Origin of the sequence: Nostoc flagelliforme FACHB-838 (assembly GCF_014698065.1) — a bacterium.
In the GTDB taxonomy this organism is placed as follows: Bacteria; Cyanobacteriota; Cyanobacteriia; order Cyanobacteriales; family Nostocaceae; genus Nostoc; species Nostoc flagelliforme_B.
Genome location: NZ_JACJSI010000034.1, coordinates 1 through 57,671, shown reverse-complemented (window position 1 = coordinate 57,671; position 57,671 = coordinate 1). Strand labels below are relative to the sequence as shown.

The 57,671-nt window shown below is 42.2% G+C and carries 50 protein-coding genes and 3 pseudogenes (1 of these 53 running past the window's edge); 32 read left to right on the top strand and 21 right to left on the bottom strand.

What is annotated here, in order from left to right; genetic code table 11:
- Positions 1-970: the 5' portion of a Gfo/Idh/MocA family protein gene (locus H6G97_RS18060; protein WP_190942117.1), read on the bottom strand. Its footprint begins 128 nt before the window's first position; the window shows 970 of its 1,098 coding nt (coding positions 1-970); the start codon lies at positions 968-970; the stop codon falls past the left edge of the window.
- A 241-nt stretch (positions 971-1,211) separates the two neighbouring features.
- On the bottom strand, positions 1,212-1,349 hold the full coding sequence (locus H6G97_RS18055; protein ID WP_190942100.1) for a hypothetical protein: 138 nt from the start codon (positions 1,347-1,349) through the stop codon (positions 1,212-1,214).
- 423 nt (positions 1,350-1,772) lie between these two features.
- Here H6G97_RS18055 and H6G97_RS18050 point away from each other — a divergent pair, with 423 nt between their 5' ends.
- A complete protein-coding gene (locus H6G97_RS18050) occupies positions 1,773-2,168 on the top strand; it encodes a hypothetical protein (RefSeq protein ID WP_190942099.1) in 396 nt (131 codons plus the stop codon).
- Positions 2,169-2,530: 362 nt separating this feature from the next.
- The gene (locus H6G97_RS18045; protein ID WP_190942098.1) at positions 2,531-3,286 is read left to right on the top strand and encodes a hypothetical protein; all 756 of its coding nucleotides are present in this window, start codon (positions 2,531-2,533) and stop codon (positions 3,284-3,286) included.
- Positions 3,287-3,505: 219 nt separating this feature from the next.
- On the opposite strand, the gene H6G97_RS18040 is transcribed toward H6G97_RS18045, so the two are convergent.
- Positions 3,506-4,777, bottom strand: a complete 1,272-nt coding sequence (locus H6G97_RS18040; protein WP_190942097.1) for a RuBisCO small subunit-like domain-containing protein — start codon at positions 4,775-4,777, stop codon at positions 3,506-3,508.
- Between the two features lie 465 nt (positions 4,778-5,242).
- Here H6G97_RS18040 and trmFO point away from each other — a divergent pair, with 465 nt between their 5' ends.
- The 5 genes from trmFO to H6G97_RS18015 all read left to right on the top strand — a co-directional run bounded on the left by trmFO (position 5,243) and on the right by H6G97_RS18015 (position 9,215).
- On the top strand, positions 5,243-6,559 hold the full coding sequence (gene trmFO / locus H6G97_RS18035; RefSeq protein ID WP_190942116.1) for an FADH(2)-oxidizing methylenetetrahydrofolate--tRNA-(uracil(54)-C(5))-methyltransferase TrmFO: 1,317 nt from the start codon (positions 5,243-5,245) through the stop codon (positions 6,557-6,559).
- 328 nt (positions 6,560-6,887) lie between these two features.
- The gene (locus H6G97_RS18030) at positions 6,888-7,325 is read left to right on the top strand and encodes an Rrf2 family transcriptional regulator (protein ID WP_190942096.1); all 438 of its coding nucleotides are present in this window, start codon (positions 6,888-6,890) and stop codon (positions 7,323-7,325) included.
- A 138-nt stretch (positions 7,326-7,463) separates the two neighbouring features.
- A complete protein-coding gene (locus H6G97_RS18025) occupies positions 7,464-7,853 on the top strand; it encodes an Alr5209 family pentapeptide repeat protein (RefSeq protein ID WP_190942095.1) in 390 nt (129 codons plus the stop codon).
- A gap of 160 nt (positions 7,854-8,013) precedes the next feature.
- Positions 8,014-8,499 (top strand): DUF2243 domain-containing protein, encoded by a 486-nt coding sequence (locus H6G97_RS18020; protein WP_190942115.1) that lies wholly within the window; start codon positions 8,014-8,016, stop codon positions 8,497-8,499.
- Between the two features lie 110 nt (positions 8,500-8,609).
- Entirely contained in the window at positions 8,610-9,215 is a 606-nt protein-coding gene (locus H6G97_RS18015) for a DUF4129 domain-containing protein (protein WP_190942094.1), read from the top strand.
- A gap of 198 nt (positions 9,216-9,413) precedes the next feature.
- Here H6G97_RS18015 and H6G97_RS18010 read toward each other — a convergent pair whose 3' ends face one another.
- The 3 genes from H6G97_RS18010 to H6G97_RS52570 form a co-directional block, all read right to left on the bottom strand.
- Positions 9,414-10,697, bottom strand: coding sequence for an acetylornithine/succinylornithine family transaminase (locus tag H6G97_RS18010; protein WP_190942093.1), 1,284 nt, complete (start codon positions 10,695-10,697; stop codon positions 9,414-9,416).
- Positions 10,698-11,147: 450 nt separating this feature from the next.
- Positions 11,148-11,588 (bottom strand): periplasmic substrate-binding domain-containing protein, encoded by a 441-nt coding sequence (locus tag H6G97_RS52575; RefSeq protein WP_242054978.1) that lies wholly within the window; start codon positions 11,586-11,588, stop codon positions 11,148-11,150.
- A gap of 67 nt (positions 11,589-11,655) precedes the next feature.
- Positions 11,656-11,889 (bottom strand): hypothetical protein, encoded by a 234-nt coding sequence (locus H6G97_RS52570; protein ID WP_242054977.1) that lies wholly within the window; start codon positions 11,887-11,889, stop codon positions 11,656-11,658.
- Positions 11,890-12,242: 353 nt separating this feature from the next.
- Between H6G97_RS52570 and H6G97_RS18000 the strand changes: the two genes are divergently transcribed.
- Positions 12,243-13,259 (top strand): potassium channel family protein, encoded by a 1,017-nt coding sequence (locus tag H6G97_RS18000; protein ID WP_190942092.1) that lies wholly within the window; start codon positions 12,243-12,245, stop codon positions 13,257-13,259.
- 9 nt (positions 13,260-13,268) lie between these two features.
- Here H6G97_RS18000 and H6G97_RS17995 read toward each other — a convergent pair whose 3' ends face one another.
- From H6G97_RS17995 to rsmH, 6 genes are all read right to left on the bottom strand, one after another.
- Positions 13,269-14,225 carry a heme-dependent oxidative N-demethylase family protein gene (locus H6G97_RS17995; protein ID WP_190942114.1) on the bottom strand — a complete coding sequence of 319 codons (957 nt, stop codon included), beginning with the start codon at positions 14,223-14,225 and terminating at the stop codon, positions 13,269-13,271.
- Between the two features lie 167 nt (positions 14,226-14,392).
- Positions 14,393-14,950 carry a methylmalonic aciduria and homocystinuria type D protein gene (locus tag H6G97_RS17990; RefSeq protein WP_190942091.1) on the bottom strand — a complete coding sequence of 186 codons (558 nt, stop codon included), beginning with the start codon at positions 14,948-14,950 and terminating at the stop codon, positions 14,393-14,395.
- A 32-nt stretch (positions 14,951-14,982) separates the two neighbouring features.
- The gene (locus tag H6G97_RS17985; RefSeq protein WP_190942090.1) at positions 14,983-15,249 is read right to left on the bottom strand and encodes a hypothetical protein; all 267 of its coding nucleotides are present in this window, start codon (positions 15,247-15,249) and stop codon (positions 14,983-14,985) included.
- Between the two features lie 144 nt (positions 15,250-15,393).
- Entirely contained in the window at positions 15,394-15,600 is a 207-nt protein-coding gene (locus tag H6G97_RS17980; RefSeq protein ID WP_190913342.1) for a glycogen debranching protein, read from the bottom strand.
- Positions 15,601-15,745: 145 nt separating this feature from the next.
- Positions 15,746-16,399 (bottom strand): MotA/TolQ/ExbB proton channel family protein, encoded by a 654-nt coding sequence (locus H6G97_RS17975; RefSeq protein WP_190942089.1) that lies wholly within the window; start codon positions 16,397-16,399, stop codon positions 15,746-15,748.
- A gap of 75 nt (positions 16,400-16,474) precedes the next feature.
- On the bottom strand, positions 16,475-17,371 hold the full coding sequence (gene rsmH / locus H6G97_RS17970; protein WP_190942088.1) for a 16S rRNA (cytosine(1402)-N(4))-methyltransferase RsmH: 897 nt from the start codon (positions 17,369-17,371) through the stop codon (positions 16,475-16,477).
- Positions 17,372-17,799: 428 nt separating this feature from the next.
- Here rsmH and H6G97_RS17965 point away from each other — a divergent pair, with 428 nt between their 5' ends.
- The 4 genes and pseudogenes from H6G97_RS17965 to H6G97_RS17950 form a co-directional block, all read left to right on the top strand.
- Positions 17,800-18,984, top strand: coding sequence for an NAD(P)H-quinone oxidoreductase subunit H (locus H6G97_RS17965; RefSeq protein WP_190942087.1), 1,185 nt, complete (start codon positions 17,800-17,802; stop codon positions 18,982-18,984).
- Between the two features lie 265 nt (positions 18,985-19,249).
- Positions 19,250-19,477, top strand: coding sequence for a phospholipase D-like domain-containing protein (locus H6G97_RS17960; protein ID WP_190942086.1), 228 nt, complete (start codon positions 19,250-19,252; stop codon positions 19,475-19,477).
- Positions 19,461-20,858: pseudogene (locus H6G97_RS17955) on the top strand (C-terminal helicase domain-containing protein); the annotation flags it as partial. The gene H6G97_RS17960 and the pseudogene H6G97_RS17955, both read left to right, overlap by 17 nt.
- A gap of 3 nt (positions 20,859-20,861) precedes the next feature.
- Positions 20,862-21,242 (top strand): annotated as a pseudogene (locus H6G97_RS17950) (Uma2 family endonuclease); the annotation flags it as partial.
- Positions 21,243-21,309: 67 nt separating this feature from the next.
- Here H6G97_RS17950 and H6G97_RS17945 read toward each other — a convergent pair.
- Complete coding sequence (locus H6G97_RS17945) at positions 21,310-22,263, bottom strand: DUF4351 domain-containing protein (protein ID WP_190942085.1); 954 nt, start codon at positions 22,261-22,263, stop codon at positions 21,310-21,312.
- Between the two features lie 732 nt (positions 22,264-22,995).
- Between H6G97_RS17945 and H6G97_RS52565 the strand changes: the two genes are divergently transcribed.
- From H6G97_RS52565 to H6G97_RS17910, 8 genes are all read left to right on the top strand, one after another.
- Positions 22,996-23,523: a hypothetical protein gene (locus H6G97_RS52565; RefSeq protein WP_242054976.1), complete on the top strand. Its 528-nt coding sequence runs from the start codon at positions 22,996-22,998 to the stop codon at positions 23,521-23,523.
- Positions 23,524-23,544: 21 nt separating this feature from the next.
- On the top strand, positions 23,545-26,460 hold the full coding sequence (locus tag H6G97_RS17940) for an Eco57I restriction-modification methylase domain-containing protein (protein ID WP_338421753.1): 2,916 nt from the start codon (positions 23,545-23,547) through the stop codon (positions 26,458-26,460).
- Positions 26,461-26,834: 374 nt separating this feature from the next.
- Entirely contained in the window at positions 26,835-27,371 is a 537-nt protein-coding gene (locus H6G97_RS17935) for a GAF domain-containing protein (protein ID WP_190942084.1), read from the top strand.
- A gap of 82 nt (positions 27,372-27,453) precedes the next feature.
- The gene (locus H6G97_RS17930; RefSeq protein WP_190942083.1) at positions 27,454-27,843 is read left to right on the top strand and encodes a VOC family protein; all 390 of its coding nucleotides are present in this window, start codon (positions 27,454-27,456) and stop codon (positions 27,841-27,843) included.
- Positions 27,844-27,941: 98 nt separating this feature from the next.
- A complete protein-coding gene (locus H6G97_RS17925) occupies positions 27,942-28,274 on the top strand; it encodes a DUF433 domain-containing protein (RefSeq protein ID WP_190942082.1) in 333 nt (110 codons plus the stop codon).
- A 6-nt stretch (positions 28,275-28,280) separates the two neighbouring features.
- The gene (locus H6G97_RS17920) at positions 28,281-28,634 is read left to right on the top strand and encodes a DUF5615 family PIN-like protein (RefSeq protein ID WP_190942081.1); all 354 of its coding nucleotides are present in this window, start codon (positions 28,281-28,283) and stop codon (positions 28,632-28,634) included.
- A 69-nt stretch (positions 28,635-28,703) separates the two neighbouring features.
- On the top strand, positions 28,704-29,891 hold the full coding sequence (locus tag H6G97_RS17915; RefSeq protein ID WP_190942080.1) for a class I SAM-dependent methyltransferase: 1,188 nt from the start codon (positions 28,704-28,706) through the stop codon (positions 29,889-29,891).
- Positions 29,892-30,336: 445 nt separating this feature from the next.
- Entirely contained in the window at positions 30,337-31,215 is an 879-nt protein-coding gene (locus H6G97_RS17910; RefSeq protein ID WP_190942079.1) for an NAD(P)-dependent oxidoreductase, read from the top strand.
- A 129-nt stretch (positions 31,216-31,344) separates the two neighbouring features.
- Here H6G97_RS17910 and H6G97_RS17905 read toward each other — a convergent pair whose 3' ends face one another.
- Both H6G97_RS17905 and hslO read right to left on the bottom strand, forming a co-directional pair.
- Positions 31,345-33,420 carry a type 2 periplasmic-binding domain-containing protein gene (locus H6G97_RS17905; protein WP_190942078.1) on the bottom strand — a complete coding sequence of 692 codons (2,076 nt, stop codon included), beginning with the start codon at positions 33,418-33,420 and terminating at the stop codon, positions 31,345-31,347.
- Positions 33,421-33,573: 153 nt separating this feature from the next.
- A complete protein-coding gene (gene hslO / locus H6G97_RS17900) occupies positions 33,574-34,479 on the bottom strand; it encodes an Hsp33 family molecular chaperone HslO (protein WP_190942077.1) in 906 nt (301 codons plus the stop codon).
- 241 nt (positions 34,480-34,720) lie between these two features.
- Between hslO and H6G97_RS17895 the strand changes: the two genes are divergently transcribed.
- Positions 34,721-35,107, top strand: a complete 387-nt coding sequence (locus H6G97_RS17895; protein ID WP_190942113.1) for a hypothetical protein — start codon at positions 34,721-34,723, stop codon at positions 35,105-35,107.
- A gap of 246 nt (positions 35,108-35,353) precedes the next feature.
- Here H6G97_RS17895 and H6G97_RS17890 read toward each other — a convergent pair whose 3' ends face one another.
- Together H6G97_RS17890 and hisD are read right to left on the bottom strand one after the other, a co-directional pair.
- Entirely contained in the window at positions 35,354-35,779 is a 426-nt protein-coding gene (locus H6G97_RS17890; RefSeq protein WP_190942076.1) for a universal stress protein, read from the bottom strand.
- 350 nt (positions 35,780-36,129) lie between these two features.
- On the bottom strand, positions 36,130-37,431 hold the full coding sequence (gene hisD / locus H6G97_RS17885; protein WP_190942075.1) for a histidinol dehydrogenase: 1,302 nt from the start codon (positions 37,429-37,431) through the stop codon (positions 36,130-36,132).
- A gap of 658 nt (positions 37,432-38,089) precedes the next feature.
- Between hisD and rpsT the strand changes: the two genes are divergently transcribed.
- The 7 genes from rpsT to H6G97_RS17850 all read left to right on the top strand — a co-directional run bounded on the left by rpsT (position 38,090) and on the right by H6G97_RS17850 (position 52,027).
- Positions 38,090-38,389 (top strand): 30S ribosomal protein S20, encoded by a 300-nt coding sequence (gene rpsT / locus H6G97_RS17880; protein WP_190942074.1) that lies wholly within the window; start codon positions 38,090-38,092, stop codon positions 38,387-38,389.
- A gap of 162 nt (positions 38,390-38,551) precedes the next feature.
- Entirely contained in the window at positions 38,552-39,349 is a 798-nt protein-coding gene (locus tag H6G97_RS17875; RefSeq protein WP_190942073.1) for a TatD family hydrolase, read from the top strand.
- Positions 39,350-40,097: 748 nt separating this feature from the next.
- On the top strand, positions 40,098-43,397 hold the full coding sequence (rpoB, locus tag H6G97_RS17870; RefSeq protein WP_190942112.1) for a DNA-directed RNA polymerase subunit beta: 3,300 nt from the start codon (positions 40,098-40,100) through the stop codon (positions 43,395-43,397).
- 109 nt (positions 43,398-43,506) lie between these two features.
- Entirely contained in the window at positions 43,507-45,384 is a 1,878-nt protein-coding gene (locus tag H6G97_RS17865; protein ID WP_190942072.1) for a DNA-directed RNA polymerase subunit gamma, read from the top strand.
- A 120-nt stretch (positions 45,385-45,504) separates the two neighbouring features.
- Positions 45,505-49,554, top strand: coding sequence for a DNA-directed RNA polymerase subunit beta'' (locus H6G97_RS17860; RefSeq protein ID WP_190942071.1), 4,050 nt, complete (start codon positions 45,505-45,507; stop codon positions 49,552-49,554).
- A gap of 464 nt (positions 49,555-50,018) precedes the next feature.
- Entirely contained in the window at positions 50,019-50,603 is a 585-nt protein-coding gene (locus H6G97_RS17855; protein ID WP_338421752.1) for a class I SAM-dependent methyltransferase, read from the top strand.
- Between the two features lie 95 nt (positions 50,604-50,698).
- Positions 50,699-52,027: a hypothetical protein gene (locus H6G97_RS17850; RefSeq protein WP_190942070.1), complete on the top strand. Its 1,329-nt coding sequence runs from the start codon at positions 50,699-50,701 to the stop codon at positions 52,025-52,027.
- Positions 52,028-52,178: 151 nt separating this feature from the next.
- Here H6G97_RS17850 and H6G97_RS17845 read toward each other — a convergent pair whose 3' ends face one another.
- From H6G97_RS17845 to H6G97_RS17835, 3 genes are all read right to left on the bottom strand, one after another.
- Positions 52,179-52,616: a response regulator gene (locus tag H6G97_RS17845; RefSeq protein ID WP_190942069.1), complete on the bottom strand. Its 438-nt coding sequence runs from the start codon at positions 52,614-52,616 to the stop codon at positions 52,179-52,181.
- Positions 52,617-52,797: 181 nt separating this feature from the next.
- The gene (locus H6G97_RS17840; protein ID WP_190942111.1) at positions 52,798-54,165 is read right to left on the bottom strand and encodes a DUF3370 domain-containing protein; all 1,368 of its coding nucleotides are present in this window, start codon (positions 54,163-54,165) and stop codon (positions 52,798-52,800) included.
- Positions 54,166-54,196: 31 nt separating this feature from the next.
- On the bottom strand, positions 54,197-54,718 hold the full coding sequence (locus H6G97_RS17835; protein WP_190942068.1) for a pyroglutamyl-peptidase I family protein: 522 nt from the start codon (positions 54,716-54,718) through the stop codon (positions 54,197-54,199).
- Positions 54,719-54,776: 58 nt separating this feature from the next.
- Between H6G97_RS17835 and hisH the strand changes: the two genes are divergently transcribed.
- Together hisH and rsmD are read left to right on the top strand one after the other, a co-directional pair.
- Entirely contained in the window at positions 54,777-55,412 is a 636-nt protein-coding gene (gene hisH, locus H6G97_RS17830) for an imidazole glycerol phosphate synthase subunit HisH (RefSeq protein ID WP_190942067.1), read from the top strand.
- Between the two features lie 73 nt (positions 55,413-55,485).
- Entirely contained in the window at positions 55,486-56,082 is a 597-nt protein-coding gene (gene rsmD, locus H6G97_RS17825; RefSeq protein WP_190942066.1) for a 16S rRNA (guanine(966)-N(2))-methyltransferase RsmD, read from the top strand.
- Positions 56,083-56,127: 45 nt separating this feature from the next.
- Here rsmD and petG read toward each other — a convergent pair whose 3' ends face one another.
- Positions 56,128-56,241: a cytochrome b6-f complex subunit V gene (gene petG / locus H6G97_RS52560; RefSeq protein WP_063721252.1), complete on the bottom strand. Its 114-nt coding sequence runs from the start codon at positions 56,239-56,241 to the stop codon at positions 56,128-56,130.
- 209 nt (positions 56,242-56,450) lie between these two features.
- Here petG and H6G97_RS17815 point away from each other — a divergent pair, with 209 nt between their 5' ends.
- Together H6G97_RS17815 and H6G97_RS17810 are read left to right on the top strand one after the other, a co-directional pair.
- On the top strand, positions 56,451-56,825 hold the full coding sequence (locus H6G97_RS17815; RefSeq protein WP_190942065.1) for a c-type cytochrome: 375 nt from the start codon (positions 56,451-56,453) through the stop codon (positions 56,823-56,825).
- 378 nt (positions 56,826-57,203) lie between these two features.
- Positions 57,204-57,575, top strand: a pseudogene (locus H6G97_RS17810) (peptidylprolyl isomerase); the annotation flags it as partial.
- Between the last annotated feature and the right edge of the window lie 96 nt (positions 57,576-57,671).

Genomic DNA, 57,671 nt, shown 5'->3' with positions numbered 1-57,671 from the left:
TGTGGTCAATTCCTTGTACCCATTGGTCTACTACGCGGATAAATGCTGAAATGCGACCATCAGTATAATTTTTGGGAAAAATTAACCGATTCGGTATTTCTATTTCCGTCAAAGCCTTACCTGCCTGGGAACCCCAAACACGAAAACCATGTATATAATCTTTTTGATTTTCACTACCCACAATTAATGTACCGCGATCGCCATATACTTCTACCCAATGGGTTCTTGATGCATGAACCACTGCACTGATAGAAAGTTGGCAAGGTGTACCGTTTGCTAATTCCAGGGTTAATATACAGTTGTCATCCGTATTTACTGGCTTAGATTCTCCGCTAACAGGGTCAACTCGTGTAGCAATAGCAGTAGTTAAATGGGCGTTTAATCTACGGATTGGCCCGAATAACCAGTGAATATAATCGAAGGCGTGAGAACCTAAAGATCCCAATGCACCGCCTCCTTTCTCCTTATCAGAATACCAATTCCAAGGGCGTGAAGTATCAGCACGAGAAGAACCCAACCAATCAATTTTAATTAGGCGCAACTTACCCACATAGTCTTCTGACAATAATTCGGCAAACAATTGCCATCCAGGTACAAAGCGAAATTCAAAATCTACAGTTGCAATAACACCTTTTGCTTTAGCTAACCTATAAAGTTCTTTAGCCTCAACTGCGTTTAAAGTTGTCGGTTTTTCTAATAATAAATGTTTCCCAGCTTGCAATACAGTTTTTGCCATTTCATAGTGCAAAAAAGGCGGTGTAGAGATGCTAACTGCTTGCACTTCTGGTAATGCCACAATATCTGCCAGTGAGTCGGAGGCGTGGGGGATATTATGGGATTCTGCTATGGCTTGAGCTTTATTTATATCTCGGTGATAAACAGCAACTACCTCAGTTTGAGGATGTGCTTGGAATCCAGGGATGTGGACTTTTTGACCGAATCCAGTGCCTGCGATCGCAATCCCAATCATATCATTATTTACTCCCATCCTTATACAATTTACTTACATAATATCATTTCATCTATTATCATGGTTTTTTATGTGTAAGTGGATTTACTAAATAATTACCCACTGTAATTATCTACAAAAAAGCCAAACAAGAACTTAAAATCTGAGTATTTGTTGATCATAATTTTTGGGAATAGGTTCTATTTACCAAACTATACCTTTTTATGGCAGCAGTACAACTTTTTAATCTTTAAGGACTTTATCAATTTGAGCGATAGCGTAATCGCTCGCCGGAGGCGATCGCAATCTGAAAATACTCTGATAGTTTATACTGAGTACTGGCGACACAAGCAATCGGATTTTGGAATACCCAATAGCAAAGTTCTTGCAAATAAGCCATAAGATGTTTTGCTTCGCTTCTCTGCAAGACGCTCCGCGAACATTTGCAATGACATCTTATACTTAATCATCCATACCTACTTATAAACATTGCAATCTTCCTCATCAACATTGCAATATTTCTCATCAACATTGCAATATTCTTTATAAATGTTGCGATCTTCCTTATCGACATTGCAATATTCCTCATCAACATTGCAATGTTTCTCATCAACATTGCAATCTTCCTCATTAACATTGCAATATTTCTCATCAACATTAAAGCGATTGTGAAGAAAATCAGGTACAAGCGAGAAATTAAGAGAAATTACTCAGATATGCTTGTATTTTTTCAATAAATACAATTATTCACTAAATTTACTGAACCAAAAAACAGCTTGCTTAAGGCAAACTAGCTCTAGCAGACTCTCAAAGGAATATGTTTATGTCCCGTAAAAAACGTACATCCCGTGTTCTAGAAAAAGCTGAATTGAGATCCTCTGGGCTAAAAGCAATTGATTCCAATATGGATTTTGGTAATAATTGTGATTTGCAAAGCTTGACTCAAGCAATTGAGCAGTTACGAACTATGCTTGATGCTTATAACACCGCTTTAACTGTAATTGATTCTTCCAAAACTAAAATTGATGCGATGGAAAAAACCTTAAGTAATCTTACAGATAAGATGGTCAGAGGGGTTGGTTTTAAATATGGCAAAGATAGCAGCGAGTATGAGATGGCGGGTGGAGTTCGTGATAGTGAACGGGTTCGCAAAAGCAGATTGACCCGCTTGAAAGCTGTTGCAGGAGAAGTGTCAAATGAAAATTCTCAAATTGCCTAATACAGCACGATACTAATCCAAAAGCAGAGCGCAACAAGGCTTATAGCAAGGGTTTGAGAGAATGAACGTTTGTTTATTCTTGATTAAAATTATTTTTTTAAGCTTGCGATCGCCCATGCTGAAGTATAACCTATCAGAACTTATTTTATTCGCTGATACTCTTTGATAAAGAAAAAGTATATGCAGCTAATATCATGCCTTGTCATGCATATAACTTTATGTATTGTGTCGTCCAGTTTAAATTTTCGTAATCTTAAAAACACTATAAAATGGGGATTTAAAAAATTTTACTTGTCTAAATACTGATTAGAGATTATAGTGGTACGGTGTTTCTCGTTCAATGTTCTCGGCAGGGTTATACCATGATTTATTCGCGCAAATTACAGACGTTTTTTGCTGGTTTTTCTTTGTCTGCTGTATTAATAGCTGATTTACTACTTATACAAAAAACTCCTCAAGCTTTAGCCCAAACTACAAATCCAGCTGTCGGTAATGCTGTAACATTCAGTTGCAATGATAGTGAAGCGACAATCAAATCTAAAAAAGCGTCAAGAGTAGGTTCTGGAACAACAAGTTTTTACATTGGTTATCAGCAAGTCTCATCTAATAACAAAAATCCGATAACTATCCGCTTTAATAATGGGGTAAAAGCATGGTGTCGTACTGATTACGAAACAACCGGCGACGATGGTACTGGTTATGGATTGTATTGGAATGGAAGCGATGTTTTATATGGCGTTTACTCTTCCACTGGTAGCCAGTCAGGTAATGATTTTCGCCGCTTTGCTATTGGGCGTTGGTTAACCAGCTATGGTTTTGGAGGTGGGCCAAAAGTTGCAGTTATAGCCCGGATTAATCCAGCTAATGGCAATGTTAATTATGCCACATTTTTATCTTCTAAAAAACCGACTGATGGAAAAACTAACTCTTTACTTGTCAACAACTTATCATGGAATGGCACAAGTTTGACTGTGCTTGCACAGTCATGGTGGACTCCCCGTCGTGCTAATACAAATTCCATGAATTGCACTGGCCCATCACCTTATTCATCATACAGAGTTGTATTTACCGGGGATTTAAGAACCGTGACCTCGGCTTCAGCAAATACTTGTAATTAAAAGGTTAGGATTCAGCTATCAAATTGAATAGTATATTTTTCTCTCGTTCCTATGCAGAGCATGATGAACAACTAATTAGATGCTCTATTTTTAGTCAGATATTGAGTCAGAGACTCAATCAATGCATTCCCATGCAGAGCATTATGAACGAGGAAAAATTCCAAGTCTCTCTCCTTTTAGGAGAGAGACTTTCTAGAAAAGTCAGAACTTAATTGACTACTAATTTTTGCCATTCGGACGCTGAATAATCGTCTCCACTACGCGCCGCTTGGCCTTTGGATCGATACCTACTAAACGTACATACTCACCGCTATATTTTGTCAAAGTTGATTCCAAATTAGAAATTGCATCAGACTCGGCATCAATGTGGCTATTAACACAACTTTGCCAAGAACCTGTGCGAAAACGGCGCTCATCTACGTGTTCAATACTAATTTTGTAGCCTTGAGATAATAATTGCCGAATCTGTTCTTGTGTCTCTAGAGTCAAATGTGGACTCGATACATGGTGTGTCTGGAATCCATTCGTTTTTGCTTCTTGAGTTGCGCCATTTGATGGCTGACTAATTGGTGTTACAGCAGGTGGTGCAGATTGATGAGAATTTCTACCTCGATTCAGTCGGTTGTACTCATCAACCAATTGGGAATTTTCCACCCGGCTTTGTTCACCAACCATCAACTTACCAGACTCAATGAGATGAGACAGGTTGAAATTTGGCTTTTGAAATTCTGGTGGCCCTTGAGTGCTGTTAACCACACTCAAGGATACCTGCTCAAAACCTACTTTATAAATATAGTTGCGGATTTGCTCGTCATAAATGCGCGATCGCAAAGCGCTAAAAAAGTCAATGGACTGATTGACAAAAGTATCAACTAGCTGTTCAATTTCCCGTTGTGACAATCCATCCGGTTCAAAAATCCCCTTGACAATTCCCACCTTGTCTTCTCTATCTGGTTCCCAGTAAAATTTATCCATCCGTCCATCCCGAATTAACGGTGCATAGAGGGTAGAAAAATCATTACCTGTGACAATAATCGGCACACGATTTAAAGGCGTGGAATCATAGCTACCCGGCAACTGCACATCTGTGGGATTATCTGCAATATTCATCAGTGTGGCATTCACCAACTGCGTATTTACAGTATATTGAGTGCCCTCATCAAAGCGTCCAGCACCAGCATCTAAATCGTTAATCATCAGTACACACATTTTGCCGCGTACTTTGATCAGTTCTGCTGTTTCCCGATAGCGCAGCCGAATCAACCGCGCTGGATCTCCTGCATCTGGACTTTCCAATTCGCCACCAGATACGTGAGTTACTTCGATACCCATTTTCTCGAAGACTAACTCACATTGAAAAGTTTTGCCCTCACCTTTACGTCCATGAATCCCCAAAATCAAGGGTACTCGCACCCCAGGAAGCTTCAAAAAGTTTTTAGTGATGTGGACAGCAAGTTTATCCAAAAAACGGGGAGCAATGTAATAACCCATGAGTTTGTCTTATGAAAAATTAATTCTTCTAAGGTTAATGTTAAGTTTTTTTGGGGATAGCGATCGCTTTTCTTTCACACAGGACACAGTTTAGTTGCGCAATGCCTTGTATAGATGTCTTGTAAAAAAGAATGTAGAGACGTAACAGTGCTACGTCTCTACAAAGGTTATGAGTAATGCATATTTAATTTATGAATGCTATAGCTAAAATCAATATTAGCGCGATCGCTATCAAGAATTGTTAGCTAAACTCAAAGAAAAGGGAATTGATACAGATAATTTATAATTGTTAACTTCCAATCAGTTCTTTTTGCAGGTTATAGAAGATATATGCATAGTAGAGGTTATCTGGTGTTGTTGCTCCACCATGTTTTACGCTGATTATCTGGTCAACACGACTTTTTATTTAATTTTACTTCTGTAATGCTGATAGATACTTAAGAAATGGAAATTAAAAATTTAATTATGGAAAAACAACCGATACAAGTAATTGGAGGTGGACTAGCTGGAACAGAAGCAGCTTGGCAAATAGCCCAAGCTGGAGTGCCAGTGATTCTCCATGAAATGCGTCCAAAGCGATTTAGTCCTGCTCATCATACAGAACATTTAGCAGAATTAGTGTGTAGTAATTCCTTTGGGGCAATGGCAAGCGATCGCGCGGCTGGATTATTGCACGAAGAATTACGCCAACTGGGTTCTATAGTTATTTCCAAAGCTGATGAACATGCCGTTCCTGCTGGTGGAGCCTTAGCTGTAGACAGAGGACAATTTGGCCAAGACTTAACTGAAACTTTAGCGAGTCATCCTTTAATTGAATTCCGTCGGGGTGAAGTGTCTGCGATTCCTGAAGGTATTGTAGTTTTAGCAACCGGGCCTTTAACTAGTCCCGACTTAGCCCAAGATTTGCAACGCTTTACGGGGATGGAATACCTCAGCTTTTTCGATGCGGCTAGTCCGATTATTGTGGGAGAATCGATTAACCGTGACATTGCTTTTATGGCATCACGCTATGACAAAGGCGAAGCCGCTTATCTCAACTGCCCAATGAATAAAGAGCAGTACTTAGTGTTTCGGGAAGAACTTTGTAAAGCTGAACAAACAGAACTTAAAGGTTTTGAACGAGAAACGGCAAAATTTTTTGAAGCCTGTTTACCCATAGAAGAACTAGCACAGCGAGGGGAAGATACCATGCGTTATGGCCCCTTAAAGCCAGTGGGATTGTCAGATACTCGCACGGGGGAACGTCCTTATGCTGTGGTGCAGTTGCGACAAGAAGATAAAGCTGGTCAACTATGGAATATGGTAGGATTTCAAACTAACCTGCGTTGGGGTGAGCAAAAGCGAATATTTCAGTTAATTCCAAGTTTAGAAAAAGCGGAGTTTGTACGTTTAGGAGTAATGCACCGCAACACTTTTCTCAATGCTCCCCAGCTAATGCATCCTACCCTGCAATTTAAAGAACGTCCCACATTGCTAGCCGCTGGACAATTGATTGGGACTGAAGGCTACACAGCTGCGGCTGCGGGTGGCTGCTTGGCGGGAATTAATGCCGCAAGATTAGCTTTGGGTAAAGAACCTTTGGTTTTACCACCAACAACAATGATGGGCGCGTTATTGGAATTTATTAGTTCCGCTTCGCCCAAGCATTTCCAACCAATGCCACCTAACTTTGGTATTTTTCCGGAACTGGGTGCAAAAATCAAAAGTAAGCAGGAGCGTTATGGACGTTACCGCGATCGCTCGTTAACTGATTTGGCAAACTGGAAAGCTAATTATAATTAAAAGGCATGGGGCATGGGGCATTGAGACTTCCCCATTCCCTATCTATAATTACTTCACGCTAAGAAATTATAATAATCATTGACAAAATTGGCTTGAAGTAAGACAAACTTAAATTTTAAATCAATTTTTAACTGAGAGTACTGTACGATAATCAATCACTTTTATTTATCGAATCAAGAAATAAAAGTAATTGCTGCTATGCTAAAAGGTCTTTAAAGTAGAGTTAGCCGGTCAATGATAAGTTGATTGTAAAGTTTTCTTAGCAATAGCTTAGGGAAACAGGCTGAAAATTTTGTATCTTTAGGTGTGAGTTAAAAATATTACGCCTGTGGTAATTTCTAATAAATCAGAATACGCGCTTTTAGCCTTGTTAGAGTTGGCGACCTGCTACCCTAAGGGTGAAGCCCTGCAAATTCGAGAGATAGCGGCATTGCAAGACATACCGAACCGCTATTTGGAACAACTTTTAGCAACATTAAGACGCGGAGGTTTAATTAAAAGTATACGCGGAGCCAAAGGTGGCTATGTTCTGGCGCGAGATCCTCAGAAAATTACAGTGTTCGATGCTTTTAGCTGCATGGAAGGGTCAGATATTACTGTCTCTAGTAATGAGCCGACTCCCAACACGGTAGAAGGTGAGCTAATTCAAGAAGTTTGGCAGGAAGCACGCCAGGCTGCTAACTCTGTTTTAGAAAAATATACACTCCAAGACCTTTGCGATCGCAGAGCAATCCGAGAACAGAAAGAACTAATGTATTACATTTAGGTAATTCGTCATCACGCTTTCTAAAAGATGCTGAGTGTAGCTTTCTTGTACCTAGGGTACGCAAATTTGCTACCGCTACGCTAATGTAATTAAAAGGGTACATGAAAGTAATAACGAGATAAGGTGTGAGGCTGTTATATGCCTGAAGTCAATTCTCAAGAGATCATAAATAGTGCCGCCACTCTGGTAGAGAGTTATGCAGCAGGAAAACGAGACTTTAGTAAAGCAGAACTGGGTAATGCTGATTTGCAAGGCATTAACTTGAAAGGATCTGACCTCAGTTATGCTGACTTGAGTGAAGCTAACCTGATTGGCGCTAATCTTAGGGGAACTGACTTGAGCTTTGCCGATCTCAGTCAAGCTAATCTAAAGGATGCCGATCTTAGGGGAGCATTGTTAATGTCAGCAAATTTCCGCCAAGCCGATCTACAAAGAGCGAAGTTGGAAAAAGCAGATTACGATCGCAGTACCCATTTTCCTCAAGATTTCGACCCAGTGAAAGCGGGTATGCAGATTAAAACTGAATGATTACACATAGAACCCTTATAGAGACGTAGCTGTGTTAAATCTCTACAAGGGTTCTGGATTATGCATATTTAATTTCAATGATCCTACTTGCCTGTAGATAGAAGATATTTCCCCCAAAAGAGTTGTATTTTGGTGAGAAAGCCTATCTATGAGGTTGACAATGGAGGCAAATAGTGAATCTCTCAACCGACGCGCACCGCTAATTACGGCTGGAATTTTTCTTGGTGTGGGTCTTGGAGGCTTTATTGATGGAATTTTACTGCATCAGATTCTCCAGTGGCATCACATGCTTAGTAACATTCGACCTTTGACCAACACGGCAAATATAGATTTGAACATGGTATGGGATGGCTTATTTCATACCTTGGATTGGGTATTTACTGTGATAGGGCTTATGTTGCTATGGCGTGCTGGAGGACGTGATGATGTTCCTTGGTCATCGCAGACTTTTATTGGGTCAATACTGATTGGAACTGGGTTATTCGACTTTGTTGAAGGTTTAATTGACCACCAAATTCTCGGTGTCCATCATGTGAAACCAGGCCCAAATGAGTTAGCCTGGGATTTAGGATTTCTGGCACTCGGTGCGCTACTTGTTGTTATCGGCTGGATAATGATAAAAAAGACAAGAGTAATTAGTCATTAGTAATTGGGCATGGAGCATTGGGTATTGGGCATTAGATGAATTAATCATACTAGTTCTTCTCCCCCTGCTCCCCCTGCCTCCCCTGCTCCCCCTGCTCCCCCTCCCCCTCTATGACAGATACTTTTGAAAAAACTAGCTGGAGTTGGCAGCTTTCTCAATTTCAACAGCAAGTGGGAGAATGGTGGGAATACCAGTTTTACCGCTTTGAACAAGCTCTACCAAAATTACCTACTGGATGGTCAATTAGCCCTTGGCTAGTTGAATTGCTGAAATTCTTATTTTGGTTAGTACTAGCCTTATTTATAGCTTGGGTGGGTTGGCGATTATGGCGAGAATTTAGTCCTTATGTATATTCTTGGCTAAATAGAACTGGCAATCTCAATGATTTTCGCGTAAAAACTCGCTCTAATGAGTCATCCATAGCCCTTTTGTTGGAGCGATCGCAACAATTTTATCGTCAGGGAAACTACCGCGAAGCTTGCCGTTGTCTTTATTTAGCGATGTTGCAGCAGTTGGATAAAAATGCGGTCGCACCCCATAAACTCAGCCGCACAGATGGCGAATATCTGCAATTGCTGCGATCTTCTGTGACTCCTATACAGCCTTATGAAACTTTAATTACCACTCACGAGCAATTATGTTTTGGTAATGCCGAAATTTTGCCAGACAATTATGAGCAGTGTCGCCAAGCTTATCGGGAAATTTCCCCAGAATGAAGAGAACGCGGGGATAGCAATACAACATACATAGCTCAAAAAATCAATTGTTTTAGTAAAAATTAAAATAAAAGTCAGAAAAAGCGAGGGATAAGCACAAAGACTTATAGCGGTTCCCATTAAGATGCAGTACAAAACTATATCGCAATGTGTAGGGGCATGGCATACCGTGCCCCTACGGATGTACTTTTTGATTATTTAAGCTGTGAGAGTTGCGATCGCTCGATCCACAGCTTCTAAGGCAGTGTTTACTTCTGCCTCTGGGACAATTAGCGGTGGCACAAACCGGACTACTTTTGGCCCCGCTGGTACAAGCAATACACCCTCCTTGATGGCAGCATTGACAACATCGGCTGCCGTTAGCTCAATGTTGGCTCGCAAGTCCAAACCGTTGATTAAACCCCAGCCACGAACTTCGCCAATGTGCTGAGGATATTTAGCTGCGATCGCCTGCAATCCAGATCGCAATTGTTCACCCCTATCTTGCACATTCTGTAAAATATTTTCCCGTTCCAATGTCTGGCAAACACTGAGTGCTACACCACATACAAAAGGATTTCCGCCAAAGGTGCTGGCATGTTCCCCTGGTTGAAAAACATCACAGAATTTTTTGCTCATCATTGCGCCGATGGGGATACCGCCACCTAAGCCTTTAGCACTGGTGAAAATATCCGGTTCAACACCAAGATGTTCGTAAGCCCATAATTTGCCACTGCGTCCCATACCAACTTGCACTTCATCGAAAATCAATAAAATGCCAGTTTCATCGCAAATTTGCCGGAGCTTTTGGAAATAGGCAACATCTCCTGGACGCACACCGCCTTCTCCCTGCAATGGCTCAATCAGAATCGCCGCTACCCGATAATCGCCTTCATCCAACTCACTAATCGCCACTTCCACAGCGTTAATATCGTTGTAATTTACGTAGTGGAAACCAGGAACCAAGGGATCAAAATATTTTTGATACTTCGGTTGTGCAGTTGCGGTAATCGTTGCCAAAGTCCGTCCGTGGAAACTGGCATTGGCGGTTAAAATAATCGGTTTTTCAATTTCTAATACTGTGTGGGCATATTTCCGCGCCAGTTTAATTGCAGCTTCATTAGCTTCTGCTCCAGAGTTGCAGAAAAATACGCGATCGGCACAGGAATGATCAACAAGCCATTTTGCCAATTCACCTTGTTCAGGGATGTAGTACAAATTAGAAACGTGATGCAGCTTCTGAATTTGGCGTGTTACCGCTTCTACCATCACTGGGTGGGCATGTCCTAAAGTACAAGTGGCAATTCCCGCTACAAAGTCCAGATATTCTTGTCCCTGTGTATCCCAAACCCGGCATCCAGCGCCCCGTTCTAAGGCTAAGGGAAACCGGCCGTAGGTAGACATGACAGCTTCATTAAAGCTATCTGTATCAAAGGGACTAGATGCTACAGACCCTGAATCTGGGGGGATGGTGGCTTGGTCAACGAGAGTTTGTAGGCTCACTACCGCTCCTCCTGAAAGTTTTTCATTATATAGTTATTTACTAGTTTCCTAGAAATCCCTAAAAAATACTTTTTATTTAGCACAACTCGTACTTCTTCTTAAACTAACGCTTATGTGACCTCAAAAACATGGCGGTGATGAAAAAATTTTGTACTCAACGCTTGAGCAACAGGCAATTTGCGTAGGCGCAGCCCGTCTGGGTAGATTTCTCACTAATGTCCAAGCCTGACTCGTTAAATACTAACCTACGCTTTTGACGCGCTAGGACACATGGCGAAATTCGCCTTGCTGTGTGCGGGAAAACTGCCAAAAAGTTAAGAGAGTTATGAATTATAGCAATCTTAAATGAGTCGTGAAAAATATAGATGAGGAAACGAACCACCAAGGACACAAAGATAAGAAAGAAAAAAGATATATATAATTTTCACAAATGATTTAGGACTGCTATAGTTATTTTTCTGTTATTTTCAGTTCATCAATATTCCAAAAAGTTGGCCCCAAGGCAGAAAAATTGATGGGATTGACGCGTTCACGCACTGCCTGAAACGAGATTGGATTTACAAGGCAGAATATTGGCAACTGTTCAGCAACTATTTGTTGAAATCTGCCATAAATCGCCTTGCGCTTGGTTTCATCTAGTTCTTTAAATCCTGCACGGAAAAGACTGTCAATTTCTCTTTTCCAATCAGAAACTACCCATCCTTTAAGTGGGGATTTTGCTGGTAGCGCACCTTGGTTGAATTGATGAAATGAGCCTTGACTAGTCCAAAATAAAGATAGAAGATTAGGTTCAACATCTGCACCGGGAACACCAAACGCACCGACATAACAATCCCAATCTCGACGAGAGAGCAGCTTTTGCAATACTACGTTAAAGCTGACTACCTGCATATCTGCTTTGATACCAATTTCACTGAAGTCTTGTTGAATTTGAACTGCGGCATCAATTCTTGATTGATCATTTCAATCCTGTTTTTAAAGTAAAAATAATTTGCTTTTTATCAGCAGAGATTGGCCAAGATTCTGCCAGTCCTGGCTCTAACTTACTAGTCATAACATTCTCATCGATCAATCCCTTGTAAATCAGAGAAAAAACACTGTATGGAGAGTCATTAATGGCATAGTTAAAAGTAGTCGGATCACTTAACGAAACTAGAACTAATTGAGCTACCTGAGATGCTTTGCTTTTCATCTGTGTCGGGTGACAGCTTGTCAGCAATAAACAACAAGATAGCAGCAAACTAACTACCAAATTTAGAGGTCGAACAACAGCAGAAATCATCTCTAGTTATCTATTTTGCAGCTAATATCTACACAGTACAATATGGTGATTTACTACTAGACTTTAGGCTAAAGAAGAGCGATCGCCTACGGTGGCGGCTTCCAAGAGTGACCTTTCATCGCTGGATAATTTATAGTTTAAATGTACTAAAAACCACAAATGCGATAAAGTTAGTACAAAACTAGAAAAAGTAGGCTAAAAGTACTATTTTTACGTCATTCTCAACACTTGAGCAAAAATATCAACGTATCCAAAAGGAGTTAATGGCTGGGGCGATCGCTCTTGGTGGTGTTTTCCTAATTGGCACTTTGTGGTATTCACTAGTGGAGGGCTGGGCATGGGAAGATGCAGCTTACATGACAGTGATCACTCTCGCAACTGTGGGATATAGTGAGACGCACCCACTGGGTAGCAGAGGACGATTGTTTACCATTGCCCTGATTTTGTTGGGTGTAATGAATATCGGTTACATTGTCAACAGATTTACAGAAGCGATCATTCAAGGCTACTTTCAACAAGGAATTCGGCTACAGCAACAGAGGCGGTTAATGGAATCCCTAACAGAACATTACATCATTTGTGGATTTAGCCGGACTGGTCGTCAAATTGCCAAGGAATTTCGGGCAGAAGATGTACCTTTTGTAGTGATTGATTCGGAGATGGAATCTGTACAAAGGGCACAGGCAGAAGGTTACACGGCATATCAAGGTGATGCTACCCTAGATGATACACTTCTGAAAGTCGGCATTGAACGGGCGATGTGTATCGTTGCCGCACTCCCTTCAGATGCCGAAAATTTATATATTGTTTTATCAGCCAAAACACTGAATACAGGAATTCGGGTGATCGCCCGGGCAAGTACAGAAGAAGCTTTGCAGAAGTTACGACGCGGTGGTGCAGATGAAGTCATATCTCCCTATATTACTGGTGGCAAGCGCATGGCTGCTGCGGCTCTTAGACCTCAAGTATTGGACTTTGTAGACGGGATTTTGACAGGTGCAGACCGCCAATTGTATATGGAAGAATTTTTACTCGACCCGGCTTTCTGTCCCTTTGTCGGTCAAAGTTTGCAAAAAGCGAGATTGCGATCGCAGTCTGGGGCATTAGTTCTGGCAATTCGCCGCCTTGATGGGACTTTAATTGGTGGCCCCACTGGCGATACGGTTTTAATGCCAGGCGATCGGTTAATTGGTATGGGTACAGCAGAGCAATTGCGTAGCCTTAACCAAATTCTCGGCCCAATTGGTTCGCAGCAATTGCGACGACCGAAAAATAGTTGAGGGCAGATATCAGATAATTTCTGTAGACATCAGCCACTGCAAAATATTGGCTTTGCTCTCTGCCAAGCCTTTATAAACTAGAGATTCCGGTGTCATAGATTCGATTGCCTCACGCAATTTAGACCGTAACACCGGGTTTTTTCTCACTAAAGCACAATCTCTAAAGTAAGTACGAATAGTAAACAGCGCTGCTTCATACTCTGGTAGCCCCCAAATTACTTGGCGCTCAATTCGCAGATAAAGTCTGGGATGCTGCGGATCAAAGTTTCTACCTTGCCATTGTTCAACTGACACACCAGACGGTGATTTGGGATGGTGGTTAAGGCGGGTATCGGTACTCAAACCCCAAGCAAAGCGCACCATCGGTTTGTGGGTAATCATTGTATGAGCGATCGCACCTGCACGCCGATTAATTTTTTCCATCCCAGCCACAGGTGCATGAATTGTGGCGAAATCCTTACCAATTTTCTCTTCAGCTGACCAGTGGTTGGGATAGCAGAGATGAACTGCACCCAGCCAGTTGCTACCATCATCAGAACGACAGATAATTGTCAAGTCTTCTTGTACCTGTGCTGCAAGTGCATCAAGGGTAGAGGCGTAAGCTGGAACAACAGAACTACCCTCAACTTGCTGTAACTGCAACTCTGCATCTAAATAGAGAGTTTCTTTGGTAAGTTGGCTGTGGAATTTCAGAGTGTTATCTATTGACTTTTGGTAGTGAAAATGCTGTGGGTGTTCTTGGATGAGGCGATTAATTATTAAACGAGCGATCGCACCTGCCACAGTTTTAGAATAATTACAGGTTTGGTAGTATTTGCTCAACCGTTCGCCACGAGCTAAAAGTTTAGCCTGACGGTAGTGGGCAAAATTATCATCAATTTGAAATACCTGCTGATCAGCCTGAATGTTACCAAAACAGGAACCAAAAGCCATCATCCCCGGCTTGACTTCGTAGCGTCCACTCATCAGAGGAAAGTAGTAAGCCGCACTATTAGAGGCTTCGACTGTCTTAGCTTCCTGGAAAAAGTTGTTGTCTAAAGACACAAATTCTATGATGCTTGTTTTTTATTCTCCTCATTTCCAATATATATGAAGGGATAAGGAAGAAATAACCAATGACAAATGACCAATGACTAATAATCAATTTCTTTCCATCCATGCATGGATGCTATGCCTTTTGTAACCCATTCGATCACAATTGGCGGAGCTTCTGATATCAAGATACTAGGATAAACTGCTGCACCCCAATCGGGATGAATTAATACACGGCATTGATTTTTAATCACTGGATAGTTGAGCAAAGCTTTGACAACTGCTGTGTCATCGTGAGGGATTGCTCCAGGATGAGACAGCAAAGGATAGCCTGTACGAGGGTCGATTAAGTCTGTTAAATAGCCGCGATCGCGCAGATTAAATGCTAAATCACAGCCAAATCTCATAAACTTTTCTCGCAGGCGTTCTTTCTCTGATTCTACTTCTGCTGTCTTTTCGACTAGTTGATAACGCGATTGTTGTAACACAATCACTACTCGTAAAAATGGCTGCCGTTTCCAATCTGGTAATATCCGTTCGCAGTTGGCACAGATATATTGACTGGGAGGATGAATTGAAATTTGAACCGCTTGTCCCGTTTCACCAACTAAATTAATGGGACAGGCTTGCTCCGAAATGTAAACCTTGGGATAGTTCACTAAATTGATTCGGTTTATGCAAGTTTTCTAATTTAATCTCCGGTATAGATAATAGCTCTTAAAAGTTCCAAAAAATCATCAATTTTCTCTAATATATTGCTTTTTTTGTCAGCAGTTGCTAATAACTTGAGAATTTTAATCCGAATTTTATCCTTTATTAACCTGTTGTAACATGATTTGCTGCGATCGCTATCAGCATTGGCATAAGTGCAGCTTGTGGTAGACAAGCGATGCATATAACGGGCTACGCCTACGCTCTTAATATCTCTTCGATCAAAATCCCAAAAAATAACTTCCATCTAAGAGAATTTGCAGTAGGGTTACACAGTTAGCTATGCAACCCTACGAGGATTCATATTCATCTATGGTTGGTTGTTTTTTTCTGTACCTTACCTTTGCTGGAATCGTTATAAGCTATGCAGTCTACTTTCGATAGCACTCAATTAATTGAGTTTTAAAGAATTCACCGGCACTTCATCCCAAGAATTAACTGTCCGCAATTGCGCTACCCAACCTGCTGCCTTTTGCGTCTCGGTCAAATTATTCTGAAATGAATCATGGCAATCTTTGGCTTGAGATTCATTACAAGTCGCAATACAGGCATGAATCATCCCAGACGGATCAATTTGCTCGTTTACCCAAATAGTCATGGAATATTTCCTCAAAAACTGTAGCGAAAAAACCTATTCGTCATTTTAGAATATTATTAGAGCCAAAAAATGTAGAGAAAAATCGGTAACAATTAGTGAACTAATCCCAATTACCGATTACTAATTTACATTATCCAGTTCTGCTTCATCTGCTAGGCACATAAGATTTATCTCCTCTTTCGTAGCGACGGCGGTAGAGTAATTCTAACTGTCCACCATATTCTTGAATCCAGGCAATTTGGCGCTGGTAGAGTCCTCGGAAGGTATTAGCAAATAATAGTGTAAAAATTGCCACTACCAACCCTGATGCTGTGGATACTAAAGCTTCACTAATTCCAGATGTTACACCTGTTGTTTTAGTACCTCCCACATCTCCGATATTTAGAGAGGCAAAAGAGTTAATTAATCCCAAAACAGTTCCTAGAAGTCCCAACAGGGGCGCAAGACCAATAATTGTCTCAAAAATATTTTGCGAACGCTTGAGTAAGGGGAGTTCGCCTTGGGCTTCACTTTCTAATGCCAAACGAAATTCCTCTGGTGTCGGCTCTTCTAATTCTAAAGCTGCTAAAAAAATTCGAGCAATCGGTAAATCAGCATTTTTCTGCAACTTATCTAAAGCACCAACTACATTATCAAGGCGATAAAGCTGTAGTACCTCTCGCACTACTTTATTTTGGTGATTATTTATCCTTACCCAAAAGATGATACGTTCAATAATCAGCGCCACACCTAACAAAGAAAACCCCAGCAGAGGCCACATTACTATGCCACCTGCTGTAAACAGATTACTAATTTCCATCTACTATTTTTTAACTCCTCAACAACGCTAGATTAACAGATCGTTGAGATGGAGCAGTTTAAGGCTGCATTGTAGTTACAGTGCCTTTTGGGCTATTCTCAGTTTGGCCGATCGCGATCGCGGATTCTGACTAATTTCTTCTTCTTGAGCAATAATTGGTTTTTTTGTCAATACCCTTAATAAAGGTGAATTTCTTAAACCATGTTTCACCGGGCGGTCTTCCAGACTGTGAAAACTGATAATTGCAATTCTGCCACCAGGGACAAGGGCATTGGGTGCTTTATCCAAAAAGGTTTCTAGAGATTTTAACTCATCGTTGACGACAATTCGCAGAGCTTGAAAAACACGGGTAGCGGGGTGAATTCTGCCATAACGGTATTTGGGGGGAACTGAAGAAGCGATCGCATCAGCCAATTCTGTAGTCGTGTGTAACGGTCGCCGTTCGACAATCCGACGAGCAATGCGCCGCGATAATCTCTCTTCACCGTATTTAAAGAAAATATCTGCTAATTCTGCTTCATCCCAATTATTAATCACATCAGCAGCAGTTAGCGATCGCCCTCGATCCATTCGCATATCCAAATTTGCAGCTTGGCGAAAGCTGAAACCTCGTTCTGCTTGATCTAAATGGTAAGAACTCACCCCCAAATCGGCTAAAATACCATCGAAAGTGTTAGGGGGAAACTCGTAGTCAGCAAAATTGCTATAAATAAATTGTATGCGATCGCCAAACTCTGCTAATTCTTTCCTCGCTGCTGCTAAAGCATCCTCATCTTGGTCAATTGCCGTTACCCGTACATCGGCAGCAGCTTCTAAAATCAAGCGACTGTGACCACCACCACCTAACGTTACATCTAAATAATGTCCACCTGGACGCACCGCCAAACCCTCAATTACTTCCCGTCCCAAAACGGAAATATGAGAAAAAGCCAGTTCTTCTAAATCTAGCGGTGTTTGTAAATCTGATTTCATCTTTAATTTTATTTTTGTTTATATTTGGTAAGACTTACACCAAAAACCTCTTAAACTCTTATTCCTCTGTGTCCTCTGCGTCCTCTGTGGTTCAATTTTCCTACTTATACATAAGTCTTATTTAACACCCATTCCCAATTCCCAATCCGTAACATCAGGATTTTCAATGCAAAAAGAGATTAGATGAAAAAAACCTGTGCCTCAATCCCTTGCATATCAAGCTTCCCTATAATAATTGAAGAGGTGCAACGAAATGAAACATCAATTACAACTCCTCGGCTGCTATCCTCTCTCCAACATAACCCTGTAGAGTCAAATTTATATAGATTGCCCCTACAAACCTCATTTTGGCAGACTAGATAAATCGGCTGTGGTTGGCATCTGGGCGATTCAATTCAAAATTTTCACGAACGGAGAACACGAAATCTATGACCAGACTAGAAACCCGCACTGAACCAATGGTGCTAAACATGGGGCCACACCACCCCTCAATGCACGGGGTTCTGCGGCTAATCATGACTCTGGATGGCGAGGATGTTGTTGACTGTGAACCAGTTATCGGCTATTTGCACCGGGGAATGGAAAAAATCGCCGAGAACCGCACTAATGTAATGTACGTTCCCTACGTTAGTCGCTGGGACTACGCGGCGGGAATGTTCAACGAAGCCGTCACTGTTAACGCCCCAGAGATGCTTGCAGGTGTTGCTGTCCCCAAACGCGCTAGCTACATCCGCGTCATCATGCTGGAGTTGAACCGTATCGCTAACCACTTGCTATGGTTTGGCCCCTTCCTTGCTGACGTAGGCGCACAAACTCCCTTCTTCTACCAGTTTCGGGAACGGGAGATGATTTATGATTTGTGGGAAGCGGCTACAGGTTATCGGATGGTAAATAACAACTACTTCCGCGTTGGTGGGGTAGCAGCCGATTTACCTTATGGTTGGGTAGATAAGTGTCTGGAATTTTGCGAGTACTTATTACCCAAAATTGATGAGTATGAACGCTTAGTAACCGATAACCCCATCTTCCGGCGACGCGTTGAGGGACTTGGTACTATCACCCGTGAAGAAGCAATTAACTGGGGACTTTCTGGCCCCATGTTACGCGCATCTGGCGTGCAATGGGATTTGCGGAAAGTTGACCATTACGAATGTTACGACGATTTCGACTGGGATGTGCAGTGGGAAACCGCCGGTGATTGCTTTGCCCGTTACGTAGTGCGGATGCGGGAAATGCGCGAATCTGTGAAGATTATTCGCCAAGCAATTAAAGGACTTCCTGGCGGCCCTTACGAAAATCTGGAAGCCAAGCGTTTAGCGGCAGGTAAAAAATCAGAGTGGGACGCATTTGATTATCAATTCATCGGCAAAAAAGTTTCCCCAACTTTCAAGATGCCCAAGGGTGAAATCTACGCCCGTGTAGAAAGTGGCAAAGGTGAATTGGGAATTTATTTAGTTGGCGATGATAATGTCTTTCCTGCACGTTGGAAGATTCGCGCAGCAGATTTCAACAACCTCCAGATTGTCCCACATTTACTGCGCGGAATGAAAGTTGCAGATATTGTGGTGATTCTCGGTAGTGTTGACGTAATTATGGGGTCTGTGGATAGGTAGAAAATATCTATTTAAGTAGTTAGTTTTTAGAGCAGTTGCATTACAGTGCAACTGCTCTTTTTTTATAGCATTAGGTAAAACTAGTTCAGTTAAAAATTTCTTCCTTCTCTTCCTTGGCGTTCTTGGCGGCTTGGCGGTTCGTTCAAAAATTTATCGAACCGCCAAGTCGCCAAGAACGCCAAGAAGAATGCACTCTTCACTAATCTGGCTAGAAAAATTTTTTACTTATATAACAGATGTACAAAATATTTATGAGTTTTAAATAATGCCCCGCATTTTTGACAACATAGATTTACAACTGCTACCGATTTTACGAGAAACCCTCAAAATCTCTTATCGGGCAGATTTTTGTGTTGGCTACTTCAACCTGAGAGGTTGGCGAAGAATTGATGATTTAATCGAACAGTATGTTGGTAGTGAAAATGCTTGTTGTCGTTTGCTAATTGGGATGCAAAGCTTACCCAGTGATGAAGTTTTTAGAGCAAGGGCTTGATATTCCGATTGGAACTCAGGAAGCAGAGTTATTAGATACAACTAATAATGATGAAGATGCTGATTCTGTGGCAGCAGCTTTGTTTGATACAGAAACGGAAGAAGATGATTTTGACCTAACCCCTCAACCCCATTCCCTACTAGGGAATGGGGAGAATTCAAAGCCTCTCTCCTTGCAAGAGAGAGGTTTTCCAGATTATGTGAAAAGTCAAGAAAAGCTTTTTCGTCAAAGAGCAGAATCGATTTACCAAGAATATACAACTCGATATCAACGGCGATTTAAGTGGTTGCGGTCTACACTTTTTGATATTAAAAAGCTGAAACGGGATTTGCTAGAGGATGCCAAAGCACTTATTAATGTCCTGCAACAGTGTGGTGAGTGGAATCCTCAAAAAGATGAAAAACTTGCTGCTTTAATCAAACTATTAACAGAAACTCACCCCAAAGATAAAGTACTAATTTTCACCCAGTTTGCTGATACAGTCCGCTACCTTGCAGACAATTTGCAGTCGAGTCAAATTACTCATGTAGCAGGGGTGACAGGTCAATCTAAAGACCCGACAGTAATGACGGGAAGATTTAGCCCTGTGAGTAATGGAAAACGTGAGCAAATTTCATCATCAGATGAGTTGCGTATTTTAATCGCTACCGATGTTTTGAGTGAAGGTCATAATTTGCAAGATTGTGCAATTATCGTCAATTGGGATTTACCTTGGGCGATTATTCGCTTAATTCAACGCGCCGGAAGAGTAGACCGCATTGGACAAAATGCTGATAAAATTCTCTGTTATTCTTTTTTACCAGCCGAGGGAGTAGAACGCATTATTAATTTGCGGGGGCGACTCCGCAAACGACTGCAAGAAAATGCTGAAGTGGTGGGAACTGATGAAGCATTTTTTGAAGATGATGATGCACGGATAATTCTCGACCTCTACAACGAGAAATCTGGAGTTTTAGATGGCGAGGAAGATACAGAAGTTGATTTAACATCAGAAGCATTTCAAATTTGGAAAAAAGCCACCGATGGTAATCCGGGCTTGAAAAAGACGATTGAAGAAATGGAAAATGTGGTTTATTCTACCCGCGCCCATACTCCGCAACCTGTGCAACCAGAGGGAGTATTGCTTTATATGAAAACCACCGAGGGAAATGATTCTTTGATTTATGTTGACTGCAATGGAAATAGCGTTACTCAATCACAATTAGCAGTGCTTCGGGTGGCGGCGTGTGAAGAATCTACCCCAGCTATACCCAGAGACAAACAGCATCACGAGTTAGTCAAAAAGGGTGCTGAATTGATTGCTGAAGAAGAAAAAAATGCAGGTGGTCAATTAGGACGACCATCAGGTGCAAGGTTCCGCAGTTATGAACGACTGAAAAGTTAAGCTTTAGCGTTAACTGAATTACGCTGCACATTTGGAGGACGTTCTTTAGTTCCAGATATTGCTGTATTTGAGTGGTCACGACTTATTGTTGATGAAGATGGAGAAATTGCCAATAAGTTTGAAACTTATCCAGATTGGATAATTGAAATTTTATCACCTGATCAATTTCCTAACCGGGTGATTGATAAAATTATTTTCTGTATTAATCATGGTACCAAATTAGGCTGGTTTATTGATTCTAACGATAAATCGGTAATGGTATTTCAACCTAATAAATTGCCAGAAGTAAAATATAATAATGATAAATTGGCTGTTCTTGATGTATTGACAGATTGGCAAATTACGCCAGCAGATATATTTAGTTGGTTAAAGGTTAAATAGTAAATCAATATATAAATGCTAGGGTACGTTAGCCTTTGGCGTAACGCACCCTACTGGATTTTAAAAATTAAACTGTTTGATTTGCTTCCAACCAGTTAAGTAAATCCTGAATGGCTGTAAAATCCAATAAAGCCTCGCCAAGTGCTTCTAATTGCTCTAGAGAAAGAGTTTGAATGCGCCCCCGAACCTCTTGTGGTAACTCTCCTACCCGTTTTTGTAGCAGTCGTAATACGAGTGTTTGTCCTTGTTCTTGTTTTCCCCGTTCGTAACCAATGCGCTCGCCTGTGGTAATGTAGCTCATAGTCCGCTCCTGCTCAAATTGCTTAAACTCTTGCCAAAATTCTGCTTCCAAGGCTTTTGGTAAAATCATAACCCAATCAATAAACCGATAAAGGTTACGAATATCTTTTTCTTGCAATCCTAATTCATACAATCGGCGAATCAAGCTAAATTTCCAAGCTTTGCGTTCTCCTAGCTTTTTACTTGTTTGCTGCGTCTTCAAATGCGCCATTACTACAGTTGCAAATGGATTGTCGCTGGCTTCTAATTCTGCCCAACGATTTTGATAATCCAGCAGCTTGACAGTTCCAAATTCAAAGTTAAGTCTGGTATTGGGATAATTATAACTATATTGATTGGGTCGCCATTTCGGGTCTGTATCGCACAAAATCGCCAAACTTATGGCAGGTTTCCCAAATCTGTCAAAAATTCGCAGGTTGTAGGAAAACATTCTTTCTGCAAAGGTGTCTTCTGATTTTGCCTGGATTTCTATATGGATTAATAGCCAAATTTCTTGTCCTTGAATTTGCCAGACTTTAACTAATTTATCTGCATATCTCCTACCAAGTTCTGCTTCGCGGGCTATTTGTTGAAATTCCTTATCGAGAAATTCGTGGGGACGTTCCCAATTAATTATTTTTGCTGTTTGGGGAAAGAAAAATTGCATTGCTTGGGGAAAGTAAGCTTCTAAAATTTCTTTCCACGGGCTATCATTATCTGCTCTTTCCAGTTCCTCAGTCATCAGTTTGTTGCTATACCATTTAAAAATTCTATAGCGGTTCCCATTCAGATGCGGTACAATATTATATCACGAGGTGTAGGGTGTGCTTGTGGAAAACACTTAAATGAGAAAGCAAACTGGGGTTTGAGTAAGCCAAAGCTTCTTTTACTTACGGAAAACACCAAAATTAGAAAGCAAACTGGGATTTGAGTAAGTCAAAGCTTCTTTTACTTACGGAAAACACCAAAATTAGAAAGCAAACTGGGGTTTGAGTAAGTCAAAGCTTCTTTTGCTTACGGAAAACACCAAAATTAGAAAGCAAACTGGAGTTTGAGTAAGTCAAAGCTTCTTTTGCTTGCGGAAAACACCAAAATTAGAAAGCAAAAGCTTCTTTTGAGTAAGTCAAAGCTTCTTTTGAGAAAGCATTTCAGTATTTTGAGAAAGTAAACAGGCATTTTTATAAAGCAATTCGGCGTTTTGATAAAGTAATCAGCAAATATACTTAACAATTAAAAATCATGGCTGCACAAATACAGGCGACGTTCAGATAAATTGATAATTTTTCCGTATAATTTCTCAGCCTAATTAAATATAAAGGATTTATAAAGTATAAAAAGCATGGTAAAAATTTAACTCCTATAAACAGGGTTTATTCAAGTCCGCCAGCGCAGACTTAATTTTTAAAGCCACAGATTTATTTTCTGAATGGCAAATTTACCATGCTTGCTTTTTATTTTTCAAGCATGGTAAATTATGTCGCTTAATTTTCAACGAACACGCGATTTACTTTCTAACTTCCAATTTAGTAATTTATTTATAGAAGAATTAGGTTGGTCTAAACCTTCCAGACAAAAAGCTGTTACTTTAAAATTTGATAACAAAACCTATCAATACCAAAAAATTGCTGAACTTTCAGGTGTTGCAATCTTTGAAGTCACCGCAGCAGATGGGAACATACCAGAAGCTAAAGTTAGAGTTACTGTTCATCAAGAAATTACTAAACTAATAGCTCAAAATCTACTCATCTTTGTTACGGAAGAACGCACACGTAGTCTTTGGTATTGGGTAAAAAGAGAAGGAAGTAAAACTTTCGTTCGTGACCATTTATATGTAAAAGGTCAACCCGGAGACTTATTTTTAAGTAAACTTGGTTCTTTAGTCATTGATATTACTGAATTAGAACATGGAGAACCAACTGTTGTAGAAATTGCTTATAAACTACAACGCAGTTTCGATGTTGAGCCAGTAACTAAGAAGTTTTACAAGGAATTTCAAGAGTAACACCAGAAGTTTTTGCTGTTTGTGAAAGGGATTGATAACGAAATAGATAGGCGTTGGTATACGTCGGTAATTCTGAATCGCCTGATGTTTGTTTATTTTCTCCAGCGTAAGGGTTTTATTGATAACGAGGATTTAAATTATCTGCAAAATAAGCTTGAGCAAAGCAAACAGAAAAGTGAAAATCATTTTTATGATGAATTTCTCAAGGCTTTGTTTTTTGAAAGCTTTGCTAAACCTGAAATTGAACGCGATTTATCTGTACAAGAATTGGTAGGAAAGGTTAAATACCTAAATGGTGGACTATTTCTCAAGCATCATATTGAAGATAAGTATGATATTTCTATAGTTGATGAGGCGTTTGAGCAAGTTCTAGATTTATTTGGGCGTTATTCTTGGAATCTAGATGATACACCAGAAGGAAAAGACGATGAGATCAATCCCGATGTCTTAGGATATATTTTTGAGAAATATATTAACCAAAAAGCTTTTGGAGCCTATTATACTAGACCACAAATTACAGAATATCTCTGTGATAGAACTATCCACAAGTTAATTGTAGACCGCGTGAATGATGCGCTGTCTGATCAGTATAAGCCATTTGAGGATATCAACGAACTTCTCATTAAGCTGGATACAAATGTTTGTCGTCTACTAATGGATGATATTCTTCCTAATTTATCAATTCTTGACCCAGCTTGCGGTTCTGGTGCTTTTCTTGTGGCGGCGATGAAGACGCTAATTCAAGTTTACAGCGCGGTGTTCGGAACAATTAAATTGATGGGTGATGACACTCTCAAAAATAAGCTTGAAGATATAGAAAATTTACATCCGTCACTACCTTATTTTATCAAAAAACGGATTGTTTCTGATAACCTCTATGGTATAGACATCATGGAGGAAGCAACGGAAATTGCGAAACTGCGTCTTTTCTTAGCGTTAGTTTCTTCTGCTAACGATGTAGAAGAGTTAGAACCATTGCCTAATATTGATTTTAATATTATGGCGGGTAATTCGCTGATTGGTTTAATTAAAGTAGATGATACTGCTTTTGATGCGGTGGGAAATTCACTACAAGGAAATCTATTACAGTCTTTAGCCGCAGATAATTATAAGCAAATTTTAGAAGAAAAGAATAAATCTGTTGAGTTGTACAAAAAACACGCTTTTTTACCGAAAGCTTTACCAGATACAGATACACCTCAAGATACTCGATTGAAACACCTCCGCAAAAATATTGAACAACTCAACAAAAAATCGCAAGAAAAGTTAAATCTTTTGCTGTTGGATGAGTTTAGTAAGCGTTTGGGTATCAAGTATGAAGAGGTTCAGTTAACTGGAAAATCACAGAAGCGGGTTTTGAAGGTTGAGGATATTGCAGCTTTGAAGCCGTTTCACTGGGGTTATCATTTTAACGAGGTTTTAAAACGTGGCGGTTTTGATGCAATTATCACTAATCCGCCGTGGGAGATATTTAAGCCACAGGCGAAAGAGTTCTTTGCACAGCATAATGAACTGGTGACGAAGAACAAGATGGATATTAAGGATTTTGAGAAAGAGCAGAATAAACTATTACAAAATCCAATAATTGCCAGTGCTTGGTTAGAATATCAAAGTCAATATCCTTATGTCAGCGCTTATTATCGTTCATCTGAACAGTATAAAAATCAGATTTCTATTGTGAATGGTAAAAAAGCAGGTACGGATATTAATCTCTATAAGCTGTTTACAGAACAGTGTTTTAATCTTTTGCGTTCAGGCTGTGAGTGCGGAATTGTAATTCCTAGTGGGATTTACACTGATTTGGGGACTAAGCAATTGCGGGAGATGTTGTTTAGTCAAACTAAAGTTACTGGTTTATTCTGTCTTGAAAACCGTAAGGAAATCTTTGAAGGGGTTCATCGCAGTTTTAAAATAGTTGTTCTTACTTTTCTTAAAGATAGTACAACAACTGATTTTCCATCTGCGTTTATGCGTCATGATGTGCAAGAACTTCAAATGTTTCCTAGTCAAGATAGCTTGCAGATTAACGTAGATATGATACGTAAACTTTCACCTGATTCGCTTTCTGTAATGGAGTTTAAGAATGAGGTTGATATCCGCATAGCTGACAAAATGCTTAAGTTCCCCTTACTGGGTGAAAAAATTGAAGGGAAGTGGAATTTGCGCTTAACCCGTGAATTTGACATGACGAATGATAGTCATTTATTCAAACAACAGCCTTTTAAAGGAAGATTGCCATTATATGAAGGCAAGATGATTCATCAGTTCACTCATCTATATGCGGAACCGAGATATTGGGTAGATGAACAGGGAGGGAGAAAAGCTTTATTAAAACGCAATGAAAATGATAACGGTCAAAAGGTAGATTATCAAAGTTATCGTTTAGGTTTTAGGGATGTGGCGCGAAATACAGATAACCGTACAATGATTGCGGGAATTATCCCACCTAATGTTTTTGCAGGTAACACACTAATTGTGTCACAGCAATTTATAAAGCAAGACGAATTACTGTTTGTTCTTTCTGTGCTGAATAGCTTTACTTGCGATTTTATAATTCGCCAAAAGGTAACGGCACATTGCAATATGTTCTATGTTTACCAACTACCTGTCCCACGTTTAACAAAAAACGATCGCAATTTCAACGATATTGTACAACGCGCCGCCAAACTCATCTGCACCACACCAGAATTTGACGAACTCGCGCAAGAAGTCGGTCTAGGTTCCCATCAACAAGGCGTTACCGACGAAGCAGAACGCGCCAAACTCCGCGCAGAACTCAATGGAATGGTAGCACATCTCTACGGTTTAACCGAAGATGAATTTAGCTACATCCTCACCGCCTTTCCGATTGTGAATGCAACGGTTAAAGAAGCAGCATTGTCAGCTTATCGTAACTTTGTGCCAATGTTTGCAAACTCAGAATTAGTCTCTGCTTAATCTTTCGTTCCCATACAGAACATGGGAACGAGGAATACTAACAACATCACAAATATCTGTAACTATCAATACAAACTGAATTGTTACATTATTGCTTGAAGTGTATTTATTACCTCAAGTTATAGAAAAACTGAACATATTATTTCTAAGGTTCCAAAATTCTTAACTTTAAATTTATAATTTTGAATGTTCTCGGGTACAAATTAAACAAAAAAGATTTCTTAATATTATTTTAAAATTCACTGAAGAAGTTGACTAGTATTATGTTCTGTTAAAATTGAATTGCTGCTATAAATACAAGAATATATTTAAACAAAGTCTAATAAATTACTATATAAATCTGGCAGCATTTACTTAGTCGTAATTTTAGAACCGTGCAAATTCATCCTCACTCCGAATTTCACCATAGCCGCGATCGCCCTGAACAGGGTTTACAAAATTTGCTCGATCGCCTCGTTAAAACAATGCAGCGCGATGAGTTAGTTCGGCAAACAACCAATCAACTCAGAGAATCGCTTCAGGTTGATCGGGTGGTGTTGTATTATTTTTACAGTCAGTGGCAAGGACAGGTGACTTTTGAATCTTTGAGTTCTCAAGAGTTTTCAATACTTGGTTCCACTGGCCCAGATGATTGTTTTAACAACGAGTATGCTGCTTTATACTTAGCAGGACGCGTAAGAGCGATCGCTGATATTGAATTAGAGCCAATCCAGCCTTGTCATCGAGATTTTCTTCGCAATTTGCAGGTTCGTGCCAACTTGGTTGTACCAATTGTCACACCTAAAGGATTATGGGGATTGCTAGTAGCACATCACTGTCAAGGGCCGCATTATTGGTTGCCATCAGATATAGAAATGATGCAAACAGGGGCACAAACTCTAGCAACAGATCCTAACATTCTGGAGAGTTAAGTCACGGTGTATTCAAATCGCCTACAGTAAAGTAGCAGAAATCCTCGCCAGCACTGATTTTTCTAGTTAAGGAAAAAAAACTGTGAAATTTGCTTACACGGTTATTTGGGTAGACGATGTAGTTAAAACCGTTGAGTTTTACGAAAAAGCTTTTGGTCTAGTACGTCGCACTCTCGTGGATAAGGGACAATCTCTCTGGGCGGAAATCGAAACCGGAAATACCACACTAGCTTTCTCTTCTAGTAGCGAAGCACAGAAGTTATTTCCTGGTGGCTGCCATCACAACGACGTTACACAACCACCGGCATTAATCCAAATATCATTTATTACTCCTGATGTTGGCAGCGCTTACATGAGAGCGATCGGGGCAGGTGCAAAAACCCTAGATGCTCCTAAAAGTCAGCCTGGGGGACAAATGATTGCTCGTGTTCGCGATCCCAATGGTGTGCTAGTGTCGTTGGTGAGTGCTTAAGTAGCAAATTGCCTTTTAGCAGATGTCTTGATCTAGATGGCTGCTTCTAAATTCGGCTTATACTGGCCATAGGAAAACAGCACTGCCTAGATATTAAAATGCTACTTATTCCTACTGTTACCCCCATTCCCCTTGTAACTGATGCAAATGGCGTTGTTAGGATTAGCAAAACCCGCATCACTTTAGATACAGTGGTTACAGCTTTTCTTGAAGGGGCTACAGCAGAAGAGATCAGAGAACAGTACCCATCGCTTCATCTTTGGGATATCTATTTGGTGATTGGTTATTACTTACAACACCAAGGTGAGGTTGATACCTACCTTCTAGAGCGTCAAAGACTCGCCACGGAGATTCAACAGGAAGCTGAAAAGCGTTTTAACCCCATTGGAGTGCGCGATCGCCTTTTAGCAAGACGCAACCCACAAGGGTAAATTACGATGCTGCGTTTTTTGGCTGACGAGAACTTTAACAATCAGATTATTCGTGGTGTTTTGCGTCGTAACAGTAATGTTGATATCATCCGTGTTCAGGATGTTGGATTGACTGAAGCAGACGATCCAACTGTATTAGAATGGGCAGCGCAAAACAGGCGTGTGGTGCTAACTCATGATGTAGCGACGATGACAACTTTTGCCTATGAACGATTGCAAGCAGGCTTGGCAATGCCTGGGTTATTTGAGATCAGTCGTCGTGTTTCAGTTGGTTTAGCGATCGAGGAAATTTTGTTGCTAGATGAATGTAGCTTAGAAGGAGAATGGGAGGGACAAGTCCGGTTCTTACCTTTACGTTAACGATTGGAGACAACCCGTCGTTGGTAAGCATTTGTTTTTTGTAGTTCCCAATCTAAAATCTGAAATTTTATGGATTCAAATCCAGCATTGTGTGCAGCGATCGCCAACCACATTACCACCTCTTCACAGCAGCGAATTACTTTCGCCCAATTCATGGATCTGGCCTTATACCACCCTGAATACGGCTACTATTCCAGCGATGCAGTCAAAATAGGTTTTAAAGATAGTGATTTTTTCACCTCTCCTAACCTCTGTTCTGATTTTGGCGAGTTACTAGCAGAACAATTTTTGCAAATGTGGGAGATTCTAGGAAAACCTGTACCATTTTCTCTAGTAGAAATGGGAGCAGGTCAAGGATTGCTAGCGTTGCATATCCTCAAATATCATCAGCTAAACTACCCAGATTTTTTTGCGGCGCTGGAGTATATCATTGTTGAAAAGTCGCCAACTTTAAGACAAGAACAGCAGCAACGCTTACAAGATTTACCCGTGCATTGGTGCAATTTAGAGGAGATACCACCAAATGCGATCGTAGGCTGCTTTTTTTCTAATGAGTTAGTTGATGCTTTCCCCGTGCATCAATTCATCCTAGAAACGGGTGAACTACGAGAAATTTATGTAACCACAGATAAGAATAAGAAAGAAACCAATGCCCAATGCCCATCATTTGTAGAAGTCACAGGGGAACTTTCAACGCCCCAACTGAGGGAATATTTAGACTTGGTAGGAATCGATTTTACCCAAAATGCATATCCAGATGATTACCGCAGTGAAATTAATTTAGCTGCTCTAGACTGGTTGAGTATAGTAGCAGACCGCTTGCAGCGCGGCTATGTGTTAACAATTGATTATGGCCACCCCGCCAGTCGTTACTATAATCCCAGGCGATCGCAGGGAACGTTACAGTGCTATTATCACCATCGTTTCCATGACAACCCCTATATTAATATTGGGCGACAAGATATCACTGCCCATGTTGACTTTACGGCTTTGGAAATTTGGGGTGAGAAGTACAATTTAAAGAATATTGGTTTTATCCAGCAGGGATTATTTTTGATGGCGTTGGGGTTAGGCGATCGTATTGCAGCCCTTTCTTATCAAAAGCAACCCCTCTCGCAGTTATTACAGCGCCGGGACGCACTACACCAACTTATAGATCCCACAGGACTCGGCGGCTTTGGAGTCTTAATTCAGAGCAAAGGTTTAGACAAGACAGAAACTTCTCAACCACTAAAAGGATTGACCGTGCCAGAGTAAACGTCAATTTGAAAAGTTAAAACTCTATTTAAGAATGCACTATCAGTCTTATTTAGACTAGCATAACAGTGATTACTGTAAAGTTAAACACAATACCAAAGTAATAATTATGTCCACTCATGACCTTTTAATGCTAGTAACCTTACTTACTCCAGGGATTTTACTTTCAGTGATAATTATGGTGACTTTTGCGGCTGGTGGCTAATCGCCAGAGACGTTAGTCACTAGTACCGCCAGGCGGAAGTCAAAAGTCACGCATAATTTAATTTTGGGCTTTCTGGCTGTAATGAAATGGTAGGTTTATTTCCGCTGACCTGTACTAGTCAGTGAACAGTTATCAGTATTTAGAGATAACTGTTCACTGATAACTGATATTAAAATCAAACGATGGAAACGCGATGTCTACAAAAGGCTACGCCTACGCTGTACCAAAGGAACGTGAAAAATGAAGGTGGCATTTCTGGGAACCGGACTGATGGGACTACCAATGGCTCAAAGGTTATTAGCCGCAGATATACAGCTAGTTGCCTATAATCGTACCCCAGAAAAATTAGCACCACTACAAGCAGCTGGGGCTGAAATTGCTACACATCCCCGCCACGCCATTCGTGCTGCTGAGTGCATAATTCTTATGCTAACTAATGCTCCGGCCATTTATAATGTCTTGCTTTCAGATACTGCTTGGCAAACTTTGGAAGGGCGCACAATCATCCAAATGGGAACAATTACTCCCACAGAAAGCCAAGAAATTAGAGATGCAGTTGTTGCAGGTGGTGGTGAGTATTTAGAAGCACCCGTTTTAGGGAGTATCCCGGAAGCAAAAGCTGGCAAGTTGAATGTTATGGTAGGAGCCGAGCCAGAACAATATCAACGCCATTTAAAGTTACTCCAAAATTTTGGTATAGAACCTTTACTTATTGGGCCAGTGGGATCTGCGGCGGCGCTCAAATTGGCACTCAATCAACTAATAGCTTCTCTAACAACTAGCTTTGCCCTGAGTCTGGCTTTTATCCAGCGTCAAGGTGTCGATGTGGATGTGTTTATGCAAATATTGCGTGACAGTCCACTCTATGCGCCTACCTTTGACAAAAAGCTACAACGGATGTTGGATGGCAATTATGTTGATCCAAATTTCCCTACAAAACACTTACTTAAAGATACAGAATTGTTTATCTCGGAAGCGAAATCTCGGAGTTTGGATCTCAGCAGTATTAAAGGTGTACGGCAAATTTTGCAAACAGCCGTGAAAATGTCATTTGCTGATGATGATTACTCATCACTATTTTCTGTAATTAAAGAATGGGGAGAAGGGATGGGCGAATAAAGTATTATAGGGGCGCACAGATGTGCGCCCTACTTGAAAAATGTTGGAAATTAAGACACATTGAAGAAATTTTATCCTTGCACCCTAATATGCCCTTTAAAAATGCTGAATCAAACATTAATAAAGATATTACTGCCCATTAGGAGTAGTTGATGGAGGAAATGGTTGAGATTCAAGCTGAGGCTGAGGTTCGGGTTCAGGTTTAGGATTCAGAAAATCCTGCCAAGCCTTAATTTGCTCTTGCGCTGCACTGTAAGCAGCACTACCGCGTGGAATCGATTTGGCAATGTCAATTCCTCTAGCAATATCAGACTGACCTTGAAAGCGTGCTATTTCTAACAGTTGCTGACTCCATTGGTCAATAGCCAGATTCGCATCCATACGTAAAATGCTATTGTTTGAAACCCGATCCGCCAATCGTATTGCTTCAACCAATGCTTCTGGTGTGCCAGCCGCCCCCACTTCCTGGGCCTTCCTCCAGTTTTCTCTAGTGCGAATTTGACCTTCCCAGTCATTTATTGCAGCTTGTGCTTCTTGTGACAGCGCCCTTCCCGAAGAGGCAATTTGTTGAGCTGCGTTAATGGCAGCAGCGAGATTTCCACTTTGAGCTAGTTCTTGTGCTTGATCCAAGTAAGGTTGGTCTTGAATTCGTTGAATCTTTGCTACCCAAATACGAATTTTTTTCCGTGCTTCTGGATATAAGGCACGACCTCTACGAATTTCGCTAGCCTGAGCGATCGCAGCTTGCAAGGAGTTAATATCCTCGAATATTGCTATCTGTTCGGCGCGTTCTAAGTAAGGCTGGTCTTCAATTGTCTCCACTTGGGCCTGCCAGCGACCTATTTCTTGCCTAGCTTCTGTGGCGCGGGGGTTACTAGCAGGGATAAGCTGCACCTGGGCGATCGCTGCTGTTAAATTAGGGACTGTCCCCTGGCTAGCCAATATTCTTGCTTTTTCTAGATTGGCAACATCTTCAATTTCCAACTGCCAACGAGCAATTAGTTGTTGCGCTTCGTTATACACAGGTCTAGAAGGATCAATTTGTTGTGCTTGAGCGATCGCTGCCTCTAAACCAGAAACGTTACCGATCCAAGCACTCCTTTTGGCATCAGCTATAGCGATAAAGTCATCGGTTTCGCCCTGTAGTTTCGTACTTTCGGGAATTTGCCTAGCAATATTTAGCGCTTCATCGGCATCCTGCTTGTCTAGTTTTGCCTGTGCCAATTCCAGCATTTTGCGTCCAAATGCGGGAATCGCTTCTTGAGCTTTTTGGTAAATGTAACTTTCTGATCCAATGGACTCGGCTAATTTGATCGCTTCTAGTAATTTATCGACTACTTTGGTGTTTGCTAAACTTTCGGCTTTTCCTAACTTATCGCCATCTTCCCGCGCTGTGGCAATTAGACGATTCAATTGGTCGTATTTAATACCCGCCCAGTATTGATTGTTTACGCGCAACATTTTGGCGGATAACATGAAGGCCGATTGCCAGCGCCGTTCCTTTACTTCTGCGATCGCACCGTTGTATGTCGCTTCTGCCTTTGACCAAATTGACTGCCATTTGTCAACTTGTTCATCAACTAATTTATAAGCTGCTACATCTTCGGGTATCTTACGAGCAGTAGCGATCGCTTCCTCTAAATTCCCTGTTTGGAAACTTTGATCGGCTAGCTTCAAAATATCCCGCGACCATTCCTCAATGAAACGATCAATTTCTCCATGCAACGGGTGATTTTGTGGTAGTTGCTTCACCAGAGCGATCGCTTGCAATAGGTCGTTAACTGTCTGCTTAGAAGCCGCTAACTGAGCGCAGTGTAACCGCACGGAAGCACTAGCTAGGGGCCAGAAAATTGAGGGGCAATTAGGAGCAGATGGCAACTTTAGCAGCATTGCCATTGCTAAGAATCCTACACTGCCAGGAATCAACATTAGTAGTACTAGCCATAATGTCCAGCTTTTCATCCAGCGTGGCCATTTCCCAACAGTACTACTGAGTTGTGCAGTTTCTTTTGAATTACTATTTATAGGTAATCCTTTCGTATGGTTTTTTTTTCGCCGCTTCACTGACTTGGAGGTAGAACCAGTAGCTGGGACATCAAATGGCTGAGTTTCACCGAATTGTTCTGTTCGGGATAATCTTTTGTTTTGATCTGGCTCTCTTCCACTGGCTGAAGACCAACTGTCTGGAATATCCCGCTCTGTCATCTCTCACACCAAAATAATTGAATAGCGCTATGTTTTAGGTTGATAATTCCATTGTTGACATAGTAACTTTCTCATGATTAAAAAGCTACTTTTTGATTATCTCTCTCCACAGAGTATCATTAACAATCTCAAAAATCAGTGCTATTTTATACTTTATTCTGAAACAGTAGATTCAGCTTGCAAATCGGCAATTAGTTGAGCTAACTGACCGCTACTTGCGTGGTAAACATTGCCGCAAAATTCGCAAATTGCTTCTGCCCCATCATCTTTAACAATCATATCTTCCAGTTCCGCTTCCCCCAAAATCTTCAGTGCCCCCAGAACGCGATCAAAAGAACAACCACAGTGAAAGCGCAGTATTTGCCGTTCGGGAAAGATTTCCAGTCCCATGTCTCCCAACAGGTCGCTAAAGATTTCAGTTAAATTCTTCCCGGCTTGCAACAATGGCGTAAATCCTGCTAGGCCGGCAACCCGTGATTCCAACGTTTCTACTAAAGCTTCGTCCCTGGCAGCTTTAGGTAATACTTGTATTAGTAATCCTCCTGCCGCAGTTACTCCATCTGCTCCCACGAACACACCTAAAACTAAAGCGGAAGGTGTTTGTTCGGAATTCACCAAATAATGAGCCACATCATCGCCAATTTCCCCAGAAACTAGTTCAACGGTACTAGAGTAAGGATAACCATAACCGATATCCCGCACAACGTAAAGGTAGCCGCTACCAACTGCCCCACCAACATCTAGCTTACCTTTGGCATTGGGAGGCAATTCCACCGATGGATTTGCCACATACCCGCGTACCGTACCATCTAAGCCTGCATCTACCAATATGCCACCCAAAGGCCCATCACCCTTCACCCGGACATTGACCCTTGACCCAGTTCGCTTCATACTAGAAGCCATTAACAAGCCAGCTGCCATAGTCCGACCCAGTGCTGCCGTTGCCACATAGGAAAGCTTGTGACGCCCTCGTGCTTCTTCTGTTAAACGTGTGGTGATCACACCTACGGCACGAATTCCACCTTCGGCTGCTGTTGCACGAATTAACTGATCCGCCATGAATAACCTTACATTTCTTAACAAGTTCACTTTTTCTATTCTAAGTTCTCTGCTGGTAGAAAAGTGACACCCTAATTATGAGTGATTCTATTTGCCATATTAAAGATAAGGGAGTTGCAAAAAATAAATTATCCCAAATTATTTGTAGATTTGTAGGGGTTCAATGCCTTGCACCCCTACGATGGGATGTTTTTTTAGTGCAAGTCCTGAACTTGTCTCACCTTTAGGTAATCCTAGAAAAATGCTGGGTAATTTTCAACAAAGCCAACTGCGGATCGAAATCGAAGCATCAACAAATGCAATTCGTGACAGTCTGCTGCATCCGGTACAACTAGAAAAATGGCTTTTAGGGCAACGCTTTGCGCCAGGAATGCCAGAAGAACTGCTTGCCGGATTCCAGTTTACAACCTGGACGGGGCCAGTCCCAATTCATCATCAAGTAGATGTTGTCAAATCCAACTGTCTCCGCTTGGTACTTAGCGGAGGAATTGACGGGTTCCACGAATGGTATTGGGGAGAAGGTTGGGTACAATCCCGCTTGGAAGGAGTTTCAATTTTGCCCTTGAATTTGGGCCAAACGCTGAGTTTGTTGAGCTTGCGTCAGTTTCTGGCAACTCAAAAACGTTAAATCGAATGAACGCAGAAGGGGGATTTTCCTTGTCTCTAAAACTAGCTCTTTTAAGATGACTCGAAGAATCTCTTTTTTCTCTCTGCGCCTCTGCGGTTTAAAAGTAATTTAGCTAATCACAGAGACGCAGAGAAAACAGAATCACAAAATTTTTATTTAATTGTCGGCTGTTAAAACTTGTTTAATTAATTTTAACTTTGGAAAAATTTGACACTGAATGCAGTCATTGTTTCCTCTTGCAAATTTTTACCTCGGTTTGACGACTAATACTGAACAATTAGCCTCTTCTACAACTTGACTGCTAACAGAACCCTGAACAATTCGCTTCATCCCCATCAATCCACGACTGCCAATTATAATCAAGTCAGTTTTATAAATATTGGCAAGGCGAATAATCTCTTCAGCAGGATCACCAGTTACTAGTTCTAACTCACTTGAAAGTGATAACTTTTCCTGATAGGATTGCAGCTGTTTTTCAATCTGAAAATAAGAAAATGTTGGGGACTCTGGCTGAGGAAGATCAGCGGGTAGTTCGCTCTCTGACTCTGGCGTGGGAAATACATGACAAAAAATAACCTTGGAATCTTTTGACAACGCCAAATTATCTAAAGCTTGAATTACTCGTTCTGAAATTTCCGAACCATCCAGAGCTACCAAAACACTATTTAGCATCACTCTCGTCTCCTAAAGAGTAGACCCTTTACATAAGTATCTAGCAAAATTCGTCGGTAGCAACACTAAAGCAATTTTTTATTTACCAATTAGTCCATATATTTAAGGCTGGGCGATAGATCATCACATTACCTTCATGCTAGTGAATTGTGGCAACTCGTCTAGAGAGGCTTTCCACGAGTTTGTGGCACAGTAAACACCTGCCCCAGAAACTACTGTTGGCAATGCCCGACTTGTAGACGCTTAAAAGGCAGCTGAAGGCAGGATAGCAACTGGCGTACTTTAGCGTAGCTCACCGTCGGTATCGCTATCCCAACTTTTAGTTATAAGAAAAAATTAAGCATTCCAAATCACTCTTCTTGCTGAATTCGGCGTCGTACTGAATCAGCATGAGAAGGTAAACCTTCTGCTGTTGCTAGCACATCAATGGCACCAGCTACATTTTGCAGTGCAGTTTGGGAGTATTGAATAATACTAGAGTGTTTGAGGAAAGTTTCAACCCCCAGTGCCGAAGCATAGCGGGCAGCCCCAGAAGTTGGCAAGGTATGGTTAGGACCTGCCAAATAGTCTCCTACAGCTTCTGGTGTTGAGTAACCCAAAAAGATTGCCCCAGCGTGACGAATTTGTGGGAGGAGCGCCCAAGGGTCTTTGATTTCTAATTCCAGATGTTCGGGGGCAAATTCATTTGAGAGTTCTGCTGCTGCTTGGAGCGATTCCACAAGGATAATCAAGCCGTAGTGAGCGATCGCTTTTTCTGTGTCTATTCGCCGTGGATGATCCACTAACTGTCTTTCCAAAGCTAACTGCACGTTTTTCGCCAAAGCAGCATCTGTCGTCAGCAAAATTGCTGCCGCCATTGGATCGTGTTCGGCTTGGGCCAGCAAGTCAGCAGCTACATGCACTGGATTTGCGGTTTCATCGGCAATTATCAGCACTTCGCTGGGGCCTGCTAAAGAATCAATACCAACGATGCCGTAGACAAGTTTTTTCGCTAGGGTGACATAAATGTTACCAGGCCCAGTAATTACATTCACTTTTGGAATCGTATCCGTGCCATAAGCTAAAGCAGCGATCGCTTGTGCGCCCCCAATGCGATAAATTTCTTGTACCCCTGCTTCTTGGGCAGCCACCAAGACTGCTGGATTAATTACACCCCCTGGCCCTGGTGGTGTCACCATCACCACATGGGGTACAGCAGCAACATGAGCTGGAATTGCATTCATCAGCACTGTACTGGGGTAGGCGGCACGACCACCAGGGACATATAACCCGGCTCGGTCTACGGGGGTGTAGCGTTTGCCCAGTACTACTTCATCATCGCCAAAGTGTACCCAGCTTTTCGGTACTCGCTGACGATGAAACACTTCAATTTGGCGGCAAGCTAGCCGAATTGCGGCTAACAACTCCTTCGATACCTGTTGATAGGCTGCATCCAGTTCCGAACCTGTAACTCGGAGTTCTTCTGCTTTCAGGGTTTGTTTGTCAAATTCAGCTGTGTAATGCAATACAGCTTTGTCGCCTTGGCGCTTCACTGCTTGCAAAACTTCCCGTACCGTTGCTTCTTTGTGAAGCACCTGTTCATCATGGGTGCGCTCGCAGATCCGTTGTAGTTCTGCTCTAACGTCTGCCTGCTGAGTAATGATTCGCAGCATGGAGTAAGGACAATGCCAAAATAATAATATTTATTGCCACCTGAGATTTAGTATTGCTCTTGACCCACTGGGGTATGTAAGCTGACTCTAATTCTCTTCTCTAGCTTAACCTGGATTTTTTTGATACTCTCAAGGCTACCAGCATATAGTTTGCTTGCGAAGGTAACTTAATTGTTTACTCCAACAAGCCTCGGCAGGCTAGTGGCAGAAAGCAGGTGTGCCATTTCCTGCTACCCTTATACCCTTTGCCTCACTTCTTGCGGGGTGCTGGTGGTGTGTTTGCATATTTGTGCAGATTACGATATATCGGTTCTATACTTGGAGATACCTGAAATTTAGCTTTTTACAGTCGCTTGCCTTTGACAATACATCTGTTTTGCGGCCAGATTATTATTTATTATTAGCAATCACATTGCTTAATAAGGTTGTGGTGATTTAGGGTAACAGTTTTATCTAGATGTATCTCATTCTAACGCATTTCCTAAATTGACAACAGACTGAGTTGGGTACTGGACAAGCATAACTATTAATTATTCACCAATGGCGCCATACTGAATCCCAGAATTTTTTTAGGAAATTATAACATTAGCAATTTGGATGCTATATTAGTAAGTCTAGTAGTGTGTGTACATAATTAATAGTATTTTTGGAATTGACTGTGGCGAATACAAAGTCTGCTCTCAAGCGTGCCGGAATCGCAGAACGTAACCGACTGCGTAACAAAGCTTATAAATCAGCAGTCAAGACGCTGATGAAGAAATACTTTAATGCTGTAGCTGCCTATACAGCTAATCCTACCCCAGAATTAAACCAAGAAGTGCAGGATCGGTTATCTGAGGCTTACGGCAAAATCGATAAGGCGATCAAACGGGGTGTCCTTCACCCCAACAATGGGGCAAGGAAAAAGTCAAAATTAGCTCACAGACTAAAACCTCTGGCACAAACAGCGGTTGAGTAGTCATTTGTCCTTAGTCATTAGTTATTGGTATTGATCACACAAACGACAAATGACGAAGGACAAACAACATAGACGCACCAGCGGTGAAGCAGCGCGGTCTTGGGGGAAACCCCCAAGACCGACTGCTAAACCCGAAGCGCTTCCCGCAGGGTAGGACAAAAGATGCAACTGATAGACACGCACGTACATCTTAACTTTGATAGTTTCCAACCGGATTTAGCAACAGTGCGATCGCGGTGGCAAAAAGCAGGTGTAGTGCGTTTAGTACATTCCTGTGTTCACCCAGAGGAGTTTTCCAGTATTCAATCTATAGCCCAAGAGTTTCCCGAAATCAGCTTTGCTGTAGGATTACATCCTTTAGATGCTGAAAAATGGAATAGTGACACAGGCGAGAAAATCAAAACTTTAGCGAGTTCTGACTCGAATGTGGTAGCAATTGGGGAGATGGGACTGGATTTTTACAAAGCTGATAACTACGAACAACAATACATGGTGTTCGAGTCACAGTTGGCGATCGCATCTGAACTCAACTTACCAGTGATTATCCACTGCCGTGATGCTGCTGTGGCAACCAGAGAAGTGTTGCAAAAATGGCGGAAACTCAAAGGTGAAAGAGTGCGAGGTGTCATGCATTGCTGGGGAGGAACGCCAGAAGAAACTCAATGGTTTCTCGATTTAGGCTTCTACATCAGCTTTAGCGGAACGGTAACGTTCAAAAATGCCAAAGCGATCCAATCCTCAGCGGCGATGGTAAGTAGCGATCGCCTACTGATTGAAACAGACTGTCCATTTCTTGCTCCAGTTCCTAAACGGGGTGAGAGACGTAACGAGCCTGCCTACGTACTTTATGTAGCCGAGCAAGTAGCTAAACTGCGTCAGGAAACGTTAGAGGTGATCGCTCATCAAACCACTCAAAATGCCTGTGAATTATTCGGTCTGTCGATATCAAGCGTGTCCTAGGGTTTTTTGTTAAGTTGTACTAAAAAAATAAAACTATAGGGGGACAAAAATATGCTAATATTATTCCCTCAAAAACATTTTGCTTGCGCCATAATGATAAAGGAAGGAGCCTAAAACTTCTGATTTGACATTTTCCCGTGCTGTTATGGCTTGGCCATCCTCCCACTCTCTACAAGCGGATGCTCTCCACAGATGACTAACCGTGCCAATCCAAATTGAGCTAGACTTTTACACAACATCGGTTTGGTGTCTATTGAACCTATTCAAAATCGTTAAACAAAATTGGCTTGTGAGTAAAATTCAGCAAAATGAAGTGATTCTGATTCAAAGCCGAAAAGGTGCGGATCATCCCCTCAGTCTTAGGTTATCTAGCATATCACTGAGAGTATAAACAGCGAGGTGGATTAAAGACACACTGTGTAGTGCTGTGTCAGGGAATTAAGGCGCTTTTTGGAGGGGAAGTGAGGAAAGTAAATCAAACTCAGGGATATCTTAAATGTATATTCTTCTTGAAACAAAACTATAGCTGGTTTCTGGCTTCTGAGTCACCTATGAGCGGCGATTACCGCGTTGTCAAGATGGCTTATTCCTGCCAGCTTTAATCGCTGCGTTTGCCCACACCTGTAAATAACAAGTGTGTAAGAAAAAGTTTCCAATTCCCAAACAGCTAAGGACACTGGCTAGCGGTGGGAAGCGTCAAACAGCAGTGTCCAATGGAAAATTTAACCAGGTTGACAAAGGTAGAGGCATGACTAAAGAAACGTATATGGAACCCGCCTTTCTGTTGCCCGACTTGATTGAAATCCAGCGGTCAAGCTTTCGCTGGTTTTTGGAAGAAGGGCTGATAGAAGAACTTAACTCCTTTAGTCCTATTACAGATTATACGGGTAAATTAGAACTGCACTTTTTGGGTCATAACTACAAACTCAAGGAGCCAAAGTACAGCGTCGAAGAAGCGAAACGGCGGGATAGTACTTATGCTGTCCAAATGTATGTTCCCACACGACTGATTAATAAAGAAACCGGGGAAATCAAAGAGCAAGAGGTATTCATTGGTGATTTGCCTTTGATGACCGATCGCGGCACGTTTATTATTAACGGAGCCGAGCGGGTAATTGTTAATCAGATAGTGCGATCGCCAGGCGTTTATTACAAATCAGAAATCGACAAAAACGGGCGACGTACTTATTCAGCTAGCTTAATTCCTAACCGGGGAGCATGGTTGAAATTTGAAACAGACCGTAACGATTTGGTGTGGGTACGCATTGACAAAACCCGCAAACTCTCAGCACAGGTACTCCTAAAAGCTTTAGGTTTATCAGACAACGAAATCTTTGACGCCTTACGCCACCCCGAATATTTCCAAAAAACCATCGAAAAAGAAGGGCAATTTTCTGAAGAAGAAGCCTTGATGGAGCTATATCGGAAACTGCGTCCTGGTGAGCCACCCACAGTCTTAGGTGGACAACAACTCCTAGACTCCCGATTCTTTGACCCGAAACGTTATGACCTTGGTCGCGTCGGACGGTACAAACTCAACAAGAAATTGCGCCTTTCTGTCCCAGATACAATGCGGGTATTGACTGCTGGCGATATCTTGGCAGCCGTAGATTACCTAATCAACCTAGAATATGACATTGGTAACATCGATGACATTGACCATTTAGGCAACCGTCGGGTGAGAAGCGTCGGGGAATTGCTACAAAACCAAGTGCGGGTGGGCTTAAACCGTTTAGAGAGAATCATTCGGGAACGGATGACTGTATCCGATGCCGAAGTGCTAACTCCCGCTTCCTTGGTGAACCCCAAACCATTAGTAGCAGCAATTAAAGAATTCTTTGGTTCCAGCCAATTAAGTCAGTTCATGGATCAAACAAATCCTCTAGCAGAACTGACCCACAAACGCCGTCTAAGTGCCCTTGGCCCTGGTGGTTTAACCCGTGAACGAGCTGGTTTTGCCGTGCGAGATATTCATCCTAGCCACTATGGACGCATTTGCCCCATTGAGACACCAGAAGGCCCCAACGCCGGATTGATTGGCTCCTTAGCAACCCATGCGCGGGTAAACTTATACGGCTTCCTAGAAACACCATTTAGACCTGTAGAAAATGGGCGAGTCAGATTTGATCTGCCTCCAGCCTACATGACAGCCGATGAAGAAGACGATCTACGGGTTGCTCCGGGAGATATTCCTGTAGATGAAACCGGGCATATTATTGGGCCACTAGTGCCAGTCCGTTATCGCCAAGAATTTTCTACCACAACACCAGAACAGGTGGACTATGTAGCCGTATCTCCCGTACAGATTGTGTCGGTAGCAACTAGCATGATTCCCTTCTTGGAGCATGATGACGCTAACCGAGCGCTGATGGGATCGAACATGCAACGGCAAGCAGTACCTCTGCTTAAGCCAGAACGTCCTCTGGTGGGTACTGGTTTGGAAGCCCAAGGAGCAAGAGACTCCGGGATGGTGGTTGTATCGCGTACAGATGGCGATGTGACTTATGTGGATGCTACAGAAATTCGCGTCCGTCCTAAAACTAACACCTCGGAAATTAGATACACCCTTTCCAAGTACCAACGCTCAAACCAAGACACCTGTTTAAATCAGAAACCTCTCGTCCGCATTGGTGAGCGTGTCGTTGCTGGTCAAGTTTTGGCCGATGGCTCCTCCACCGAAGGCGGTGAATTGGCGCTAGGACAAAATATCGTCGTTGCCTATATGCCTTGGGAAGGCTACAACTACGAAGACGCAATTTTAATCTCTGAAAGACTGGTGCAGGATGATGTCTACACCTCAATTCACATTGAAAAGTATGAAATTGAAGCCAGACAGACAAAATTGGGGCCAGAAGAAATCACCAGAGAAATTCCCAACGTTGGGGAAGATGCCTTGCGTCAGTTGGATGAACAGGGAATCATTCGCATTGGGGCATGGGTAGAAGCTGGTGATATCTTAGTAGGAAAAGTCACACCCAAGGGTGAATCTGACCAACCGCCAGAAGAAAAACTGTTGCGTGCCATCTTTGGTGAGAAAGCACGAGATGTGCGAGACAATTCTCTGCGAGTACCAAATGGTGAAAAAGGTCGCGTAGTTGATGTGCGCTTGTTTACTCGTGAACAAGGTGATGAACTGCCCCCAGGAGCCAATATGGTAGTCCGGGTGTATGTCGCTCAAAAACGCAAAATTCAAGTTGGGGACAAAATGGCAGGACGCCACGGTAATAAAGGGATTATTTCTCGAATATTACCGGCGGAAGATATGCCTTATCTACCCGATGGTTCACCAGTGGACATTGTACTTAACCCTTTGGGCGTACCCAGTCGGATGAACGTCGGACAAGTATTTGAATGCCTCTTAGGTTGGGCTGGTCAAACCTTGGGAGTGCGATTTAAGATTACTCCCTTTGATGAAATGTACGGCGCAGAGTCATCTCGCCGAATCGTGCATGGCAAATTGCAAGAAGCACGAGACGAAACAGGGAAAGACTGGGTATATAACCCAGATAACCCAGGCAAAATCATGGTGTATGACGGTCGTACAGGCGAACCCTTTGACCGAGCAATTACCATCGGTGTGGCTTATATGCTGAAACTGGTGCATTTGGTGGATGATAAGATCCACGCCCGTTCTACAGGCCCATACTCACTGGTAACTCAGCAACCCTTGGGTGGTAAAGCACAACAAGGTGGTCAGAGGTTTGGAGAAATGGAAGTGTGGGCATTGGAAGCCTTTGGTGCAGCTTACACCTTACAGGAATTGCTCACAGTTAAATCTGACGATATGCAAGGACGGAATGAAGCGTTAAATGCGATCGTTAAAGGTAAGGCAATTCCTCGACCTGGAACCCCAGAGTCCTTTAAGGTGTTAATGCGCGAGTTGCAATCATTGGGGTTAGATATTGCTGTACACAAGGTAGAAACTCAAGCAGACGGCAGTTCCCTAGATGTGGAAGTCGATTTGATGGCAGACCAATCAGCCCGCCGCACACCTGCTCGACCTACTTACGAATCTCTTTCCCGCGAATCTCTGGAAGAAGACGAATAAGAATTAGGGCATAGGGCATAGGGAATGGGAATAATGCCCAATGCTCTATGCTCGATGTTCCAAAACTAAATATACTCAAAACTCATAACTCGAAACTCAGCACTTAAGTATGAGACCTGCCCAAACTAATCAGTTTGACTACGTAAAAATCGGCTTGGCTTCCCCCGAACGCATTCGCCAGTGGGGCGAAAGAACATTGCCCAATGGTCAAGTAGTCGGTGAAGTTACCAAACCAGAAACGATTAACTACCGAACTCTCAAGCCAGAGATGGATGGTTTATTTTGTGAACGCATCTTTGGCCCCGCGAAAGATTGGGAATGCCATTGTGGCAAGTATAAAAGAGTTCGTCATAGAGGTATTGTCTGTGAGCGCTGTGGGGTAGAAGTCACCGAGTCACGGGTGCGTCGCCACCGCATGGGCTATATTAAACTCGCTGCTCCAGTAGCTCACGTTTGGTATCTCAAAGGCATTCCTAGCTATATTTCCATCCTGTTGGATATGCCCTTGCGGGATGTCGAGCAGATTGTTTATTTCAACTCTTATGTTGTCCTGAGTCCAGGTAATGCCGAAACTTTAACTTACAAACAGCTACTGAGTGAAGACCAGTGGTTGGAAATAGAAGACCAAATTTATAGCGAAGATTCTGTGCTGCAAGGCGTAGAGGTAGGTATTGGTGCTGAAGCGCTGTTGCGTTTGCTTGCCGATATCAATTTGGAACAAGAAGCCGAAAGCCTACGCGAAGAAATTGGCAATGCCAAAGGACAAAAGAGAGCCAAGCTAATTAAGCGACTGCGGGTAATTGACAACTTTATCGCCACTGGTTCAAAACCAGAGTGGATGGTAATGGCAGTTATCCCCGTAATTCCCCCAGACTTGCGCCCAATGGTGCAGCTAGATGGCGGACGGTTTGCTACCAGCGATTTGAATGATTTGTATCGGCGGGTAATTAACCGCAACAATCGTTTGGCACGCTTGCAAGAAATTTTGGCACCAGAGATTATTGTGCGGAACGAAAAGCGGATGCTGCAAGAAGCAGTGGATGCTTTGATTGACAATGGTCGTCGGGGACGCACTGTGGTCGGGGCAAATAACCGACCCTTGAAATCTTTGTCCGACATTATTGAGGGTAAGCAAGGACGTTTCCGACAAAACTTGTTAGGTAAACGGGTTGACTACTCTGGACGTTCTGTAATTGTGGTCGGGCCAAAGCTGAAAATTCACCAGTGTGGTTTGCCAAGAGAAATGGCAATTGAGCTATTTCAGCCATTTGTGATTAACCGCCTGATTCGTAGCGGCATGGTAAATAATATCAAAGCTGCAAAAAAGCTAATATCCCGCAATGATCCCAGTGTTTGGGATGTGTTGGAAGAGGTGATTGAAGGACACCCTGTAATGCTAAACCGGGCACCAACGTTGCACCGCTTGGGTATTCAGTCTTTTGAACCAATTTTAGTAGAAGGTAGAGCGATCCAACTGCATCCTCTGGTGTGTCCGGCGTTTAACGCCGACTTTGACGGCGACCAAATGGCGGTACACGTTCCTCTTTCTTTAGAAAGTCAGGCTGAAGCGCGGTTGTTAATGTTGGCTTCTAACAATATTTTGTCACCAGCCACGGGTAAACCCATCATCACACCTAGCCAAGATATGGTATTGGGAGCCTATTATTTAACAGCAGAAAATCCTGGTGCCACAAAAGGGGCAGGAAATTACTTTTCTTCGCTAGAGGATGTAATTATGGCTTTCCAGCAAGATCAAATTGACTTGCACGCCTACATCTATGTGCGGTTTGACGGTGAAATAGAATCAGACCAACCGGATACAGAACCCGTGAAAGTGACGGAAAACGAGGATGGTACCCGCACATTACTCTATAAGTTCCGTCGAGTCAGACAAGATGCTCAAGGTAATGTCCTTTCTCAGTATATATACACAACTCCAGGTCGTGTTATTTACAACAATGCCATTCAGGAAGCACTAGCAAGTTAATTCGTAATTTCTAATTCGTAATTCGTAATTAAAGAATTAATTACGAATTACGTAGCTTGCTTCTCGCGTTTGGCGAGTATTACGAATTATTAATTATTGATGACTCAGGACTAATGATTAATGACTAACGAAAAAATGATTTTTCGCAATCGCGTGGTTGACAAAGGTCAACTAAGAAATTTAATTTCTTGGGCTTTTACGAATTATGGTACAGCGCGAACAGCAGTGATGGCGGACAAATTGAAAGATTTGGGATTTCGCTACGCGACCAAAGCAGGGGTTTCCATCAGTGTAGATGACTTGATGATACCACCAACTAAGCGATTGCTCTTAGACGCAGCCGAGGAAGAAATTCGCGCTACTGAAACCCGTTATCAACGGGGAGAAATTACTGAAGTAGAACGCTTCCAAAAGGTAATCGATACTTGGAATGGTACTAGTGAAGCCTTGAAAGATGAAGTAGTCGTTCACTTCAAGAAGACTAATCCCTTAAACTCCGTATACATGATGGCATTCTCCGGGGCACGGGGTAACATCTCTCAAGTTCGGCAGTTGGTGGGGATGCGGGGACTGATGGCAGATCCTCAAGGGGAAATTATCGATTTGCCCATCAAAACCAACTTCCGTGAAGGGTTAACTGTGACGGAATACATTATTTCGTCTTACGGTGCCAGAAAAGGATTGGTGGATACTGCCTTGCGGACGGCTGACTCTGGTTATCTCACCCGCCGTTTGGTGGACGTATCCCAGGATGTAATTATTCGGGAATTTGACTGCGGCACCACTAGAGGTCTTGCAATTCGACCAATGACAGAAGGTGCCAAAACCTTGATTCCTCTGGGAACCCGCTTGATGGGACGGGTAATTGGCGAAGATGTCGTGCATCCGGTAACAAAAGAAGTGATTGCAGCACGCAATTCCCCAATTTCAGAGGATTTGGCGAAGAAAATTGAAAAATCTGGGGTGGGAGAAGTTGTGGTGCGATCGCCACTAACTTGTGAAGCCGCACGTTCTGTATGTCAACACTGTTATGGCTGGAGTTTGGCCCACGCCAAGATGGTAGATTTGGGCGAAGCTGTGGGGATTATTGCTGCCCAAAGTATCGGCGAACCTGGTACCCAGTTAACCATGCGAACATTCCACACGGGTGGTGTGTTTACTGGGGAAGTGGCGCAACAAGTTCGTTCTAAAATTGATGGAACTGTCAAGCTTCCCCGCAAACTGAAGACTAGAACGTATCGTACCCGCCACGGGGAAGATGCCCTTTATGTTGAAGCGAATGGCATCATGCTTCTGGAACCCAAAAAAGAAGGTGATGTTACTCCAGAAAACCAAGAAGTTCATCTGACTCAAGGTTCAACACTATATGTATTTGACGGAAATAAGGTAAAACAAGGTCAGTTGTTGGCAGAGGTTGCCCTTGGTGGACGCACAACTCGGACTAATACAGAAAAAGCAGTTAAAGATGTAGCCTCTGACTTAGCAGGGGAAGTGCAATTTGCCGAAGTTGTTCCAGAACAAAAAACTGACCGTCAAGGTAATACCACAACCACAGCCGCACGCGGTGGTTTGATTTGGATTTTGTCAGGGGAAGTTTACAACTTGCCGCCTGGTGCAGAATTGGTAGTAAAAAATGGTGATGCGATCGCTTCTAATGGAGTTTTAGCAGAAACCAAATTAGCCAGTCTGCACGGCGGTGTGGTGCGTTTGCCCGAAGCTACCCCAGGTAAGAGTACCAGGGAAATCGAGATTATCACCGCTTCCGTGGTCTTAGACCAAGCAACGGTGACAGTCCAAAGTTCCCAAGGTCGCAATAACTACTTAGTCTCCACAGGGAACAACCAAGTATTTAACCTCCGGGCTACACCAGGCACAAAAGTGCAAAATGGTCAAGTAGTAGCTGAGTTAATTGATGACCGCTATCGGACAACCACTGGTGGTTTCCTGAAATTCGCAGGTGTAGAAGTTCAGAAAAAAGGCAAAGCCAAGCTGGGTTATGAAGTCGTGCAAGGCGGTACTCTTTTGTGGATTCCCGAAGAAAGCCACGAAGTTAATAAAGATATTTCCTTGCTGTTGGTAGAAGACGGTCAGTTTGTAGAAGCTGGCACCGAGGTAGTAAAAGATATCTTCTGCCAAAACAGTGGTGTGATAGAAGTTACCCAGAAAAACGACATCCTACGGGAAGTTGTGGTAAAGCCGGGAGAACTATTGATGGTGGACGATCCAGAATCAGTTATTGGGCGAGATAACACCTTCATCCAACCAGGTGAGGAATTCCAAGGTAATGTCGCCACGGAATTGCGTTATATCCAATATGTGGAGACACCAGAAGGGCCTGCCTTGTTGAGTCGTCCAGTTGTTGAGTTTGCCGTACCCGATAATCCAGATGTGCCATCAACTACATCGGTGAGTCAACAAACTGGGCGATCAATTCAGTTGCGAGCTGTGCAGCGACTACCTTACAAAGATTCAGAACGCGTCAAATCTGTTGAAGGCGTAGAACTGCTGCGAACCCAGCTAGTGCTGGAAATTGAGCAAGAAGGGGAACAAGACCATAATGCTTCACCCCTGGCAGCAGATATTGAATTGGTAGAGGATACTGAAGACCCAGAAGTTCAACGTTTACAACTGGTAATTTTGGAATCCTTGGTAATTCGTCGAGACATTACCGCCGATGCCACGCAAGGTAGCACCCAAACCACACTTGAGGTACACGATGGGCTTACCATCGCCCCTGGAGCTGTAGTTGCACGTACCCAAATCTTGTGTAAAGAAGGCGGGGAAGTGCGAGGCGTTCGACAAGGAAGCGAAAACGTCCGTCGCTGCTTGGTGTTGCGCGACGCTGATAGGCTGACAATTAATACTAGTACTCAGCCCAAGGTGAAAGTGGGTGACTTGCTAGTAGAAGGTACAGAAGTTGCTCCTGGAGTTTTTGCCCCAGAATCAGGGCAAGTAGTGGATATCAAAAATGCCGCTGCTGCATCTGGTGGAGAATCAGCTCTGAGTAATAAAAACTTCGTTATTACTACCCGTATCGGTCGTCCTTATCGAGTCAGCCCTGGTGCTGTGTTGCAGATAGAAGACGGCGATTTGGTACAACGGGGTGATAACTTGGTGTTGCTGGTGTTTGAACGCGCCAAAACCGGAGATATCATTCAAGGTTTGCCCCGGATTGAGGAACTACTTGAAGCTCGTAAACCCAAAGAAGCGTGCATTTTATGTCGCCGGGCGGGTGAAGTTAAGGTAGTTTACGCTGAGGGTGGTGATGAAGCGATCGCTATCAAGGTTGTAGAATCAAATGGCGTGGTGACAGATTATCCTCTGGGGCCTGGACAAAATTTGATTGTGCCAGATGGCTCAATGGTATTAGCGGGACAACCGTTGACTGATGGCCCGTCCAATCCGCACGAAATTTTGGAAATCTTCTTTAGCTTGGGTTCTGAAGACGGAATCTATGCTTGTGCCAGCATTGCTTTACAGAAGGTACAAACCTTCTTGGTGAATGAAGTGCAAATGGTATATCAGTCTCAAGGGATTGATATTTCCGATAAGCACATTGAAGTGATTGTTCGCCAGATGACCAACAAAGTCAGGATTGATGATGGTGGTGACACCACAATGCTTCCTGGCGAATTGGTGGAACTACGCCAAGTTGAGCAGGTAAACGAAGCTATGGCAATTACAGGCGGTGCTAGGGCACAGTATACCCCAGTATTGTTGGGTATCACCAAAGCATCGTTGAACACCGACAGCTTTATTTCTGCCGCATCTTTCCAAGAGACAACACGGGTACTTACCGAAGCCGCGATCGAAGGCAAATCCGACTGGCTGCGCGGATTAAAGGAAAACGTGATTATCGGGCGATTGATTCCGGCTGGTACTGGGTACAATACCTATGATGAACCCGGTGCGATCGAAGATTATGCTGCTGAAATTACCAGTAGTGTCTTGGATGAAGTTGATGACCCCCTGGATATGGTCTTAGATGACCGTACAGCTCGCACCTATAATTTAGATTCTCCTACTCTTGGGGAATCTGGTTTTGGCAGCAGACGTGCAGAAAGGTCAGTTCTAGATGAAGAAGATGAGTTAATCGCCGATGAAGTAGCAGACGACGACGATTACGAGGAAGAAGAGGAAGACGACGAAGATGATTTTGATGATGAATAGAGACTTGAAATTTTGTGTCTCTATTAAAAGGTAAAAGGTAATATCAAGTCTAGTACGTGGTTTATTACTGTCTTAACAGTAATAAACCACGTTTCATTAGGAGTCTGCTCGACTACCCGTAAAAAACTATCCCACCCCTTGACAAGGCCAGCAATCAATACTATTAATCGGTTAAATATTTTAAACTTAGAAGAAAGGTTAAACGTATCTAAAGCTTGTAACTATTTAATAACACGAACTTTAAAAAAGCCAGTAATTCCATGCACGATCACGAAAGGTTGGTTGATTTGAGACGCACTCATTTCCAGAAACGCTTACTTCTAAATGAGCAAGTCATTAACTTAGCAGGAAATATAGATACCCATGCCTTCTTAAGAAACCCAGCATCTCACAACATTTTTCTTTATCTGACAGACTACGTAAAAGTTTTTTCTGAGTATTAGTTTAAGACAAGCTCAAATAAAATACGCGTTCTTGATTGGGGGTGTGGTAAAGGGCATATTTCCTTTCTAATGCGTGAAATGGATGTCCAAATCACCAGTTGTGATGTGCGCGGTACTGGTACTGGTGACTCAGCTTTTGGTCAGACTACACCCATTATAGAAAAAGCATCCTTAACGGTTGTTCCTCTAGAACATCCTTATTTACTTCCCTTCGACGATGCAAGCTTTGATCTCGTTTTAAGTTTTGGAGTCCTTGAACATGTTCCCAATGATCTTGCTTCTCTCAGTGAGATTCATCGAGTGTTAAAACCAGAGGGCCTTTTCTTTTGTTTTTTCCTTCCCTACTACTTTTCCTGGACTCAGCGTTTAGCTCATTTGCGGGAAGACTTTTATCATAACCGCTTGTATTCCAAAAAGATGGTGAAAGACCTCCTCAAGGAAACCAACTTTGAACTGCTTGACCTTTGGCATAGGCAACTTCTGCCTAAAAATAGTGTTTCATACGCTAATTACCACGTTTTTGAATCTGTAGACCAATGGCTAAGTGAAAACACGCCTTTTAAACACATTGGAACTAACATTGAATTTGTTGCTTTTAAAAGTTAGGCTGCTTGTTTCGTGAGCATAAATCTAGCTATTGCTAGATGCCGTAATTCTCTCAAAGGCTATAATCTACATCTGTTGCACCGAGAGATTAACTTGTGGATGTCATATTAGAACGATCGCACCAATTAAAACAAGCCTTAGTTGATTTTGTCCTTGATGCTGAAGGCGAACTGGCAAAAGCACTGGAAACTTATGCAGCCGCACAGTTGCGCCGTGGAAGTGGAGATAGTACGCAGCAGGATTTAATCATCGATAGCTTTCTGACAGCCGGAAAAGTCGGTGATAAGTCTCCATTAGAGTTGTTTATCGAAAGCAATCCAGATTTAGAAGAAAGCGATCGCAGCCTGATCCAAAGTTGGCATCATAGTTTTATTGGCTTATTTGCCATAACAAGTATTCTACCTGATGGCTTTGAATTGACGAACTGGTTGACAGATAAACACTACATCGTCAAGCCAAACAATACTCAAACATTACAGGCAATATCTCGGTTGAAAGTCGGAGAAATCTTGCTCACTCGCATTTCTCCTGTAACCGATAGCTACTGGATGTTTTCTGGCCCCTACACAATAATGGGTAAGTTAGGTAAACCAAAACTTGCTGTAGCAATTGGTAATTTCAAAGAAAACTATAAAAGTAATCTTTACAGCGATGCTCCAGACTTGCTAGAAGAAGCTTGGCAGTCAGTAGCACAATATCATCAGCAGTTTGTGGAATTTTTTGGTACTGATGAAATCACACTATCTGGATACCAGCTTAATAAAAAAATAGCGGAATTTCAAGAATTAATTACTGAAAAAACATTGGCCGCCGCAGGAATTGATACTTCTAAATCTCTGGCTGAAGTGGCAGAAGCGGCTGGCATTGGAGACGATGAAATCAAAGCAGCAGCACAAGAATTTGGTGCTGACTCCAATGCAGTCTCTCAGATGTTTAATAGCAAGGGCGGCAATAGGAAAATGGTTATGCCAAAGGTTGATTTGCCTGCTGAACTCAAGAAAGCAGAACAAGTAACGGCTCTTTCTCATCCCCGTTGGGGACAAATGTTTTTACCAACATATAGTAAAGTACAAGCAATTTTATCAGCAGAGGACTGGCAAAGTATTCAAGGGGCTGAAAAACTAGTTCGATACTACCTTGAAGATAAAAGTATTAATGCTTTTATTTGGCATCGATTAGCGCAACAGTATCCAAGTAAATTAGAAAATGTGTTGCAAACAGTTCTGCAACGTCCAGAGTTTAACCTTGAAAATGACTTGGATACACTTTTGCAAGAATTTAACAAACCTATTGAGCCAGAGTTACCAGAAATTGCTAGCGTCCCTATACATCTACACAACTTATTTCAAGAAGCTTTAGGAGAAGTTAACAAATCCAAGCCCAAGGCTAAGGGGCAAAAAAAACCAGCAAAGGGTTTTCAATAAAGTTAACAAATATATGCAACATCTCACCTTGCCAGCTTAGGGCTTGGTTTCCAAGCTAGAGCCAATTTGTAGGAGTGTACAGCTAGCTGTACCTCCCAACGCGATTGGATAAAATCAGTATCAAAAACGATATAAAACTAAATATTTATACTTAAATAACGGTAGATAGCAGCTGAACAATCTCAGCGACGATTTCCTCTGGACTCTCAAGCTTAACTAAAAATTTATTAAAGCCAGCATTCAAAGCCTTATGACTGGAAACGTCCCGTGTATAAGAAGTGATCGCGATCGCAGGCAACTCTCTTAGAAATGGGCGAGAATGCACTCGAATTTGCTCAATTAACCAATTTCCATCATGTTCGGGCAACTTCACATTGCACACTAGAATATCGGGATGAAGCGATTCGACTAAGGTAAGGGCTGCTTCTGCATCGGTTAAAGCCATCACCTCTGCACCAGCTGCTTGCAAAATGAAGATGAGCAAATCTGCAATATCTGGCTCATCCTCTACCAGTAAAATCAAGGTTCCAACAAGCGGCTGGAGCGAATCTAACTCAGTTTCTTGATTCATTTTTTGATCGGTTGCCATGCCGTCCCTTTATTGCCTGCTATAGTCTGCTATTTCTATTGCAATGTATGGAGCGGAATAAGTATTCACCCTAAATATAGAAATTTGGGGTGAAAAGCTGATCAATATGAAGAAGTTAATTCAGGGATTATTTTGATAATAGGTAATTAGAGACAAGTTATTACCTATTACCCATTGATCATTACCGAGCTTCAGCTTGAGTTGAAACTGTTAATACTTGTGGTGGTGTGGCATCTGGTGGATAGAGAAAGTCAACTTCTACTAAAGAGCGATCGCCTGCTTTCATATTTAATAAAACTAATGGTTCCCCTGGTTGACCTCTCTTTTGCACCAAATGCACAAACTCTGTTTTTGGCTGACCTTGGTCATCTTTATAACGTACCCGCACTGTACCCCGGAAGAAAACTTGACGGGCTGGTGTACTGAAAAAGCGTAACCCTGGTTTGACTAACTGATCCTCTTTGAGCGGGGTCTGTATGGATACACTAACGGTTTGAGGATTTTGAGTATTGTTGTATAGCGGCAACTTAAGATTATATTGAATCCCATAGTTACCATGAGCGCGATATGCAGTGTCAGGATACCGCACCAGCATGGGCGCACTTTGAATTTGACCAGTTCCTAAGGTACCGCCATGCAAGCTACTCAGAGCGTAGGAAAAAACTTGACCAGGCTGGGGAATAGTCAGATACCTGGCTTTAGGATTATCCACTAATAAGGCTCTCCATCGTGAACCACCAGCCACTCCAGCTACACGCCCATAAATTCTTGGTTTGCCAGTTTCCTCTAAGGGAGTGGGCACTTTATCTCGTGGCCCAGCCACATCACTATTATTGAGTAAATTTTGCCACTCTTCTAAACTAGGCGATCGCTCACTGCCATCAGGATTCACCCGTGCAAACATAGCGAGGCTGGCTGCATAGACAGTGCCATTACTTTGCAGTCGCATGAACGTAGAACGACCATTAAGAGGTGGTGTCAGTCCCTGCACAGGGATTGGCAAATTTAGTAACATCCGACTTTGCCCTGCTGGAATGTCAATTTGAGCAGGGAAACTCTCTTGTCGCCATCCCCTGAGTACATCAGACATAACGCGATCGCCTGGCCCGGCAAAAACTTTACCTAAAAGATTTTGGCTAAAAGATGGTAACTGAACAAATGGTGCATCCGGTTGACTTAAATAACTCGCTGCCTGCCAAATATTCACCTTCACTGGTTCCGAACTAGGGTTATGTAAAATTATCCCTAAATAAAGAGAACGTAAATTCTCTGCTGGTTCAGCCCTGGCAACGTGATGGGCAAAAATATCAAATCGTCCCCGAAAGGGAAAATTCAGATGCGCTGTTGGCACTTTTTTCCCATCTGGAGGAAAGGTAGAAAGTAAAATCCCTTCTTTCAACACCAATTCTGGGCTATTGCTGTTAAACGTTGGCACTGTATCCAACTTACCTGGTAAAGGTCGTACTTCCTGTGGTTGCACGACTTCTTCAGGCGGTGGTGTGGTAGGAGTTAATTGGGCTATCGGGAAAATTAGTAACAATGGCAACATATACTTAGATATTTCTTTCACCATACAGACATTAACAGCTTGATGAAAGTGCCAGTTTGTTAATAATTAATACGAAATCGGCAAGAATCCCAATCAAATTTTCTTGATTGAGAACCGGAACGTGGACAAAAATACAACGTGCCGTGAGTTTATTTTGATTTAAGTATTCCGACACTGAATAGTAAAGACCCTCACAGACAAATTTTCCACAGTCGTGGCTAATCTGAATTCCTGCTGATTCTGCCACTAATTTTTCTAAATCAACTTCTGTCTGCAAAACAATTTCTTTCCAGCTAGCAACTGCTTCCACACTTAATTGTGTACGGCTTGCAGCCATGCCACAACAGATGATGTAATCAGGTTGGATTGCATTAATTTTTTCCATTACCTGAGCGCTGGCAAGTTGCACATCTACGGGTAACTGTCGTAAAAAAGTTAAGTGATGTGGTATCAGATCAAGTTTGCTAACTTCAAATAATAAATCATCAGAAGAATTTGACTGTTGATCCTTTAGCCAAGTGTCAAAAGAAGTTAATAGAATTCTTTTCTTCATAACAAATATTATTTAGAATAGAAAAACCCTCCATAATAAATTTACAAGGAGCAGGTAAATGCCAGTAATTGCGGTCGTAGATTACGAGATGGGAAATTTGCATTCAGTCTGTAAAGGCTTGGAAAAAGCTGGAGCAACTCCTAATGTTACTTATTCTTCAAAGGAATTAGAACAGGCAGATGCAATAGTCTTACCGGGAGTAGGAGCATTTGATCCAGCAGTGCAACACCTGCGAGCGCGTGGTTTGGAACAACCGATTAAAGATGCGATCGCATCTGGTAAACCTTTTTTGGGAGTTTGTTTAGGATTGCAAATTCTCTTTGAATCAAGTGCAGAAGGTACTCAACCAGGACTAGGAATTATCAAAGGAAAAGTGCGGCGGTTTCGCTCAGAACCTGACATCACTATTCCTCACATGGGTTGGAATCAGCTGGAAGTGACTCAACCAAAAAGCATTTTGTGGGAGCATTTACCGGCCGATCCTTGGGTGTATTTTGTCCATTCCTACTATATTGACCCCATAGACCCCCTAATCCGTGCAGCAACCGTCACTCACGGTACTCAAACCGTCACAGCTGCGATCGCCAATGAAAACCTGATGGCAGTCCAATTTCACCCCGAAAAATCCTCTAATATTGGATTGCAAATCCTGTCTAATTTCGTTGCTCAAGTACGCGAAAAAATTCCTGCCTAATATTCTTTTTGCCATCCTTCATTTGTCATTTTTCCTTTGTTAATAAATCAGAATGCCCAATGCCTAATGATCAATGAGTCTGAGAATTTACGGCAATCGCCAGCTAAAAACTTTACCAGGTAAAGAAACTAGACCCACTAGTGCGCGGGTAAGGGAGGCAGTTTTTAATATTTGGCAAGGAGAAATTGCAGGTTGTCGCTGGCTAGACTTATGCACTGGTACAGGTTCAATGGGCGCAGAGGCTTTGTGTAGAGGAGCCAGCCTAGTAGTGGGAATTGAACAATCGAGCCGAGCCTGTGCCACCATCCAACAAAATTGGCAGCAGGTAGCTAATGCCGAGCAAGAATTTCGGGTATTACGCGGAGATATCACCCAGCAGTTAAAGACTTTATCAAGCAAGCAATTCGATAGAATTTACTTTGATCCACCTTATGCCAGTGGATTGTATCAACCAGTATTAGAAGCGATCGCTCACCATCAACTTTTAGATCCTAGCGGTGAAATCGCAGTTGAACACGCCTCACAAGGTTGGACATCGCCAGAGATTCCCACTTGGGAAACTTGCCGCCAGAAAGCTTACGGCAACACATCACTTACTTTCTACAGAATTCGGAGTGAGGGATTAGGAGCAGATCAGGAAGATGAGGAACAATATAACAGACGCGATTAATCGCGTCTCTACTCCTAAAACGCGATTAATCGCGTCTCTACTTCCTCATCCTCCCAACTGATTTGGGCGCTTGTATTGCTTATAGGCAGCGTAAAACAGCCCGGCGAGGGTGACGAAAACTAGACCAAGGACAATACCTGATAGCAAGGGTTCAACCACTGAAAATCTCCTCTTTGTAATGATTAAATATTCGTTGCTTGTTTTTGATTTTACCAAATTTCGTATGAATCCTGCGTCCTACAGCTTTTTTGAAAGGTGATTGCCCACAAGAAAATAGTCTTCTGTGCTTGCAGACACAATCAAGAACTTTTAAGCTATGTGTAGGAATGAAAACTTTTTAGCACACCTAGACTTTCACAGCAAACCTTTTGGATAACAAGATTACCAAACCTGAAATTTTGATTCAGCGGATCGTTTTATTGATGCTGGCTATACTGCTAGCAGTGCCTTTGGGCTTTTTTGGAGTTCAGTTGGTTCAAGCCTCCGATCCATACGTTAAAAGTGTTTTATCCTTAACAGGAAACCCAGTTCAAGGACACGCGATCTTTCAAATTAACTGCGCTGGTTGTCATGGCTTGGAAGCAGACGGGCGAGTGGGGCCCAGTTTGCAAGCTGTTTCAAAGCACAAGTCTCGGTATGGGCTGATTCACCAAGTTATCAGTGGCGAAACACCACCAATGCCAAAATTTCAACCTAGCGCCCAAGAAATGGCGGATCTTTTAAATTATTTAGAGTCATTGTAGAGGTTAAATTTTTGGTTGTCGGACACATAAATGCCTCATAGAAAAAGGCAGCACATTTTACACTGCCTTTTTCAATATTTGACAAATTTTAACAGATAGCGAGAATTTTATTTTTTTATAGATGTGCAAAGCAAGGGCGGCTTATCACCAGCAGTCCATGTGCCTTGTCTTTTTTTAGTCGTATTTACTTACGTATAATCTGCGTTAAAAGTTTATATAAACTGTATATTTTAAAGTATGCTAATAAGTAAATATTGAATTATTGCGAAACAAGGCTAGCGTACCTAACTCGGTAAAATTAAGACAAAAGTTCCCAGTGAATGGGCTACGCTTTAGCTTCCTTAACAAACTAGATATTCTTGAGATGCCCGAAAGCTAATGACTGAAACGATCCAAATCGGTAATCGTACAATCACAGCTAGTGAACTGATTTCCTTACTGGCAAGTTACCAAATGCTGCCACAATTGCAGCGCGAATTGATCATTGATGAGGCGATAGCGCAAAACTCACGCTTTGCAAAGATAGAGTGTACGCCTGAGGAAATAGCCCAAGCTAAACAACAATTTTACGCTGAAAAACAGTTCAAAAATGAAGAAGACATCCAGGCTTGGATGGCATATCAGGGACTGACTCCAGATCAACTAGAAATTATTACAACTCGTAAGCTGAAAATTGAAAAATTCAAGCAAGTCACTTGGGGTAATAAGCTGGAATCTTATTTTTTTCAGTCTAAGAGGGTGTTTGAAAAGTTTTAGGGAGTCAAAATTTAAGCAAGTCGCCTCACCATAATACGGATCATGGAAAGGTAGATAAAAGTCTCAGAGGTTTCGGGCAATAACTCATAA

Coding starts and splice junctions, on each gene's coding strand:
- H6G97_RS17995 (WP_190942114.1), bottom strand. CDS start 14,225: ATGAGTGGACGCTACGAAGTCAAGCCGGGGATGATGGCTTTTGGTTCC.
- H6G97_RS18040 (WP_190942097.1), bottom strand. CDS start 4,777: ATGGGTTATTACATTGCTCCCCGTTTTTTGGATAAACTTGCTGTCCAC.
- H6G97_RS18055 (WP_190942100.1), bottom strand. CDS start 1,349: ATGGCTTATTTGCAAGAACTTTGCTATTGGGTATTCCAAAATCCGATT.
- H6G97_RS18020 (WP_190942115.1), top strand. CDS start 8,014: ATGGAGGCAAATAGTGAATCTCTCAACCGACGCGCACCGCTAATTACG.
- H6G97_RS18050 (WP_190942099.1), top strand. CDS start 1,773: ATGTCCCGTAAAAAACGTACATCCCGTGTTCTAGAAAAAGCTGAATTG.
- H6G97_RS52565 (WP_242054976.1), top strand. CDS start 22,996: ATGTCGCTTAATTTTCAACGAACACGCGATTTACTTTCTAACTTCCAA.
- rpoB (WP_190942112.1), top strand. CDS start 40,098: ATGACTAAAGAAACGTATATGGAACCCGCCTTTCTGTTGCCCGACTTG.
- H6G97_RS17865 (WP_190942072.1), top strand. CDS start 43,507: ATGAGACCTGCCCAAACTAATCAGTTTGACTACGTAAAAATCGGCTTG.
- H6G97_RS17895 (WP_190942113.1), top strand. CDS start 34,721: ATGCTGGGTAATTTTCAACAAAGCCAACTGCGGATCGAAATCGAAGCA.
- H6G97_RS17835 (WP_190942068.1), bottom strand. CDS start 54,718: ATGAAGAAAAGAATTCTATTAACTTCTTTTGACACTTGGCTAAAGGAT.
- H6G97_RS52570 (WP_242054977.1), bottom strand. CDS start 11,889: ATGAAAAGCAAAGCATCTCAGGTAGCTCAATTAGTTCTAGTTTCGTTA.
- H6G97_RS18045 (WP_190942098.1), top strand. CDS start 2,531: ATGATTTATTCGCGCAAATTACAGACGTTTTTTGCTGGTTTTTCTTTG.
- H6G97_RS18000 (WP_190942092.1), top strand. CDS start 12,243: ATGGCTGGGGCGATCGCTCTTGGTGGTGTTTTCCTAATTGGCACTTTG.
- H6G97_RS17960 (WP_190942086.1), top strand. CDS start 19,250: ATGCCCCGCATTTTTGACAACATAGATTTACAACTGCTACCGATTTTA.
- hslO (WP_190942077.1), bottom strand. CDS start 34,479: ATGGCGGATCAGTTAATTCGTGCAACAGCAGCCGAAGGTGGAATTCGT.
- rsmD (WP_190942066.1), top strand. CDS start 55,486: ATGAGTCTGAGAATTTACGGCAATCGCCAGCTAAAAACTTTACCAGGT.
- hisD (WP_190942075.1), bottom strand. CDS start 37,431: ATGCTGCGAATCATTACTCAGCAGGCAGACGTTAGAGCAGAACTACAA.
- H6G97_RS17965 (WP_190942087.1), top strand. CDS start 17,800: ATGACCAGACTAGAAACCCGCACTGAACCAATGGTGCTAAACATGGGG.
- H6G97_RS18025 (WP_190942095.1), top strand. CDS start 7,464: ATGCCTGAAGTCAATTCTCAAGAGATCATAAATAGTGCCGCCACTCTG.
- rsmH (WP_190942088.1), bottom strand. CDS start 17,371: ATGAAATCAGATTTACAAACACCGCTAGATTTAGAAGAACTGGCTTTT.
- H6G97_RS18015 (WP_190942094.1), top strand. CDS start 8,610: ATGACAGATACTTTTGAAAAAACTAGCTGGAGTTGGCAGCTTTCTCAA.
- H6G97_RS17945 (WP_190942085.1), bottom strand. CDS start 22,263: ATGACTGAGGAACTGGAAAGAGCAGATAATGATAGCCCGTGGAAAGAA.
- H6G97_RS17845 (WP_190942069.1), bottom strand. CDS start 52,616: ATGGCAACCGATCAAAAAATGAATCAAGAAACTGAGTTAGATTCGCTC.
- H6G97_RS17860 (WP_190942071.1), top strand. CDS start 45,505: ATGACTAACGAAAAAATGATTTTTCGCAATCGCGTGGTTGACAAAGGT.
- H6G97_RS17920 (WP_190942081.1), top strand. CDS start 28,281: ATGCTGCGTTTTTTGGCTGACGAGAACTTTAACAATCAGATTATTCGT.
- H6G97_RS17985 (WP_190942090.1), bottom strand. CDS start 15,249: ATGGAAGTTATTTTTTGGGATTTTGATCGAAGAGATATTAAGAGCGTA.
- H6G97_RS17875 (WP_190942073.1), top strand. CDS start 38,552: ATGCAACTGATAGACACGCACGTACATCTTAACTTTGATAGTTTCCAA.
- H6G97_RS17980 (WP_190913342.1), bottom strand. CDS start 15,600: ATGACTATTTGGGTAAACGAGCAAATTGATCCGTCTGGGATGATTCAT.
- H6G97_RS17840 (WP_190942111.1), bottom strand. CDS start 54,165: ATGTTGCCATTGTTACTAATTTTCCCGATAGCCCAATTAACTCCTACC.
- H6G97_RS17890 (WP_190942076.1), bottom strand. CDS start 35,779: ATGCTAAATAGTGTTTTGGTAGCTCTGGATGGTTCGGAAATTTCAGAA.
- hisH (WP_190942067.1), top strand. CDS start 54,777: ATGCCAGTAATTGCGGTCGTAGATTACGAGATGGGAAATTTGCATTCA.
- H6G97_RS17905 (WP_190942078.1), bottom strand. CDS start 33,420: ATGACAGAGCGGGATATTCCAGACAGTTGGTCTTCAGCCAGTGGAAGA.
- H6G97_RS52575 (WP_242054978.1), bottom strand. CDS start 11,588: ATGCAGGTAGTCAGCTTTAACGTAGTATTGCAAAAGCTGCTCTCTCGT.
- H6G97_RS17925 (WP_190942082.1), top strand. CDS start 27,942: ATGCTACTTATTCCTACTGTTACCCCCATTCCCCTTGTAACTGATGCA.
- H6G97_RS17915 (WP_190942080.1), top strand. CDS start 28,704: ATGGATTCAAATCCAGCATTGTGTGCAGCGATCGCCAACCACATTACC.
- H6G97_RS17975 (WP_190942089.1), bottom strand. CDS start 16,399: ATGGAAATTAGTAATCTGTTTACAGCAGGTGGCATAGTAATGTGGCCT.
- H6G97_RS17910 (WP_190942079.1), top strand. CDS start 30,337: ATGAAGGTGGCATTTCTGGGAACCGGACTGATGGGACTACCAATGGCT.
- trmFO (WP_190942116.1), top strand. CDS start 5,243: ATGGAAAAACAACCGATACAAGTAATTGGAGGTGGACTAGCTGGAACA.